This window comes from Pseudomonas sp. NKUCC02_KPG (genome assembly GCF_019345465.1).
In the GTDB taxonomy this organism is placed as follows: domain Bacteria; phylum Pseudomonadota; class Gammaproteobacteria; order Pseudomonadales; family Pseudomonadaceae; genus Aquipseudomonas.
In genome coordinates, this window is record NZ_JAHKRC010000013.1 from 114,064 (window position 1) to 170,624 (window position 56,561).

At 58.2% G+C, this 56,561-nt stretch carries 55 protein-coding genes, 1 other RNA gene and 1 pseudogene (2 of these 57 only partly in view); 23 read left to right on the top strand and 34 right to left on the bottom strand.

Annotation, left to right across the window (positions count from 1 at the left end; translation table 11 throughout):
- The 4 genes from KO536_RS17910 to KO536_RS17925 all read right to left on the bottom strand — a co-directional run.
- Positions 1-583, bottom strand: partial view of a 2-octaprenyl-3-methyl-6-methoxy-1,4-benzoquinol hydroxylase gene (locus KO536_RS17910; RefSeq protein ID WP_219262604.1) — the 5' portion only. The gene continues 635 nt to the left of window position 1, outside the view; the window shows 583 of its 1,218 coding nt (coding positions 1-583); it begins with the start codon at positions 581-583; its stop codon lies off the left edge, out of view.
- A gap of 85 nt (positions 584-668) precedes the next feature.
- A complete protein-coding gene (gene ubiH / locus KO536_RS17915) occupies positions 669-1,856 on the bottom strand; it encodes a 2-octaprenyl-6-methoxyphenyl hydroxylase (RefSeq protein WP_219262579.1) in 1,188 nt (395 codons plus the stop codon).
- Positions 1,853-3,175, bottom strand: a complete 1,323-nt coding sequence (gene pepP, locus KO536_RS17920) for a Xaa-Pro aminopeptidase (protein ID WP_133079072.1) — start codon at positions 3,173-3,175, stop codon at positions 1,853-1,855. Before pepP ends, ubiH begins: the two co-directional genes overlap by 4 nt.
- A gap of 29 nt (positions 3,176-3,204) precedes the next feature.
- Positions 3,205-3,762 carry a YecA family protein gene (locus KO536_RS17925; RefSeq protein WP_133079073.1) on the bottom strand — a complete coding sequence of 186 codons (558 nt, stop codon included), beginning with the start codon at positions 3,760-3,762 and terminating at the stop codon, positions 3,205-3,207.
- A 122-nt stretch (positions 3,763-3,884) separates the two neighbouring features.
- On the opposite strand from KO536_RS17925, the gene KO536_RS17930 reads away from it, so the two are divergent.
- The 4 genes from KO536_RS17930 to KO536_RS17945 all read left to right on the top strand — a co-directional run bounded on the left by KO536_RS17930 (position 3,885) and on the right by KO536_RS17945 (position 5,309).
- Entirely contained in the window at positions 3,885-4,094 is a 210-nt protein-coding gene (locus KO536_RS17930; protein ID WP_019824490.1) for a TIGR02449 family protein, read from the top strand.
- Entirely contained in the window at positions 4,091-4,408 is a 318-nt protein-coding gene (locus tag KO536_RS17935) for a cell division protein ZapA (protein WP_019824488.1), read from the top strand. The genes KO536_RS17930 and KO536_RS17935 overlap by 4 nt, the downstream gene beginning before the upstream one ends.
- A 31-nt stretch (positions 4,409-4,439) precedes the next feature.
- A non-coding RNA gene (gene ssrS / locus KO536_RS17940) (6S RNA) lies at positions 4,440-4,617 on the top strand.
- A gap of 86 nt (positions 4,618-4,703) precedes the next feature.
- Positions 4,704-5,309: a 5-formyltetrahydrofolate cyclo-ligase gene (locus tag KO536_RS17945; RefSeq protein WP_133079075.1), complete on the top strand. Its 606-nt coding sequence runs from the start codon at positions 4,704-4,706 to the stop codon at positions 5,307-5,309.
- Positions 5,310-5,351: 42 nt separating this feature from the next.
- Here the strand turns inward: KO536_RS17945 and KO536_RS17950 are convergent, their stop codons facing one another.
- Positions 5,352-5,501, bottom strand: a complete 150-nt coding sequence (locus KO536_RS17950) for a hypothetical protein (protein ID WP_019824485.1) — start codon at positions 5,499-5,501, stop codon at positions 5,352-5,354.
- Positions 5,502-5,695: 194 nt separating this feature from the next.
- Here KO536_RS17950 and KO536_RS17955 point away from each other — a divergent pair, with 194 nt between their 5' ends.
- The 4 genes from KO536_RS17955 to KO536_RS17970 all read left to right on the top strand — a co-directional run bounded on the left by KO536_RS17955 (position 5,696) and on the right by KO536_RS17970 (position 11,111).
- Entirely contained in the window at positions 5,696-6,145 is a 450-nt protein-coding gene (locus KO536_RS17955) for an EVE domain-containing protein (protein ID WP_219262580.1), read from the top strand.
- A 144-nt stretch (positions 6,146-6,289) separates the two neighbouring features.
- Complete coding sequence (locus KO536_RS17960) at positions 6,290-7,255, top strand: HlyD family secretion protein (RefSeq protein ID WP_133079077.1); 966 nt, start codon at positions 6,290-6,292, stop codon at positions 7,253-7,255.
- Positions 7,252-9,993 carry a ribosome-associated ATPase/putative transporter RbbA gene (gene rbbA, locus KO536_RS17965; protein ID WP_219262581.1) on the top strand — a complete coding sequence of 914 codons (2,742 nt, stop codon included), beginning with the start codon at positions 7,252-7,254 and terminating at the stop codon, positions 9,991-9,993. Before KO536_RS17960 ends, rbbA begins: the two co-directional genes overlap by 4 nt.
- Positions 9,993-11,111, top strand: a complete 1,119-nt coding sequence (locus KO536_RS17970; protein WP_133079079.1) for an ABC transporter permease — start codon at positions 9,993-9,995, stop codon at positions 11,109-11,111. The genes rbbA and KO536_RS17970 overlap by 1 nt, the downstream gene beginning before the upstream one ends.
- Positions 11,112-11,129: 18 nt before the next feature.
- Here the strand turns inward: KO536_RS17970 and KO536_RS17975 are convergent, their stop codons facing one another.
- Entirely contained in the window at positions 11,130-11,534 is a 405-nt protein-coding gene (locus tag KO536_RS17975; RefSeq protein ID WP_133079080.1) for a flagellar basal body-associated protein FliL, read from the bottom strand.
- A gap of 263 nt (positions 11,535-11,797) precedes the next feature.
- Here KO536_RS17975 and glpT point away from each other — a divergent pair, with 263 nt between their 5' ends.
- Positions 11,798-13,153, top strand: coding sequence for a glycerol-3-phosphate transporter (gene glpT, locus KO536_RS17980; protein WP_133079082.1), 1,356 nt, complete (start codon positions 11,798-11,800; stop codon positions 13,151-13,153).
- Here the strand turns inward: glpT and KO536_RS17985 are convergent.
- Entirely contained in the window at positions 13,150-13,809 is a 660-nt protein-coding gene (locus tag KO536_RS17985; protein ID WP_257622990.1) for a gamma-glutamylcyclotransferase, read from the bottom strand. The genes glpT and KO536_RS17985 overlap by 4 nt on opposite strands.
- A 202-nt stretch (positions 13,810-14,011) precedes the next feature.
- Between KO536_RS17985 and KO536_RS17990 the strand changes: the two genes are divergently transcribed.
- Positions 14,012-14,491 (top strand): sn-glycerol-3-phosphate transporter, encoded by a 480-nt coding sequence (locus tag KO536_RS17990; protein ID WP_219262582.1) that lies wholly within the window; start codon positions 14,012-14,014, stop codon positions 14,489-14,491.
- 113 nt (positions 14,492-14,604) lie between these two features.
- Here the strand turns inward: KO536_RS17990 and KO536_RS17995 are convergent, their stop codons facing one another.
- The 5 genes from KO536_RS17995 to KO536_RS18015 form a co-directional block, all read right to left on the bottom strand.
- Positions 14,605-15,573, bottom strand: coding sequence for a CDP-6-deoxy-delta-3,4-glucoseen reductase (locus KO536_RS17995; protein ID WP_133079083.1), 969 nt, complete (start codon positions 15,571-15,573; stop codon positions 14,605-14,607).
- The gene (gene ubiD / locus KO536_RS18000) at positions 15,573-17,039 is read right to left on the bottom strand and encodes a 4-hydroxy-3-polyprenylbenzoate decarboxylase (RefSeq protein ID WP_133079084.1); all 1,467 of its coding nucleotides are present in this window, start codon (positions 17,037-17,039) and stop codon (positions 15,573-15,575) included. Before ubiD ends, KO536_RS17995 begins: the two co-directional genes overlap by 1 nt.
- Before the next feature lie 142 nt (positions 17,040-17,181).
- Positions 17,182-18,441 (bottom strand): transcription termination factor Rho, encoded by a 1,260-nt coding sequence (gene rho / locus KO536_RS18005; protein ID WP_003438291.1) that lies wholly within the window; start codon positions 18,439-18,441, stop codon positions 17,182-17,184.
- A 233-nt stretch (positions 18,442-18,674) separates the two neighbouring features.
- Positions 18,675-19,004, bottom strand: coding sequence for a thioredoxin TrxA (trxA, locus tag KO536_RS18010; protein ID WP_016783018.1), 330 nt, complete (start codon positions 19,002-19,004; stop codon positions 18,675-18,677).
- Between the two features lie 120 nt (positions 19,005-19,124).
- Positions 19,125-19,832 (bottom strand): FadR/GntR family transcriptional regulator, encoded by a 708-nt coding sequence (locus KO536_RS18015; RefSeq protein ID WP_219262583.1) that lies wholly within the window; start codon positions 19,830-19,832, stop codon positions 19,125-19,127.
- 256 nt (positions 19,833-20,088) lie between these two features.
- Between KO536_RS18015 and KO536_RS18020 the strand changes: the two genes are divergently transcribed.
- The 5 genes from KO536_RS18020 to ppx all read left to right on the top strand — a co-directional run bounded on the left by KO536_RS18020 (position 20,089) and on the right by ppx (position 24,702).
- A complete protein-coding gene (locus KO536_RS18020) occupies positions 20,089-20,874 on the top strand; it encodes a transporter substrate-binding domain-containing protein (RefSeq protein ID WP_219262584.1) in 786 nt (261 codons plus the stop codon).
- Positions 20,875-20,895: 21 nt separating this feature from the next.
- Complete coding sequence (locus KO536_RS18025; RefSeq protein ID WP_133079087.1) at positions 20,896-21,561, top strand: amino acid ABC transporter permease; 666 nt, start codon at positions 20,896-20,898, stop codon at positions 21,559-21,561.
- Positions 21,558-22,208 (top strand): amino acid ABC transporter permease, encoded by a 651-nt coding sequence (locus KO536_RS18030; RefSeq protein ID WP_219262605.1) that lies wholly within the window; start codon positions 21,558-21,560, stop codon positions 22,206-22,208. Before KO536_RS18025 ends, KO536_RS18030 begins: the two co-directional genes overlap by 4 nt.
- Positions 22,195-22,932 (top strand): amino acid ABC transporter ATP-binding protein, encoded by a 738-nt coding sequence (locus KO536_RS18035; protein WP_219262585.1) that lies wholly within the window; start codon positions 22,195-22,197, stop codon positions 22,930-22,932. The genes KO536_RS18030 and KO536_RS18035 overlap by 14 nt, the downstream gene beginning before the upstream one ends.
- A gap of 267 nt (positions 22,933-23,199) precedes the next feature.
- The gene (ppx, locus tag KO536_RS18040; RefSeq protein ID WP_133079090.1) at positions 23,200-24,702 is read left to right on the top strand and encodes an exopolyphosphatase; all 1,503 of its coding nucleotides are present in this window, start codon (positions 23,200-23,202) and stop codon (positions 24,700-24,702) included.
- 61 nt (positions 24,703-24,763) lie between these two features.
- Here ppx and ppk1 read toward each other — a convergent pair whose 3' ends face one another.
- Positions 24,764-27,001 carry a polyphosphate kinase 1 gene (gene ppk1 / locus KO536_RS18045; RefSeq protein WP_133079091.1) on the bottom strand — a complete coding sequence of 746 codons (2,238 nt, stop codon included), beginning with the start codon at positions 26,999-27,001 and terminating at the stop codon, positions 24,764-24,766.
- Positions 27,002-27,447: 446 nt separating this feature from the next.
- Between ppk1 and KO536_RS18050 the strand changes: the two genes are divergently transcribed.
- Positions 27,448-28,068, top strand: coding sequence for a DedA family protein (locus KO536_RS18050; protein WP_133079092.1), 621 nt, complete (start codon positions 27,448-27,450; stop codon positions 28,066-28,068).
- Here KO536_RS18050 and KO536_RS18055 read toward each other — a convergent pair.
- Positions 28,046-29,284, bottom strand: coding sequence for a sterol desaturase family protein (locus tag KO536_RS18055; RefSeq protein WP_133079093.1), 1,239 nt, complete (start codon positions 29,282-29,284; stop codon positions 28,046-28,048). The genes KO536_RS18050 and KO536_RS18055 overlap by 23 nt on opposite strands.
- A 108-nt stretch (positions 29,285-29,392) precedes the next feature.
- Here KO536_RS18055 and elbB point away from each other — a divergent pair, with 108 nt between their 5' ends.
- Positions 29,393-30,058: an isoprenoid biosynthesis glyoxalase ElbB gene (elbB, locus tag KO536_RS18060; protein WP_133079094.1), complete on the top strand. Its 666-nt coding sequence runs from the start codon at positions 29,393-29,395 to the stop codon at positions 30,056-30,058.
- Here the strand turns inward: elbB and KO536_RS18065 are convergent, their stop codons facing one another.
- Positions 30,059-30,511, bottom strand: a complete 453-nt coding sequence (locus KO536_RS18065; RefSeq protein WP_019824452.1) for a YaiI/YqxD family protein — start codon at positions 30,509-30,511, stop codon at positions 30,059-30,061.
- A gap of 65 nt (positions 30,512-30,576) precedes the next feature.
- Positions 30,577-31,716 carry a hypothetical protein gene (locus tag KO536_RS18070; protein ID WP_219262586.1) on the bottom strand — a complete coding sequence of 380 codons (1,140 nt, stop codon included), beginning with the start codon at positions 31,714-31,716 and terminating at the stop codon, positions 30,577-30,579.
- 494 nt (positions 31,717-32,210) lie between these two features.
- Here KO536_RS18070 and KO536_RS18075 point away from each other — a divergent pair, with 494 nt between their 5' ends.
- The gene (locus KO536_RS18075; RefSeq protein ID WP_307876327.1) at positions 32,211-33,128 is read left to right on the top strand and encodes a hypothetical protein; all 918 of its coding nucleotides are present in this window, start codon (positions 32,211-32,213) and stop codon (positions 33,126-33,128) included.
- A 97-nt stretch (positions 33,129-33,225) separates the two neighbouring features.
- Here KO536_RS18075 and KO536_RS18080 read toward each other — a convergent pair whose 3' ends face one another.
- The 4 genes from KO536_RS18080 to KO536_RS18095 form a co-directional block, all read right to left on the bottom strand.
- A complete protein-coding gene (locus KO536_RS18080) occupies positions 33,226-35,124 on the bottom strand; it encodes a cytochrome c/FTR1 family iron permease (RefSeq protein WP_219262588.1) in 1,899 nt (632 codons plus the stop codon).
- Between the two features lie 66 nt (positions 35,125-35,190).
- Complete coding sequence (locus KO536_RS18085) at positions 35,191-35,823, bottom strand: LysE family transporter (protein WP_133079284.1); 633 nt, start codon at positions 35,821-35,823, stop codon at positions 35,191-35,193.
- Positions 35,824-35,928: 105 nt separating this feature from the next.
- Positions 35,929-36,486 carry a mechanosensitive ion channel family protein gene (locus KO536_RS18090; RefSeq protein WP_133079285.1) on the bottom strand — a complete coding sequence of 186 codons (558 nt, stop codon included), beginning with the start codon at positions 36,484-36,486 and terminating at the stop codon, positions 35,929-35,931.
- Positions 36,486-38,396 (bottom strand): ATP-binding cassette domain-containing protein, encoded by a 1,911-nt coding sequence (locus tag KO536_RS18095; RefSeq protein ID WP_133079286.1) that lies wholly within the window; start codon positions 38,394-38,396, stop codon positions 36,486-36,488. The genes KO536_RS18090 and KO536_RS18095 overlap by 1 nt, the downstream gene beginning before the upstream one ends.
- A 50-nt stretch (positions 38,397-38,446) precedes the next feature.
- Here KO536_RS18095 and KO536_RS18100 point away from each other — a divergent pair, with 50 nt between their 5' ends.
- Positions 38,447-38,911, top strand: coding sequence for a TIGR02444 family protein (locus KO536_RS18100; RefSeq protein WP_219262589.1), 465 nt, complete (start codon positions 38,447-38,449; stop codon positions 38,909-38,911).
- On the opposite strand, the gene KO536_RS18105 is transcribed toward KO536_RS18100, so the two are convergent.
- Positions 38,908-39,837 carry an AlgP family protein gene (locus KO536_RS18105; protein WP_219262590.1) on the bottom strand — a complete coding sequence of 310 codons (930 nt, stop codon included), beginning with the start codon at positions 39,835-39,837 and terminating at the stop codon, positions 38,908-38,910. The two genes, KO536_RS18100 and KO536_RS18105, sit on opposite strands and share 4 nt — an antisense overlap.
- 247 nt (positions 39,838-40,084) lie before the next feature.
- On the opposite strand from KO536_RS18105, the gene KO536_RS18110 reads away from it, so the two are divergent.
- Positions 40,085-40,750, top strand: coding sequence for an FKBP-type peptidyl-prolyl cis-trans isomerase (locus tag KO536_RS18110; RefSeq protein WP_219262591.1), 666 nt, complete (start codon positions 40,085-40,087; stop codon positions 40,748-40,750).
- A 59-nt stretch (positions 40,751-40,809) separates the two neighbouring features.
- Here KO536_RS18110 and rsd read toward each other — a convergent pair whose 3' ends face one another.
- The 8 genes and pseudogenes from rsd to KO536_RS18150 all read right to left on the bottom strand — a co-directional run.
- A complete protein-coding gene (gene rsd / locus KO536_RS18115) occupies positions 40,810-41,280 on the bottom strand; it encodes a sigma D regulator (protein ID WP_133079290.1) in 471 nt (156 codons plus the stop codon).
- 191 nt (positions 41,281-41,471) lie between these two features.
- The gene (locus tag KO536_RS18120) at positions 41,472-41,999 is read right to left on the bottom strand and encodes a disulfide bond formation protein B (protein ID WP_219262592.1); all 528 of its coding nucleotides are present in this window, start codon (positions 41,997-41,999) and stop codon (positions 41,472-41,474) included.
- 219 nt (positions 42,000-42,218) lie between these two features.
- The gene (locus tag KO536_RS18125; protein WP_219262593.1) at positions 42,219-43,460 is read right to left on the bottom strand and encodes a heme biosynthesis protein HemY; all 1,242 of its coding nucleotides are present in this window, start codon (positions 43,458-43,460) and stop codon (positions 42,219-42,221) included.
- Positions 43,457-44,584 (bottom strand): uroporphyrinogen-III C-methyltransferase, encoded by a 1,128-nt coding sequence (locus tag KO536_RS18130; protein ID WP_133079293.1) that lies wholly within the window; start codon positions 44,582-44,584, stop codon positions 43,457-43,459. Before KO536_RS18130 ends, KO536_RS18125 begins: the two co-directional genes overlap by 4 nt.
- Positions 44,585-44,600: 16 nt before the next feature.
- Positions 44,601-45,368 (bottom strand): uroporphyrinogen-III synthase, encoded by a 768-nt coding sequence (locus KO536_RS18135; protein WP_219262594.1) that lies wholly within the window; start codon positions 45,366-45,368, stop codon positions 44,601-44,603.
- Positions 45,365-46,306, bottom strand: a complete 942-nt coding sequence (gene hemC / locus KO536_RS18140) for a hydroxymethylbilane synthase (RefSeq protein WP_133079295.1) — start codon at positions 46,304-46,306, stop codon at positions 45,365-45,367. The genes KO536_RS18135 and hemC overlap by 4 nt, the downstream gene beginning before the upstream one ends.
- A 127-nt stretch (positions 46,307-46,433) precedes the next feature.
- Entirely contained in the window at positions 46,434-47,180 is a 747-nt protein-coding gene (locus KO536_RS18145) for a LytTR family DNA-binding domain-containing protein (protein ID WP_133079296.1), read from the bottom strand.
- Positions 47,177-47,308, bottom strand: a pseudogene (locus KO536_RS18150) (sensor histidine kinase); the annotation flags it as partial. The pseudogene KO536_RS18150 and the gene KO536_RS18145, both read right to left, overlap by 4 nt.
- Positions 47,309-47,566: 258 nt before the next feature.
- Here KO536_RS18150 and argH point away from each other — a divergent pair.
- On the top strand, positions 47,567-48,961 hold the full coding sequence (gene argH, locus KO536_RS18155) for an argininosuccinate lyase (protein ID WP_133079297.1): 1,395 nt from the start codon (positions 47,567-47,569) through the stop codon (positions 48,959-48,961).
- A 67-nt stretch (positions 48,962-49,028) separates the two neighbouring features.
- Here the strand turns inward: argH and KO536_RS18160 are convergent, their stop codons facing one another.
- The gene (locus KO536_RS18160) at positions 49,029-49,688 is read right to left on the bottom strand and encodes a glutathione S-transferase family protein (RefSeq protein ID WP_133079298.1); all 660 of its coding nucleotides are present in this window, start codon (positions 49,686-49,688) and stop codon (positions 49,029-49,031) included.
- 124 nt (positions 49,689-49,812) lie between these two features.
- On the opposite strand from KO536_RS18160, the gene KO536_RS18165 reads away from it, so the two are divergent.
- On the top strand, positions 49,813-50,097 hold the full coding sequence (locus KO536_RS18165) for a hypothetical protein (RefSeq protein WP_019824424.1): 285 nt from the start codon (positions 49,813-49,815) through the stop codon (positions 50,095-50,097).
- Between the two features lie 8 nt (positions 50,098-50,105).
- Here the strand turns inward: KO536_RS18165 and dibA are convergent, their stop codons facing one another.
- Positions 50,106-52,028, bottom strand: coding sequence for a phosphodiesterase DibA (gene dibA / locus KO536_RS18170; protein WP_219262595.1), 1,923 nt, complete (start codon positions 52,026-52,028; stop codon positions 50,106-50,108).
- Between the two features lie 149 nt (positions 52,029-52,177).
- On the opposite strand from dibA, the gene desA reads away from it, so the two are divergent.
- Positions 52,178-53,362 (top strand): delta-9 fatty acid desaturase DesA, encoded by a 1,185-nt coding sequence (gene desA, locus KO536_RS18175; protein ID WP_219262606.1) that lies wholly within the window; start codon positions 52,178-52,180, stop codon positions 53,360-53,362.
- Between the two features lie 53 nt (positions 53,363-53,415).
- Here desA and KO536_RS18180 read toward each other — a convergent pair whose 3' ends face one another.
- The 3 genes from KO536_RS18180 to gabD all read right to left on the bottom strand — a co-directional run.
- Positions 53,416-54,630: an HDOD domain-containing protein gene (locus KO536_RS18180; RefSeq protein ID WP_219262596.1), complete on the bottom strand. Its 1,215-nt coding sequence runs from the start codon at positions 54,628-54,630 to the stop codon at positions 53,416-53,418.
- A 144-nt stretch (positions 54,631-54,774) separates the two neighbouring features.
- Positions 54,775-56,058, bottom strand: a complete 1,284-nt coding sequence (gene gabT / locus KO536_RS18185; protein WP_133079302.1) for a 4-aminobutyrate--2-oxoglutarate transaminase — start codon at positions 56,056-56,058, stop codon at positions 54,775-54,777.
- A gap of 175 nt (positions 56,059-56,233) precedes the next feature.
- Positions 56,234-56,561, bottom strand: the 3' portion of a protein-coding gene (gabD, locus tag KO536_RS18190; protein WP_133079303.1) for an NADP-dependent succinate-semialdehyde dehydrogenase. It continues 1,115 nt past the right edge of the window; only the last 328 of its 1,443 coding nucleotides appear in the window; the start codon falls outside the window, past its right edge; the stop codon is at positions 56,234-56,236.

The following is a 56,561-nucleotide window of genomic DNA, read 5'->3' on the forward strand; positions in this document are numbered from 1 at the left end:
AGCAACGCACGCTGGTGACGATGGCATGATGCTGATAATTCCACTCGCGGGTCTCACAGCCGGTCAGGCGGCGTACAGCCGAGTTGGCGCCATCAGCGGCAATCACCAACGGCGCACGCAAGGTACGGCCATCGGCCAGGGTCAGCAGCCAGTCGTCGCCAGAGCGGCGCATCTGTTCCAGGCGCGCATTGGCCAGCATTTCGATGCTGGAGTCCTGCAAGCACTCAAGCAGCGCATCCTGCACCACACGGTTTTCAACGATATGACCCAGCACGTCGGCATGAACGCTGGTCGCCGAGAAGTGGATCTGCCCCGTGCCGCTGCCATCCCATACCTGCATGTGGGCATACGGGCTGACGCGACGCCGGGTGATGCCCTCCCACGCGCCCAGGCGCTGCAAAATGCGCTGGCTGGCAGCCGACAGGGCACTGACCCGCGGCTCGAACGGAGCCTGGGCGGCAAAGGGTTTGACACTCAGCGGGCTGCCATCGAGCAGCAGGATTTTCAGCCCGCTGTCTTTGAGCGCCAGCGCCAGTGCGCTTCCGACCATTCCGGCCCCGACAATCAGCAGATCTGCACGCATTTCCATGCTTTAAGCCTGTCTCGCTAGCGGCGTACGCCGCACCTGAAAAAATGGATCGACATGGGGCGTGCTCGCCCCGCCGACATCAACTGTCTGCGCGGGTGCCCAGGCCCATCGCTTGACGGGCGAACCAGCGTTTTGCCGGCGGCACCAGATCAAGGCCGAGCAGGCCAAGGTTGCGACCAAACGAAACCAGGGGCTGCTCACTGCCAAACACCCGCGTCACCTTGTCCGAAAAACCGATGGTCAATTGCTGGTCGAGTTTTTGAGCCTGTTGATAACTCAGCAGCGTAGCGAAATCACCGGGCTTTTTATCACTGCCCAGCAAGGCATCGGCCAGGGCCTGGGCATCACGCAGGGACAAGTTGAAACCCTGGCCGGCTATCGGATGCAGGCTGTGGGCCGCATTGCCCAATACCGCCAAATGCGGACGTACCTGCTCTTGCGCTTCAATCAGTGTCAGCGGGTACAGATGTCGGGCGCCCACCTGTTTGAGCGTCCCCAGACGATAACCAAAAACCCCCTGCAACTCGCTGAGAAAACTGCGCTCATCCAGTGCAGCCAGACGCTGAGCGTCCATCCCCAAACGAGTCCAGACCAGCGCACAACGGTTGTCAGGCAACGGCAGCAAGGCCATTGGCCCTTCGTCGGTGAAACGCTCGAACGCCATCCCGCCGTGGGGCTGGCTCGGGGTGATATTGGCGATCAGGGCACTTTGGTTATAAGGCTGTTGGCGCACATGGATGCCCAACTGCTCACGCAAGCCCGAACGCCCGCCATCGGCCAGGACTGCGAGATCGCAATACAGGGTGGTCTCGTCGTTGAGGGTCAGGCGATAGCCGTCTTCCAGCGGTTGCATGTGGATAACTTCAGCCGGGCAACGCCAGCTGATCACATCCGGATCCAGACTTTTCCACAGGCACTGGCCCAGCCAGGCGTTCTCGACCACATAACCCAGCGCCGGAACCCCTTCTTCGCTGGCCGACAACCGTGCCGTAGAGAAACGCCCCCGATCGGACACGTGAATGTCCTTGATCGGTTCGCCACGCTCGGCAATCGACTGCCACAGGCCCAGACGCTCATAGATGATTCGAGCGCCATAGCTGAGCGCCGAAGAGCGGGCGTCATAGCTGGGCTGATAGGTGTTGCCGGGGGCAAACGGCTCGATCAAAACGATCTTCCAGCCCCGTGCCTTGGCACCGGCCTGCAAGGCCAGCGCCAGGCTCGCGCCCACCAGGCCGCCGCCAATGATGGCCAGATTCACGCGACTCATGCCGCACCCGCCATGAGCGCTTCGATAGCGGCGACGGTTTTTGGCACATCGCCGGTCAGGATTTCACAGCCATGCCTGGTGACCACTACGTCGTCCTCGATCCGCACGCCAATGCCACGCCATTTTTTCGCGACATTGAGGTTGTTAGGGCTGATGTAAATGCCAGGTTCCACAGTCAGGGTCATGCCGACTTCCAGCACGCGCCACTCACCGCCCACCTTGTATTCCCCCACGTCGTGCACATCGAGCCCCAGCCAGTGGCCAGCGCGGTGCATGTAAAACGGTTTGTAGGCTTCACTGGCGATCAGTGCCTGCACGTCGCCCTGCAACAGGCCCAGCTCCACCAGTCCGGCGGTAATGACCTGGACGGTTGCTTCGTGGGCCTGATTCCAGTGTTTGTCGGGGGCAATCTGGGTAAATGCCGCTTCTTGTGCTGCCAGTACCAGCTCATAGATCGCTTTTTGTTCCGGTGAAAAACGGCCATTCACCGGGAACGTACGGCTGATATCGCTGGCGTAGCAGTCAATTTCGCAGCCAGCATCAATCAACACCAGGTCGCCGCTTTTAAGCAGTGCGTCATTCTCCTGGTAATGCAGGATGCAGCTGTTATCACCCGAGGCGACGATCGAACCATAGGCTGGCATTTTGGCCCCGCTTTTACGGAATTCGTAATCCAGTTCGGCCTCAAGGCTGTACTCATGCAAACCGGCGCGGCTGGCCTGCATGGCCCGCACATGGGCGCGAGCCGAAATCTGCGCCGCGTGGCGCATGACCTTGAGTTCTGCTGCCGATTTATACAGGCGCATGTCATGCAGCAGATGATCCAGAGCAACAAATTCGTTGGGCGGCTGGGCACCGAGGTTCGCCTTGGAGCGAATCCCGTTGATCCACTCCATCAGGTTGCGGTCGAATTCGGGATTACCGCCCATCGCCGAGTAGACCCGGTCGCGGCCTTCAATCAACCCCGGCAGGATGTCGTCGATATCGGTAATCGGGAACGCGTCGTCGGCACCGAAGTCGCGGATAGCGCCTTCTTGCCCGGCCCGCAAACCATCCCACAATTCACGCTCGGCATTGCGCTCGCGGCAAAACAGCACGTACTCGCCGTGTACCCGGCCCGGGATCAACACGATCACGGCCGCAGGCTCGGGAAAGCCGCTCAGGTACTGAAAGTTACTGTCTTGACGGTAAACATGTTCGACATCGCGATTGCGAATGGCCACCGCCGCAGCGGGCAGAATCGCAATACTGTTGGGCTCCATCTGCGTCATGAGTGCCTTGCGGCGACGTGCGTATTCCGTTTTCGGGATATGGATCATGGGCAGACGGGTTCCCTCTCGACGATCAATCAGTGCAGCGAAGGTTTGGCTGGCGCAGGTTCAGCGGTTTTTTTGGTTTCGGTGAACAGCAGCAGCGGTGCGACACGCAGGTACTCCATCACTTCCATGTAGTCGCTTTCGCCGTCTTCGGACTCTTCAAGTGCATCCTGCACCTGGGCGATGGCTGCCAGGTCGCGCAGTACTTCATTGGCTTCATCGCTCAACGAGTAGGCGCGGCGGGTCAGGCCGAAACCGGACAGGAAACCCTGGCACCACTGGCCCAAAGCTGCGGCGCGCTCAGGCAATGGCGCGTCATCGGTCGGCAGCAACAGCACAACGGTCATGTCATCGCTGGTCAGTTCACCCTTGACCATCTCTTGCAATCCGATCAAGGCATTGCGTACGTTGTCTTGCGGCTCGCCTGCCAACAGCTCGCTGGCTTCAACCAACCAGCCTTCGGCATCAAAACCGGCGCCCGCGCAGCTGCGGCCCAGCAAGTGGCCGTGCAGTTCAGCAGGCGAAACGGAGTGGCCGCTGGCAGTCAGCAGGGTTACAAAGGCTTGATACGGGGAATTCTGAATAGGCATGGTCAGCTAGGCGCCAAGCGGCGCTATGTCTAGAATGGAGGGCTTGTATCCTAGCATTGGCAGACGTGCCAGACCATCGAGGCGTCAGTCCCCATCCATCAGAAAACACACAGTAGGACACAATGGAAGACACCGACCTGCATGCACTGATGGCTAGACTCGAACTGCTGATTAGCCGAGTCGAGCAACTTAACCGCCAAAACGCACTCTTAATTGCTCAGGAAAAGACTTGGCGCGAGGAACGCGCGCACCTCATTGAAAAAAACGAAATCGCCCGACACAAGGTGGAATCGATGATTTCGCGCCTCAAAGCCCTGGAGCAAGACTCATGAGTTCAAGCAGTAGCGTCACCGTGCATATCCTCGATAAAGAATATTCGATCATGTGCCCCCAGGAAGAGCGGAGCAATCTGGTGAGCGCTGCCCGTTATCTGGATGGGAAAATGCGCGAAATCCGCAGCAGCGGCAAAGTCATCGGCGCCGACCGTATCGCCGTGATGGCTGCTCTGAATATCACCCACGATCTGCTGCACAAGCAGGAAGTCGCCGAAGTTCAAACCAGCAGCTCCACCCGTGAGCAAGTGCGCGACTTGCTGGAGCGTGTTGATCTGGTGCTGGCCACTGATCCGAACGAACGTCAAAGCTGATTCAAAACGTTACTTTGGGGTATACTCGCGCCACTCCCTGGAGTATTCGCCAGTTAGCGATGTCCCTGAGCCGATTCGCACTACCCTGGAGCTTGCACGTTGGGCCGGTGTGCATGTCCGCTAGACGGAAAGCCTTAAGGTCTACTGCAACTTCCACCTTGAACTTTCGGGTTCAAGGGCCAAGCCGACAGCGGTACGTCGGGGAGCCTGATTTCCTAGCGCAATGTCAGCCACCTGCTGGCATTGGCTTCCACGAGCCACCCTGTGGTGAACTCGTCCTTGAACAGCACGCCAAATGAACGAACCTGCGACGCCTACCCGCCCGCAACTTCGCCGAATGCTGCGCAAAGCCCGCCGCGACCTGTCGCCCTGCGCGCAACGCCAGGCCGCCCGCGGCCTGTACCGGCAACTGTCACAACACCCGCTGTTTCGCCGCGCCAAACACATTTCCCTTTATCTGCCCACCGACGGTGAAATTGATCCGCGCCTGCTGCTGCGCGAAGCCCAGCGCCGGGGCAAGATCACCTACCTGCCGGTCCTCAGCGCCTGGCCAAGAACCAAGATGGTCTTCCAGCGGGTTGCTCCTGGCGAGAAGCTGATCCCCAACCGTTTTCGGATTCTCGAACCGCGAATCAACCGTGCACGCCAACGCAAGGTCTGGGCTCTGGACCTGGTGCTGCTGCCATTGGTGGGATTTGATGCAACGGGGGGGCGACTGGGCATGGGCGGCGGCTTTTATGACCGCAGCCTGGCATATCAGGCTAGACGCCAAAGCTGGCGCAAGCCGACGCTATTGGGGCTGGCCCACGAGTGTCAGAAAGTCGAATCTCTGGCCCAGGCCAGTTGGGATGTCCCTTTGCAGGGCACCGTCTCGGACAGTCATTGGTACGTCGCCCACTGACAACCAGGGCATCACCGTTCAAGTGATGCCTTCGATCAGGTTTTAGCGTTTGAAGGGTTGTACTTGCTGTTGTGTCAGCTCAATCGGCTCGTCAATCGAGTTTGACCAGAGACTTTGCGCATAGCCCGTTGTAACCACACCCAAACCGAACAAAATAACCAGCATCCACAGTAAATCCGGTTTGCGTTTCATCGATTGCCCTCCTTCAGGCAAATCAACACGATGACAGCAACGGTTTTTGTTATAGGCCGTGCAGCAGCGTCAAGCTTCAAAGCCGGGCATTCTGCGGCAACACGAACACACACGCAAACTCTGGCGTCAACCGACTGTCGGTTTATCAAAATGTTGCCAGACAAAATAACCACAGCATGTTTCTGGAGTAGAAAATGGCCTATTGGTTGATGAAATCCGAGCCTGACGAGTTCTCGATCAAAGACTTGCACACGCTCGGTGAAGCGCGCTGGGATGGCGTGCGCAACTATCAGGCGCGCAACTTTATGCGAGCCATGGCAGTTGGCGATCTGTTCTTCTTTTATCACTCCAGCTGCCCCGAGCCGGGTATTGCCGGGATTGGTCGCATTGTCGAAGCAGCCTACCCCGACCCGACCGCCCTCGACCCTGAAAGCCATTACTTCGATCCCAAGGCCAGCGCCGAAAAAAATCCGTGGAGCGCCCTGCAGGTAGCCCACGAGCAGACCTTCCCCAAAGTGATCAAGCTCGATTACCTCAGACAACAAACGGCCCTGGCCGAAATGCCGCTGGTACAAAAAGGCAGCCGCCTTTCAGTGATGCCCGTTACGGATGATCAATGGGCTGCGGTGATGGGGTTGTTGTAAACACCCGCTCCCACCACTCGCCACGCCTCGTGGCAAGCAACATCCTGTATTCCCGTCTACGCTCTGGTCTTCCTTTGACTGACATCAAGTCGTAATCGCCTTGAAAACGTCAAACTAGAGCGCTCTGTGACACAGGATGTCGGCATGTCTAGCAATTCTCGAATTTCCCATTATTTCGTCATCCCCTTGGCTGTCCTGCTGATCGCAGCAGGCGGGTTCGGGTATTGGAAATCCCGGCTCGACAGCCTTCCTGAAGGCATCAGCATGGCCAACGGTCGACTCGAAGCCACAGAAGTACAGATTGCAGCCAAAACCCCGGGACGCCTGGCCGAAGTGCTGGTCGATGAAGGTGATCGCGTGACTCAGGGCCAACTGCTGGCCCGCATGGATACCCGCACCCTGGAAGCGACCCGCGCGCAAGCCGAAGCCGAAGTGCTGCGCGCCCGCCAAACCCTGGCCGCCAACGAAGCCAATGTGCAATTGCGCCAAAGCGAAAAGCGGCTGGCCAGCCAGGAACTCGCGCGCTTTCGCCAACTGTCCCAACGCGGTTTTGCCAGCGGCCAGCAACTCGACCAGCAACAGGCACGGTTTGATACCAGCAACGCAGCCGTGGTGGCAGCACAGGCCCAGGTTGCAGCAGCCAAAGCCGCGATCGGCTCATCCGAAGCCCAAGTTGCGCAACTCACCAGCGAAATCGATGACAGCAGCCTGCGCGCTCCCATCAACGGCGTGATCCAGTTGCGCCTTGCCGAACCCGGCGAAGTGCTGGGCGCAGGCGGACGGGTATTTATGATGATCGACCCCAGCGACCAGTACATGAACCTGTACATGCCCGCTTCGGTGGTCGGCAAGCTGACCGTGGGTGCCGACGCCCGCATCGTGCTCGACGCCCTGCCCGACCAGGCGCTGCCGGCCAAAATTGCTTTTGTCGCGGCCAAATCGCAATTCACGCCCAAAGAGGTCGAAACCCGCGACGAGCGGCAAAAACTGGTGTTTCGCGTCAAGCTGCGCCTCACCGACCCAAGCGCCGTGCCCCAGGCCAAGCCGGGCATGCCGGGAGCAGGTTATGTACGAACCGCAGACGTCGCCTGGCCGGCTAATCTGCAATGAGCGACCTGGCGCTCAACGCCAGTGGCATCAGCCACTGGTATGGCAAACAACAGGCATTGTTCGACATCGCCTTCAGCCTGCCAAAAGGCACGCGCTGTGGTTTGATCGGCCCGGACGGTGCAGGTAAATCGAGCCTGCTGGGACTGATTGCCGGGGTCAAAAAACTTCAACAAGGCAACCTTGAAGTGCTCGGCGGCCCGATTGACGACCGCCGCCATCGCAACACCCTGTACCCACTGATCGCGTTTATGCCCCAAGGCCTGGGCGGCAACCTTTATCCCGAATTGTCGATCAGCGAAAACATCCGCTTTTTTGGCACCCTGTTCGGCCTCTCAAAAGAGGAGTGCGAACAGCGCATGGCCGAACTGCTCAAGGCCACCGACCTGGAGCGTTTTGCCGAACGTCCCGCGGGCAAGCTGTCGGGCGGGATGAAGCAAAAGCTCGGGCTGTGCTGCGCGCTGATCCACGAGCCGGACTTGCTGATCCTCGACGAGCCCACCACCGGGGTTGACCCGCTATCGCGTCGACGCTTCTGGGAACTGGTGGATGACGTACGCAGCCAGCGCCCTCAACTGACGCTTCTGGTGGCAACTGCCTACATGGAAGAGGCTGAGCAGTTTGAACACTGCCTGATGCTCGATCGCGGCAAATTGATTGCCGCCGGTTTAAGCCATGAGTTGGCGACCGTCACTGCTACCGGCAAGCTCGACGAAGCCTTCACCCATTACCAGGGTGACAGCGGGCACAATAATGAGCCTTTGGTGATCCCGCCTCGCACCAGCGACAACAGCGACAACAGCGATATCGCCATTGAGGCCCACGACCTGACCCTACGGTTCGGCGACTTTACGGCAGTGAACAACGTCAGCTTCGCCATTGGCCGAGGTGAAATCTTCGGCTTTTTAGGCTCCAACGGCTGCGGCAAAACCACCACCATGAAAGTCCTGACCGGACTGATGCCCGCCACCGAAGGCAGCGCCAAATTGCTTGGCAATCCGGTCAATGCCAAAGACCTGGCCACCCGCAAGCGTGTGGGCTTCATGTCGCAAAGCTTCTCGCTGTACGGTGAGTTGAGCGTGCGGCAAAACCTTGTGTTGCACGCGCAACTGTTCGACTTGCCCAAGGCCGAAAGCGAACCGCGTATCGAAGAGTTGATCGAGCGTTTCGACCTGGGCGATGTGGCCTCACAACAGTCCGGCGAATTGCCGCTGGGCCTTCGCCAGCGTTTGTCGCTGGCGGTTGCCGTGCTGCATCGCCCCGAAGTGCTGATCCTCGATGAGCCGACCTCGGGGGTCGACCCTGCCGCCCGCGATGACTTCTGGCGTTTACTGATCGAGCTGTCACGCGAGCAAGGGGTGACCATCTTTCTGTCCACCCACTTCATGAACGAAGCTCAACGCTGCGACCGCATATCGTTGATGCACGCGGGCAAAGTGCTGGCCTGCGACACGCCCGATGCGCTGCAACACCAGTTCAAGGGCGACACACTGGAAGCCGCGTTTGTCACCTGCCTGGAACAGGCACAAAACGATCAGGACGCTAGCCCTGCGCCTGAAGCTGAGCCTGTCGCCACGCCGGTGACCAATGCCCCGCCGCCGATCAGCAAAAAAGGCTTTAGCCTGACCCGGCTGATCGCTGTCGCCAGCCGCGAATCCAAGGAATTGCTGCGCGACAAAGTGCGCATGGCGTTCGCCTTGCTGGGCGCCGTGTTCATGATGGTGATATTTGGCTACGGCATTTCTCTGGACGTCGAGAACCTGGCCTTCGCCGTCTACGACCAGGATCAGAGCCCACAAAGCCGCGCCTACCTGGAAGCCTTCCGCAGTTCACGCTACTTCGAAGAGCATGCCCCGATCAGCAGCGCCGACGAGTTGCACAAACGGTTGCAACGCTCTGAAATCAAAATTGCCCTGGAGATCCCGCCAGGTTTTGGCCGCGACTTGTACGCCGGACGCCAGCCTACGGTCGCCGCCTGGCTGGACGGTGGCATGCCATTTCGGGCCGAAACCAGCCGCAATTATGTCGAAGCGGTACACACCGCCAACCTTGAGCAGCTCTCCACCCTCAGCAGTCAGGCGCAAAACAGACAGGCAGCGGCCAAACTCGAAACCCGCTTTCGCTACAACCAGGACGTCATCAGCGTGAACGCCATCGGCCCCGGCGTGATGGCGCTCATCCTCGCGTTTATCCCGGCCATGCTCACAGCGCTGGGCATCGTGCGCGAAAAGGAACTGGGGTCAATTACCAACTTCTACGCCACGCCCCTCACCCGCCTCGAATTCCTGCTGGGCAAGCAGGCGCCGTATCTGGCCGTAAGCCTGGTCAATCTGGCATTGCTGGTGGCGATGAACCGCTGGCTGTTCGGCGTTCCATTCAAGGGCAGCGGTGTCACGCTGGCGCTGGGCGGGCTGCTGTATGTGCTGGCAACCACCAGCATGGGCTTGCTGATTTCCGCCTTCACCCGCACCCAGATCGCGGCGATCCTGGGCACCATGATTATCACCAGCTTGCCGACCATTCAGTTCTCCGGGCTGATAGTGCCGCGCTCCTCGCTTGAGGGCTCGGCGGCACTGATGGGCATGCTGTTCCCGGCCGGGCACTTTCTCGACATTGCCGTAGGCACCTTTACCAAAGCCCTGGATTTGCGCCAGTTGTGGCCCCAGTGCCTGGCCTTGCTGGGGTTCTTTGTGGTCTTCACCGGGCTGAGCCTGATCATGCTCAAGAAGCAGGAGGTCTGATGCACAAGCTCTCGCACATCCTGCGCCTTGGCCTTAAAGAACTGACCAGCCTGCGCCACGACAGCGTGTTACTGCTGTTTTTGTTCTACGCCTTCACCGTGGCTATTTACATGCCCGCTGCCGGTTCGATTATCGGGGTGCACAACGCCAGCGTTGCCATCGTCGATGAAGACCACAGCGCCTTGTCCCGCAAACTCGCAGAATCGCTGCTCCCCCCAGAGTTCCAGGCCCCGCAAGCCCTGCCCTACGATCAACTGGACCAGTCGATGGACAGCGGCCAGTACACGTTTGTGATCAACGTGCCGGTCAATTTTCAGGCCGACTTGCTGGCCGGGCGTGAGCCGAGCGTGCAGGTCAACGTTGATGCCACGGCCATGAGCCAAGCCTTCATGGGTGCGGGTTACATCGGGCGGATCTTCCAGCGGGAGCTGCTCAATTACACGGGACAGGCCGACGCGGCAGCCAAAACCCCGGTGCTGATCAGTAACCGGGCACTGTTCAACCCGAACCTGGAAGGTGGATGGTTTCTGGCCGTCATCCAGATTGTGAATAACATCACCATTCTGGCCATTGTGCTGACGGGCACCGCCCTGCTGCGGGAGCGGGAACATGGCACCCTCGACCACTTGCTGGTGCTGCCGCTGACAGCTCTGGAAATCATGCTGGCGAAAATCTGGAGCAACATGCTGGTGGTGGTGCTGTGTACCTGGATATCACTGGAAGTGGTGGTGAAGTGGGCGCTGGGCGTGCCGCTGGCGGGATCGCTGACCCTGTTTTTACTGGTCACTGCGCTCTACCTGTTTGCCAGCACCGCGCTGGGAATCTTTCTGGCAACGCTGGCCCGCTCAACGCCGCAATTCGGTTTGCTGGCCATACCCGTGATCATCCCGATGCTCTTGCTTTCAGGTGGCAGCACGCCGCTGGACAGCATGCCCCAATGGCTGCAATGGGTGATGCAGTGCTCGCCGTCGACCCACTTTGTGAGCCTGAGCGCGGCGATACTGTTCCGCGATGCGGGGGTGAATGTGGTGTGGCCCGACTTGTTGGCACTGGCCGCCATCGGGCTGGTGTTCTTCGCCATCGCGCTGGCGCGTTTCCGCAAGAGCCTTGCCTCGTAGTGTCGGGCGTGTTGCGCCTTACTGAACGATCAAATTGTTGAACAGCAAATCGTCCACCATCGGTTTGCCGGTTTCATCGCTCATCACCTGCTGGATCTGCTTCAGGGCTTGCTGACGCAGCTTCTCCTTTGCCTCGACGCTGCCCAGGGTGTCGCTGGTCTGCTGGGTAAACAGCCCCACCAGTTGATTACGAATCAACGGGTCATTGGCTTTAACCGCCTTGGCAGCCTCGGGGCCCGTCACGCGCAAGGAAATATCGGCCTTGTACACCTTGAGTTTCGAACTGCCGTCCAGGCCGTAATTGCCTACAAACGGTGGGCTCAGGGTGATATAGCTAACCTTGTCGCCGCCTTCTTGCGCCTCTTCTCCAACTGCTGCCATCGGCAAGGACAGGGCCAGCATCAACATGATCCACGCTTTCACAATTCGCTCCTTAATACGGTTGGGGGCAAGCATACGGGGCTGCTTGCGGACCTATCTACCCTTATCGGCCAAGCCCTGAAAAGCCGTAGGCCAGCGCGATTCAGTTGTGTCCAGCCCTCCTCTACATAAACACGCGAGATGTTCACAAGCGAAAATCGTGCGTGGGATTATTCCTTAAGCTCCAGGGATAAGGCCTGTCATTTTCAGTAACGAAAATGTAACGTTCGGCACCGCTGATATAACAAGAAATTTGGAGCTCTTGAATGTTTGCTTTTTTCCGACCTGCCGCACACCAGGCTCCCCTGCCTGAAGAAAAAATAGACAGCACCTATCGACGACTGCGCTGGCAGATTTTCGCCGGTATCTTTTTTGGTTACGCCGGTTACTACCTGCTGCGTAAAAACTTCTCGCTGGCCATGCCTTACCTGATTGACGAGGGTTATACCCGGGGTCAACTGGGCGTGGCGATGTCGGCGATAGCCATTGCCTACGGCCTGTCCAAGTTCCTGATGGGACTGGTGTCCGACCGCTCTAATCCACGCTTCTTTTTGCCTTTTGGCTTGATGATTTCAGCTGGGGTCATGTTCATTTTCGGTTTCGCACCTTGGGCAACGTCCAGCGTGACCATGATGTTCATTTTGCTGTTTATCAACGGCTGGGCTCAGGGCATGGGCTGGCCGCCCAGTGGCCGGACCATGGTTCACTGGTGGTCGCAGAAAGAACGCGGCGGTGTGGTGTCTGTGTGGAACGTGGCCCACAACGTGGGCGGCGGCCTGATCGGCCCGCTGTTTTTGCTGGGCATGGCCTGGTTCAACGACTGGCACGCCGCTTTCTATGTACCCGCCACCGTTGCCCTGTTAGTGGCACTGTTTGCGTTTATTGCCATGCGCGATACGCCGCAGTCAGTCGGCTTGCCGCCGATTGAAGAGTACAAAAATGATTATCCGGCGGGTTACGACGCCAGCCACGAAGACGAGTTCAGTGCCAAAGAGATCTTCGTCAAATACGTGCTGCGCAACAAAATGCTCTGGTATATCGCCATGGCCAACGTGTTCGTTTACCTGCTGCGCTATGGCGTACTGGACTGGGCGCCAACCTATCTGAAGGAAGCCAAGCACTTCACGGTGGACACCACCTCGTGGGCGTACTTCTTCTACGAGTGGGCAGGGATTCCGGGCACGCTGCTGTGCGGCTGGATGTCGGACAAGATCTTTCGCGGCAATCGCGGCCTGACCGGCATCGTGTTCATGTCGCTGGTGACTGTTGCGACACTGGTTTACTGGCTCAACCCGCCGGGCAACCCGACCATCGACATGATCGCGCTGTTTTCTATCGGCTTCCTGATTTATGGGCCGGTGATGCTGATCGGCTTGCAGGCTCTGGAACTGGCACCCAAGAAAGCTGCAGGGACTGCCGCAGGCTTTACCGGGTTGTTCGGCTACCTGGGCGGTTCGGTCGCGGCCAGCGCGGCAATGGGCTACCTGGTTGACCACTTCGGTTGGGATGGCGGCTTTGTGCTGCTGATCAGCGCATGCCTGTTGGCCATCGCGTTCATGATCCCGACCCTGCGCCACAAAAATGTGGCCAGTGAAGAACGTGCGGTTACTGCTCCCGCCTAAGGCGTGATCGGCACACAGCGCTTGAGCCGCGCCTCCAGATTTCGATCTGGCATGGCGTGGCTGCGCAGGGCGCTTACGGTCTGCTCGACATAATCGCGAGTCGTACCGTAGCGTCCGCTGGCGTTGGCCAGTACCTGGCTCAACACGCCATCCGGCAAGTTGCCCGCATAGCTGGGTAGATGTCGCTCCAGCACAAACCCCAAAGCCTGCACCTGACTGCCGTCTTCGAGTCGGCACGTCAGCCAGTGCGGTCGATACGAGGGCACTGGCATTTCACGCAGCCACAGGGCGTAGAGCGAAGCGTCGAGGTTGTCTTCCGGCAAGCGATAAGCGAAGCCACTGCACGAACCACCACGGTCCAGGCCAAAGACCAGGCCCGGCCACTGAGGTGTGCCGCGATGCTCGTGAGACCACAAATACAGCCCGCGATGGTAGCCATGAACCCGGCCACGCACGCGTTCGACCGCCGTGCACTCTGGACGCCAGATCAGCGAACCATATGCAAATAGCCAGACCGGCCCGCCTTGATGACGCGCCATGGTGCTGTGCATGGAGTTGAGCAATTGTTCTGGCGTCAGCGGCGCACCGAGATCAAGTCGCGGCGGATAAGCCAGATTCAGGCAAGAAGATTCACTGATATTTATCGCTGGTGGCATTGGGTCCTACAGGCATTACATGCAGTAAACAAAATAACGACATTAATCTTATAGCACCAAATGCCATATGGCCTGCTCGGCAAGACGTATGACCGGGCGACTTCATGATTGCAACTACACTAGAATTCGTTTTGTTCAGGGGATGTTCAAGTCATCCCTTTATAGTTGCTGGCCGCAGGCGCACGCCCAATGAGGTAGGTAGATGAGAAAACTTGGGATTTGCTTCCTGGCGATACTGGCGTATGCCACTTCCGCACTGGCACAAGATGACGCACAGCAAAAAAAAGAGGGGTTTTGGTATCTGCAAACCAGTGTCTATACCCGGCACTTTTCGCCAGACCCTGAGCACAACAACAATCAGGATCTAATCGGTATTGAGCGCCATGACGCTTCAGGCTGGTTAGTTGGCGGGGCAACCTTTCGCAACTCATTTCGCCAGCGTTCGTATTACGCCTATGCGGGCAAGCGCTTTGATAGCGACACCTACCCTGTGTATTTGAAGCTCACAGGCGGCCTGCTGGAAGGCTATCACGGCGAATATCAGGACAAGATCCCGCTTAACCGCTTTGGCGTAGCGCCGGTGATCATTCCTTCGGTCGGCGCCTACTATGGCCCGGCAGCCGTCGAGCTGGTGCTGCTGGGCTTCAATGCCGCAATGATCACCACCGGTTTACGTTTTTGAGGCAAAACCTGTGGGAACGGCGGTGCGACGATTCAACCTGCCGCGATGCAGACGGCACGGTCTACCTGCATGACCGCCGTGATGCCATCGCGATCAAGCCCGCTCCCACACATTCAAGGCCGCGGGCAGTAGGCAAAGACGTCGGCGCGCATCTGGTGCGCGTCCATGCCGGCTGCCACCAGGGCGTCGAGGGTGCCGTAGATCATCGCCGGTGAACCGCTGGCATAGACATGCACACTGGCCAGATCGCTGATGTCTTCGCACACGGCTTCATGCAGCATGCCGCACCGACCTTCCCACCCGCACAGATCACTCACCACTTTGTGCAGGAACAGGTTGGGGATTTTCTCCCATTGCTCCCACTCTTCCAGGGTGTAGAAATCTTCAGGACGACGTACACCCCAGTACAAGTGCACCGGGTGCTTGAACCCTTTTGCGCGGCAATGCTCGATCAAACTGTGCATTTGCGCCATGCCGGTACCCGCAGCGATCAGCACCAGCGGGCCGTCCGGCAATTCGGACAAATGCGTGTCACCGAACGGCAGCTCGAGACGGACCATCTTGTTGCGCTGCAGTTGTTCGATCAGGCGCCGGGCGCTGTCCTCGCGAACCAGCACATGCAACTCAAGGTCGCGCCCCGAGTGCGGGGCGCTGGCCAGTGAAAATGCCGACTTGTCGCCATTTTCACGCTCCAGCATCACGTATTGCCCGGCGTGATAACGCGGCGGCTTGCCTGCAGGCGCACGCAAGCGCACCCGCCACACATCGCCACCCATATCGACACATTCGGTCAACTGACACGCCAGGCTACGCACCGGTAACTCTCCCAACGCAAGCACGCCATCCCACAACACCACACAGTCTTCAAGCGGGGCCGCCAGGCAGGTATAAAACTCGCCATGATCGCGCACGTCACCCGCTTGCTCCACCTGGCCCTCAACCAGCAAGGCCGCACACACGTGGCAATTACCATTGCGACAGCTCTGCGGGCATTCATAGCCCAGACGTTGCGCCGCATCCAGAATTCGCTCGCCAGGCAAGGTTTCCAGCACCGCACCTGAAGGCTGCAAGGTTACACGCATCAATCTATTCCTAATTGATTCCAGATGTCATCGATCCGGCGAGTGACCGCCTCATCCTTGACGATGACACGGCCCCATTCGCGGGTGGTTTCACCTGGCCATTTGTTGGTTGCATCCAGCCCCATCTTCGAACCCAGGCCGGAAACCGGCGAGGCAAAGTCGAGGTAATCGATGGGCGTGTTATCGATCATCACCGTATCGCGCTTGGGATCCATGCGCGTGGTGATGGCCCAGATCACGTCGTTCCAGTCGCGGGCATTGATGTCGTCGTCGGTGACGATAACGAATTTGGTGTACATGAACTGGCGCAAAAACGACCACACACCCAGCATTACGCGCTTGGCGTGCCCCGGATACTGCTTTTTGATGGTCACGATGGCCATGCGATACGAGCAGCCTTCGGGTGGCAGGTAGAAGTCGGTAATTTCCGGAAACTGCTTTTGCAAGATCGGCACAAACACTTCATTCAGCGCCACGCCCAAAATCGCCGGCTCATCCGGTGGTCGGCCGGTGTAGGTGCTGTGGTAGATCGGCTTGACCCGGTGGGTGATGCGCTCGACGGTAAATACCGGGAAGCTGTCGACTTCGTTGTAGTAACCGGTGTGGTCACCGTACGGGCCTTCGGGGGCCATCTCGCCAGGGTGGATCACGCCTTCAAGAATGATTTCAGCCGTGGCCGGCACTTGCAGGTCATTACCCCGACATTTCACCAGCTCGGTGCGATTGCCACGCAGCAAGCCCGCGAAGGCGTATTCGGAAAGGCTGTCCGGCACGGGGGTGACGGCGCCGAGAATGGTCGCAGGATCTGCACCCAGGGCCACGGAAACCGGGAATGGCTGGCCGGGGTGTTTTTCGCACCAGTCACGGTAGTCCAGCGCGCCGCCACGGTGGCTCAACCAGCGCATGATGACCTTGTTGCGACCAATCACTTGCTGGCGATAAATGCCCAGGTTCTGACGTTCCTTGTTCGGACCTTTGGTCACGGTCAGGCCCCAGGTAATCAGGGGCGCAACATCGCCCGGCCAGCAGTGCTGGACCGGCAACTGACCGAGGTCGACGTCATCACCTTCAACGACCACTTCCTGGCACACCGCGTCCTTGACGACTTTCGGGGCCATGGCAATGATCTTGCGGAAGATCGGCAATTTGGACCACGCGTCTTTCAGACCTTTAGGCGGCTCGGGTTCTTTAAGGAACGCCAGCAGCTTGCCGATTTCACGTAATTCACTGACCGCTTCGGCGCCCATGCCCAAGGCCACGCGCTCCGGCGTACCAAACAGGTTGCCGAGCACAGGGATGTCGTAACCCACCGGGTTTTCGAACAGCAAAGCCGGACCTTTGGCGCGCAAAGTGCGATCGCAAATTTCTGTCATTTCCAGCTTGGGAGACACTGGAACCTGGATGCGCTTGAGTTCGCCGCGCTTTTCCAGGCCGCTGATAAAGTCGCGTAAGTCGCGATACTGCATGCTTGAGCCTCGTAGTGGCCGTGGCGTTGGGAGACAGAGTGTAGCGCCCAAGCCGTCTGTTCAGAAGGGAGAGCTGCCCGGATCAAAAAAGCTCAGACAGCAAAAAGCCGGGTTTCCCCGGCTTTTGCTTGCCTGCGACGACTTACTTGCGCTTCATCGACAGGAAGAACTCATCGTTGGTCTTGGTCTGTTTCAGCTTGTCGATCAAGAACTCGATAGCTGCGACTTCGTCCATCGGGTGCAACAGCTTGCGCAAAATCCACATGCGTTGCAGCTCGTCGTCCGCGGTCAGCAACTCTTCGCGGCGAGTGCCGGAACGGTTGATGTTGATCGCAGGGAAGACGCGCTTTTCAGCGATCTTGCGGTCCAGAGGCAGCTCCATGTTGCCGGTGCCTTTGAACTCTTCGTAGATCACTTCATCCATCTTCGAGCCGGTTTCAACCAGCGCGGTAGCGATGATGGTCAGCGAGCCACCTTCTTCGATGTTTCGCGCAGCACCGAAGAAACGCTTTGGCTTCTCAAGGGCGTGAGCATCGACACCACCGGTCAATACCTTGCCGGAGCTCGGGATCACGGTGTTGTAGGCACGGGCCAGACGGGTGATGGAGTCGAGCAGGATCACCACGTCTTTCTTGTGTTCGACCAGGCGCTTGGCCTTCTCGATCACCATTTCAGCAACCTGCACGTGGCGGGTTGGTGGCTCGTCGAAGGTGGAGGCAACCACTTCGCCGCGCACGGTACGCTGCATTTCGGTTACTTCTTCCGGGCGCTCATCGATCAACAGAACGATCAAGTGCACTTCAGGGTTGTTACGCGAAATGTTCGACGCGATGTTCTGCAGCATGATGGTCTTGCCCGCTTTTGGCGGAGCAACGATCAGACCGCGCTGACCTTTACCGATCGGTGCACACAGGTCGATGACACGACCGGTCAGATCTTCGGTGGAACCGTTACCGATTTCCATCTTCATGCGTACGGTCGGGAACAGCGGGGTCAAGTTCTCGAAGAGAATCTTGTTTTTCGCGTTCTCTGGACGATCGTAGTTGATCGTGTCGACTTTCAGCAGTGCGAAGTACCGCTCGCCTTCTTTTGGCGGACGGATTTTACCGACGATGGTGTCGCCAGTGCGCAAGTTGAAGCGTCGAATCTGGCTTGGCGAGACGTAGATATCGTCTGGGCCGGCCAGGTAAGAGGCATCAGCGGAACGCAGGAAGCCGAAGCCGTCCTGGAGAATCTCCAGCACGCCATCACCGGAGATTTCCTCGCCGCTTTTCGCGTGCTTTTTGAGCAGGGAGAAAATCACGTCCTGCTTGCGCGAACGGGCCATATTTTCTATGCCCATCTGTTCGGCCAATTCGAGCAGTTCGGTAATCGGCTTTTGCTTGAGTTCAGTCAGGTTCATATAGGAATGACGTAATCATTTATGGAGGGGGAAATTAAGCTTTTGGCTTAATGAGGCCGCGCCGCAGAGAAGGCGACAGGATCGCGTACTAATTCGATAAGGAGTGCGTCGGCGACGGCTTGCAGGGGGCAGTGGAGAAACCAGTGCGGGGCCGAATGTACCACTTGAGTTTCATAGCGTCTAGTCCTTGAGCCATGAAAAAGCCCCGCATTTAGCGGGGCCTTTATCGACGCTTAGATGTTGGCGTCGAGGAATGCAGCCAACTGCGACTTCGACAGCGCACCGACCTTGGTGGCTTCGACGTTGCCGTTCTTGAACAGCATCAACGTAGGAATACCACGTACGCCGTGCTTGGCCGGGGTTTCCTGGTTTTCATCAATGTTCAGCTTGGCAACAGTCAGCTTGCCTTTGTAAGTCTCTGCGATCTCGTCCAGAACCGGCGCGATCATTTTGCAAGGGCCACACCATTCAGCCCAGTAGTCGACCAGTACAGCGCCTTCAGCCTTGAGAACATCGGCCTCAAAGCTAGCGTCGGTGACGTGTTTAATAAGATCGCTGCTCATGGAAGTCTCCGTGGTTGTAAGCAAAAACGTAGCACATCATAGCCGTCATCACCGCGTTCAGGAAGGTGAGGGATGATTGACTCTTACTATAGTGGTGCATGAGTGCGGATATCGCCCGCTTCACGAGCCGGCAGGGGTGACGAACACTATCCCGGTTCGTGACGCAGCCTGGCGAATGTGCTCGCCCATGGCTTTATGCGCGGGGCCACTGGCGTGGCGGGCCAGTGCCCGGAGTATTTTGCGATGTTCCTGCCAGGTTTCCATCGCCCGCTCACGGCGGATGAACGGCAACTTCTGGCTTTCGAGAAAAATATCGGCGCGGGTAATCAAAATATTGGCCATTGCCTGATTGCCACTGGCGCGCAGAATCAGTTGATGAAACTCGAAGTCCAGTTGCGCGGCCCGCTCAAAATCCTCGGCGCGCAATTCATGACGCATTGCCTCGACATTGTCTTGCAGCACGTCCAGTTCATCACGGGTCAACCGCACCGCCGCCAGCCCGGCGGCAAAGCCTTCCAGCGCGTAACGCAGCTGGAAAATATCCTGCGCGCAGGCCTGCGCCGCAAAGGGCCAGTCCGCCGCCGGCGTCACGACCGCGGGCTCATCTGCCGCCTGGACATACACACCTTTGCCCGGCTGCACGCTGATCACGCCCAGTGCGCTGAGTGAGGACAACGCCTCGCGCAACGATGCCCGGCTGACACCCAGTTGCACGGCCAGCTCGCGTTGAGACGGCAAGGCATCGCCCGGTACAAAACCGTTCTCGACGATCAATTTACGAATGGCCAGCAATGCCACTTCGGGTACGGCCCGTGCGCTTGAATTCATCACAAATCGGCTTGATCGGCTCAGGAAAGCCGTAGTTGTAAAGCTATTGCCAACGCTCGGCAAGTCACGCCCCAAGCCGGTTCAAGCCTTGGAACGAACGCTCGATCGAGGTGCAAAAAACCCGACCACTGTTCAGACCAGTCCGACCACCACAAGCCTTCTTTCATCAGCTTCGCAGGCCATAAATCCCCTGTTGGCATGGCCTGTGCTCTGTCCAAAACAGACACCACCGCCCGCCCGTTCCCGGAGAGTTGCCATGACCCAGCGCTACAGCGCCCTGATTTGCGCCTTGTTCGCCAGCCTGATGCTGAGCCAGGCCCCGGCTCACGCCAATGACCTTGAGGATGTAATTGCACGCGGCACGCTCAAGGTCGCAGTCCCTCAGGATTTTCCGCCCTTCGGCTCGGTGGGCCCTGACATGAAGCCTCGGGGGCTGGACATCGACACCGCCAAACTGCTGGCCGACCAGCTCAAGGTCAAGCTTGAGCTGCCCCCCGTCAACAGCACCAATCGCGTGCCTTACCTGACGACCGGCAAAGTCGACGTGGTGATTTCCAGCCTCGGTAAAAACCCGGATCGCGAAAAAGTCATCGACTTCTCAAACGCTTACGCGCCGTTCTACCTGGGCGTGTTTGGACCGCCAGACGTTCAAATCAAAACCCTGGACGACCTCAAGGGTAAAACCATCAGCGTCACCCGGGGTGCGATCGAAGACATCGAACTGACCAACGTGGCTCCTGCCGGCGTCACGATCAAGCGCTTCGAAGACAACAACTCAACCATCGCCGCTTACCTGGCGGGCCAGGTGGACTTGATCGCCAGTGGCAACGTGGTGATGGTCACCATCAGCGAGCGCAACCCCAAGCGTCTCCCGGCGATGAAGCTCAAACTCAAGGATTCGCCGGTCTACGTGGGCGTCAACAAGGGCCAGCCCGAGTTGCTGGACAAAGTGAACCAGATTCTCGCCACGGCCAAGGCTGACGGCAGCCTGGAGAAAAACGCGCTGCAATGGCTCAAAGAGCCGCTGCCCGCTGACCTCTGATAGCTTGCGACGAGGTCAATCATGGCTTATCAGTTCGACTTTTTACCGGTGCTGCAAAACAGCGACCTGTTAGTGCGTGGCGCCCTGTTCACGCTTGAGCTGACCGCTATCGGCACAGTGCTCGGGGTCAGCCTGGGGATTGTCGGCGCTGTGGTCCGGGCGTGGAATATTCGACCTTTCGCTGCGCTGTTCGGGCTGTATGTCGAGTTGATCCGCAACACGCCGTTTCTGGTGCAGCTGTTTTTTATCTTCTTTGGCCTGCCAGGCCTGGGTGTGCACATCAGCGAATGGCAGGCCGCGGTGCTGGCGATGGTGATCAACCTGGGCGCCTATTCCACGGAAATAATTCGTGCGGGCATTCAGGCCATCCCCAAAGGCCAGCTGGAAGCGGCATCGGCCCTGGCCATGAGCCGGTTCGAGACGTTTCGTTATGTGGTGCTGCAACCGGCGCTGGCCAAGGTTTGGCCCGCCTTGAGCAGCCAGATCATCATCGTGATGCTCGGGTCGGCGGTCTGCTCGCAAATCGCCACCGAAGAGCTGAGCTTTTTTGCCAATTTCATTCAGTCGCGCAACTTCCGGGCGTTTGAAACCTATGCCCTGACGACCCTGATCTACCTGTGCATGGCCTTGCTGATCCGCCAGTTGCTGAACGGGTTCGGCCGCCGTTACCTGAGCAGGAGCCGCTGATGGACTTCACCTTCTGGGACATCGTGCGTAATTTGCTGATGGGTTTGCAGTGGACAGCCGCCCTGTCACTTGTGGCGTTTATCGGCGGCGGCCTGATCGGTTTGCTGGTGCTGCTGATGCGCATCTCCAAAAGCCGCTTCGCCCGCACTCTGGCACGCTGCTATATAGAGCTGTTCCAAGGCACGCCCTTGCTGATGCAACTGTTCCTGATCTTCTTTGGCGTGGCCTTGCTGGGCATCGATATTTCGCCGTGGATGGCCGCCGCGCTGGCCCTGACGCTGTTCACCAGCGCCTACCTGGCCGAGATCTGGCGTGGCTGTGTCGAGTCGATTGCCCACGGCCAGTGGGAGGCCTCGGCAAGCCTGGCCATGAGCCCGCTTGAGCAGTTGCGCCATGTGATCCTGCCGCAAGCCTTGCGGGTTGCCATCGCGCCCACTGTGGGGTTTTCAGTGCAGGTCATCAAAGGCACTGCCGTGACCTCCATCATCGGTTTCACCGAACTGACCAAGACCGGCAGCATGCTGGCCAACGCGACCTTTGAGCCCTTTATGGTCTATGGCCTGGTGGCGCTCGGTTACTTCCTCCTGTGCTACCCCTTGTCGCTCAGTGCGCGCCATCTGGAAAGGAAACTGCATGCCTCTGCTTAGAGTTACCGCCCTGCATAAATATTACGGCGACCACCATGTGCTCAAAGGCATCGACCTGACCGTCGAGCAGGGCCAGGTTGTCGCGATCATCGGTCGCAGCGGCTCGGGCAAGAGCACCCTGCTCAGAACCCTGAACGGGCTGGAGTCCATTAACGACGGGGTCATTGAAGTCGATGACGAATACCTGGACGCCGCCCGCGCCGACTTGCGCAGCCTGCGCCAGAAGGTCGGCATGGTGTTTCAGCAGTTCAATCTGTTCCCGCACCTTAGCGTGGGCGAAAACGTCATGCTCGCCCCGCAAGTGGTGCAAAAAGTCCCCAAAGCCAAGGCCGCAGCCTTAGCGCGGGAAATGCTGGAGCGGGTGGGCCTGGGCGACAAGTTCGACGCGTTCCCCGAGCGTCTGTCGGGCGGGCAGCAGCAGCGTGTGGCGATTGCCCGGGCGCTGGCCATGTCACCCAAGGTGCTGCTGTGTGACGAAATCACCTCGGCCCTCGACCCGGAGCTGGTCAACGAGGTGCTCAGCGTGGTGCGCCAGCTGGCCCGCGAAGGCATGACGCTGATCATGGTCACCCACGAAATGCGTTTTGCCCGTGAGGTGGGCGACAAGCTGGTATTCATGCACCAGGGCAAGGTGCATGAAGTGGGCGATCCAAAAGAGCTGTTCGCCAATCCAAAAACCCCGGAACTGGCGAATTTTATCGGGACGGTGGAGGTGAACGGTTAACCCATCCCTCCGGTGGGAGCGGGCTTGCTCGCGATAAAGGCGACGCGGTGAGTCAGATACACCGTGTTGATAGCATCGCGAGCAAGCCCGCCCCCACAGAAAAACCGACCTGACACGGCACTTAAATCGCACACAAAAAAACGAATTATCCCGGAAGAGCTAACGTCATTGCTTTCGTGCTTCATATCAATGCATCTGACATCACGCGTTGGCGCGAGCCTTTGATCGTGGCACGATGTTCAGGTTATCGACCGAGACCCCTCAACCATGCCCCAATCCCAAGCCAAGAATCCGTCCCTGATCGCCGCCATCGATCTGGGTTCTAACAGCTTTCACATGGTGGTGGCCAAGGCCCAGAATGGCGAAATCCGCATTCTTGAACGTCTTGGTGAAAAGGTGCAGTTAGCTGCCGGCATCGACGAAGAACGCAAACTCACCGAAGAATCCATGCAACGCGGGCTCGATTGCCTCAAGCGTTTTGCCCAGCTGATCAACGGCATGCCGTTGGGCGCTGTGCGCATTGTGGGGACTAACGCATTGCGCGAGGCGCGTAACCGCAACGAATTTATCGTGCGCGCCGAAGAGATCCTGGGGCACACCGTCGAAGTTATTTCCGGTCGCGAAGAAGCGCGCCTTATCTATCTTGGCGTCTCCCACACCCTCGCCGACACGCCGGGCAAGCGCCTGGTGGCCGACATTGGCGGCGGCAGTACCGAATTCATTATTGGCCAGCGCTTTGAACCGCTGCTGCGCGAAAGCCTGCAGATGGGCTGCGTCAGCTTCACCCAGCGTTATTTCCGCGACGGCAAGATAACCCCGGCTCGCTATGCCCAGGCCTACACGGCTGCGCGTCTCGAAATCATGAGCATTGAGCACGCCCTGCACCGCTTGACCTGGGATGAAGCGATCGGCTCCTCAGGCACCATTCGGGCCATCGGCCTGGCCCTCAAGGCGGGCGGTCATGGCAATGGCGAGGTGAATGCCGAAGGCTTGTCCTGGCTCAAGCGCAAGCTGTTCAAGCTGGGTGAAGTGGACAAGATCGACTTTGAAGGCATCAAGCCCGACCGCCGAACCATTTTCCCTGCCGGGCTGGCGATTCTTGAAGCCGTGTTCGACGCTCTTGAACTGCAACGCATGGACCACTGTGACGGCGCACTGCGTGAAGGCGTGCTGTACGACCTGCTGGGCCGTCATCACCACGAAGACGTGCGTGAGCGTACCCTCAGCTCGCTGATGGACCGCTATCACGTCGACCGCGAGCAAGCCGCCAGGGTTGAACGCAAAGCCCTGCGCGCCTTTGATCAAGTCGCCAAGTCGTGGGACCTCAAAGACGGTGTCTGGCGTGAACTGCTGGGCTGGGCGGCAAAGGTGCATGAAGTCGGGCTGGACATTGCCCACTATCACTACCACAAGCACGGCGCCTATCTGATCGAACACTCCGACCTTGCCGGCTTCTCACGTGAAGACCAGCTAATGCTCGCGCTGCTGGTGCGCGGTCATCGTCGAAATATTCCAAAAGACAAGTTCGCCGAATTTGGCGAGGACGGCATCAAGCTGATTCGCCTGTGCGTGCTGCTGCGTTTTGCGATCCTGTTCTACCACATCCGTGGCAACCAGGAAGCTTCGCAGGTCAAGCTGCGCGCCGAGGGCGATCACCTTGAGGTGATCTTCCCCGAGGGCTGGCTTGAGCAAAACCCCCTGACCCAGGCCGACTTCGAACAAGAAGCTCAATGGCTGACCCGGGTCGGGATTGTGCTGACGGTGTCCTGACCCGACACCATTCAAACCAACTGTAGGAGCGGTCTTGCCCGCTCCTACAGGGATTACAGCGTTATACCGAAGGCCCGGTGCTCACCGTCAATACGGGCAGGCTCAAACGCTCCAGCAAGGTTGCCTGGGCGCTGCGCGGGTTCTGGTTACCGGTTGGCGTGTTACGGATGTAACGGCCGTCCGATTGCAGACTCCAGCTGTGGGTGTTGTCGGTCAGGTAGCACTCCAGCTCTTTCTTGACCCGCAAAATCAGCTTTTTACCCTCGACCGGGAAGCACGTCTCGACGCGTTTATCGAGGTTGCGCTCCATCCAGTCGGCACTGGACAGGAACATCTGCTCTTCGCCGCCGTTGAGGAAGTAGAACACACGCGTGTGCTCCAGGAAGCGGCCGATGATCGAGCGCACGTGGATGTTGTGCGAGACACCCGGAATGCCCGGACGCAGGCAGCACATCCCACGCACAATCAGATCGATTCGCACACCAGCCTGGCTGGCTTTGTACAGCGCCCGAATGATTTTCGGGTCGGTCAGCGAGTTGAACTTGGCGATGATATGCGCCGGTTTGCCTTCAACCGCGAACTGGGTCTCGCGGGCAATCATGTCGAGCATGCCCTTCTTCAACGTGAATGGCGCATGCAGCAGTTTTTTCATGCGCAACGTCTTGCCCATGCCGATCAGCTGGCTGAACAGCTTGCCTACGTCTTCACACAGCGCGTCGTCCGAGGTCAACAGGCTGTAATCGGTGTAGAGCTTGGCGTTGCCGGCGTGATAGTTGCCGGTACCCAAGTGCGCGTAACGCACGATCTCCCCTGCCTCACGGCGCAGAATCAGCATCATCTTGGCGTGGGTCTTGAAGCCGACCACACCGTAGATCACCACCGCACCGGCCGCTTGCAGACGGCTGGCCAGTTGCAGGTTGGACTCTTCGTCAAAACGCGCACGCAGCTCGATCACCGCGGTCACTTCTTTACCGTTACGCGCGGCATCGACCAGCGCATCCACGATTTCAGAGTTGGCACCGCTGCGGTACAGGGTTTGGCGCACGGCCAGTACATGGGGGTCTTTGGCCGCCTGGCGCAGCAAATCCACGACCGGGGTAAACGATTCAAACGGGTGCAGCAGCAAAATATCCTGCTTGCTGACCACGCTGAAAATATTCTCGCTGTTCTGCAGCAGCTTCGGGATGGCCGGGGTAAACGGCGTGTATTGCAGCTCAGGGTGGCTATCGAGCCCCGTGATACTGAACAGACGCGTGAGGTTCACCGGGCCATTGACCTGATACAACTCGGTTTCATGCAGGCTGAACTGCTTGAGCAGGTAGTCGGACAAATGCTTGGGGCAGGTGTCGGCGACTTCCAGGCGTACGGCATCGCCGTAACGACGAGAGAACAACTCGCCACGCAGGGCACGGGCCAGGTCTTCTACATCTTCGGTATCGACCGCCAGATCGGCGTTACGGGTCAGGCGGAACTGGTAGCAGCCTTTTACCTTCATGCCCTGAAACAGGTCATCGGCGTGGGCGTGGATCATCGACGACAGGAACACGTAGTTGTCCCCTGCGCCGCCTACCTCTTCAGGCAACCTGATCACACGAGGCAACAGGCGCGGTGCCGGGATAATCGCCAGGCCCGAATCACGACCGAAGGCATCGATGCCTTCAAGCTCGACGATAAAGTTCAGGCTCTTGTTCACCAGAAGCGGGAACGGGTGCGTTGGGTCCAGGCCAATCGGGGTGATGATCGGCGCGATTTCGTCGCGGAAGAACTTGCGTACCCACGCCTTGATCTTGGTGTTCCAGTGCCGGCGACGAATAAAGCGCACCTGATGCTTTTCAAGTTCGGGCAGCAGGATGTCGTTGAGGATCGCGTATTGGCGATCCACATGGCCATGCACCAGCTCACTGATGCGGGCCAGCGCCTGATGCGGCTGTAAACCATCAGCACCGGCCTGTTCACGGGCGAAGGTGATTTGCTTCTTCAGGCCCGCGACACGAATCTCAAAAAACTCATCCAGGTTGCTGGAGAAAATCAGCAGGAACTTCAACCGCTCAAGCAGCGGGTAGGACTCATCCAGCGCTTGTTCCAGCACGCGAATGTTGAACTGCAATTGCGACAGCTCACGATGGATATACAGGCTGCTGTCATCAAGGCCAGGAACGGCAATCGCCGGATGCACCGCCGCATGCGTCTCGGCCACGGCAGGCGCAGGGGCTTGAGGTTCAGGCGGGGTTTCAGAGACTGGCTCAGCAATCGGCTGAGCTTCAGTGGCAACGATTTCAGCAAGTCCTTCGGTATTCATTGAATGATCCTGTAAGAGCGGGTTTGACTCTCGTAACAGTTAAGCGACACCAGCAGTCAAGTTGTCAGAATGCCATCAACGCCAGCGGGTTTAAACCGCTCCAAGGCGCTTTATGCGGGCCTGAGCCTGGTTAGAGGGCGATTTATTGAAATTGTTTCCAGAGGCACCGGCATGCGGGAGCGGGCTTGCTCGCGATGGCATCACCCGTGCTTGCCTGCCAGGCCGCATAGCCCCCATCGCAGGCAAGCCAGTCCTCACAGGTTTGAGGCAATAATCACCTCGCGCATGGTTATAGCGCCTTGCCATGAACACTAGATGACAACGCTAATGATGTAGGTCAAATACACATGATTTGTAGGATTTGTTAACGCTAAGTCACATTTCGATACTTTCCCGAACGTCCCTTAAGGCGTAGGCTGCGCGTTCATTTCGCCAGCATCCAGACAATGCTCCAACAATTTCTTCAAGAATTCGGCTACTTCGCCCTGTTTCTAGGGACGTTCTTTGAAGGTGAGACCATTTTGGTTCTCGCAGGCTTCTTGGCGTTCCGCGGATACATGGACCTCAAACTGGTCATGATCGTGGCGTTCCTCGGCAGTTATGCCGGTGATCAGCTGTGGTACTTCCTGGGGCGCAAGCACGGCCGCAAACTGTTGGCGCGCAAACCGCGCTGGCAACTTATGGGCGACAAGGCTCTGGAGCACATTCGCAGGCACCCGGACATCTGGGTCTTGAGTTTTCGCTTCGTCTACGGCCTGCGCACCGTCATGCCTGTGGCAATTGGTCTGTCGGGATACCCTCCTGGCCGCTACCTGCTGCTCAACGGGATTGGCGCGGCCATCTGGGCCATCGCCCTGGCCACCGCCGCCTACCACTTTGGCGCCGTGCTCGAAGGCTTGCTGGGCAACGTCAAGAAGTATGAGCTGTGGGTGCTTGGTGCCCTGCTGCTGATCGGCCTGTGCCTGTGGGCCCGACGCCGCTTCAAGAATGCGCGCCTGGCCAAACAGACTGCACTTGAAGAAAAGAACAAGACCAGCGTTGAGGTCAGCAACCCGCCAGCTGAGTGATGCGGTTTCGGCACATGTACAGCCCCATCACGCTCAACACGGTGTAACTGAACAGGCCGACCCAGCCCAATGCGCTGGCCGGCCACAGCCCCGCCCAAGGGGCCAGCCAGACCAGCGGCACATTAAGCGCCAGGCGCAACCACTCAAGCTTCAGCGCCCAGGGCCGATTCTCCAGCCCGGCACCCAGCACGAACAATCCCAACGCCATAGCGCCCCATCCCAGCATCAATGCCGGGGTTGGCAATGTCTCGCCCACGTTCAGCAAGTAACTGCCCAGCGCCACATAAACCGCGAATTGCACCGCGATATACAGCTGCTGACGCAATGGTAACGCGATCTCGAACTTTTCGAACTGGCTTAAATCCGGTTTACCCATCGGGTATTTCATCGCCACATCCGCCGGGCGCCAGCCCGTGGGCATGAACCAGATTCGCAGCTTGTCCCGCCAGCGTTGGGTACGTCGTGCATCGGCCAGTAACTGGCCATAAAACTGCCAGTTTGCCCACAGTGGGTTCCAGCTTTTCAGCGGTGTAGTCACGCCATAAATAACCGGCTCTGCGTCGTCCTCTTCCTGGAAGGTGCCAAACAATCGGTCCCAGAGAATGAACACCCCCCCGTAATTACGATCCATGTAGAGAGCATTCTGCCCATGGTGAGCCCGATGATTGGAAGGCGTCACAAAGAACCACTCGAACCACCCCAGTTTGGGTACATGCCGGGTATGGACCCAGAATTGATAGAGCAGGTTAAGCGTCGCCACAGTGGCAAACACCAGCAGCGGCACGCCCAGCACTGCCATCGGCAGGTAAAAGACCCAGCCGAACACAAACCCGGTACTGGTTTGGCGCAGGGCGGTGGACAAGTTGTAGTCTTCACTCTGGTGGTGCACCGAGTGTGCGGCCCACAGCACATTGCGCTCATGCCCGAGACGATGGTGCCAGTAGTAACAAAAGTCGTAGAACACGAAAGCAAACAACCAGACCCACAGGCTGTCTTCCGGCAGTTGCAGCAGTGCCAGATACTTCAGCGCCAGCGCATAAGTGATCAGCCCTACGCCTTTGGTCAGCAAACCGGTGGTGGTCGACAGCACGCCGGCGCTCAGGCTGCTGATGGTGTCTGCCAGGCGATAAGTACGCATCCCGCGCCAGCGGTCGGCCAGCAGCTCGACAGCAATCAGCACAAAGAAAAACGGAACTGCATACAGAATCAGCTTCATGGCACACCCCGACCGACGATCCATCAAGCGTAGGCGGACTTAGTGCGAAACCCTATGGCATCAAGCGCCAAATCAGGCGACATTAACGCCATGAACAAGGAGACCGACATGACCACAAAAAAAGTTGCCGTCATTCTTTCGGGTTGCGGCGTCTATGACGGCGCCGAGATCCATGAAAGCGTGATCACCCTGCTGCGCCTCGACCAGCGCGGCGCCAAAGTGCAGTGCTTTGCACCCGACATTGCGCAACTGCACGTCATCAACCACCTGACCGGCGAACAAATGCCCGAGACGCGCAATGTGCTGGTGGAATCAGCACGCATTGCCCGAGGTGAGATCAAGGATGTTCGTGAAGCCAGGGTCGAAGATTTTGACGCCCTGATCGTACCGGGCGGGTTTGGCGCAGCCAAAAACCTGTCCAGCTTTGCCACTCAAGGCGCCGCGTGCACGGTCCAGGCTGACGTTCTGCGCGTGGCCGAGGCCTTTGCCGAAGCAGGCAAACCCATTGGCCTGATGTGTATTTCCCCCGCCATCGCCGCCAAGATTTATGGCCCTGGCGTGATCTGCACCATCGGTACGGACGCCGATACCGCTGCGGCAGTCACCAAGATGGGAGGCTCCCACGAAGAGTGCGAGGTATCGGAAATTGTCGAAGACAAGGCCCGCAAACTGGTGAGCACACCGGCCTACATGCTTGCCACATCCATCAGCGAAGCAGCGTCCGGCATCAACAAGATGGTTGATCGGGTGCTGGAACTCACTCAAAAGAACTGATCAGCCCCGCGCCAGCCGCGTCAGGATGCGGTCAAGAGCATTGGCGAACGCCTGTTTTTCGCGTTCGCCATAGGCGCCTTGCCCGCCACTGACCTGACCTTGCTCACGCAGATCGGTAAATAGATTGCGCACCGCCAACCGCTCCCCCATGTTCTGCGGATCAAACTCCTTGCCCCGCGGGTCCAGCGCCGCCACGCCCTTTTTCACCAGCCGGTCGGCCAGAGGCACATCACTGCAAATCACCAGCTCACCGGGCACCGCGTGCTCCACCAAGTAGTCATCCGCCGCATCCGGGCCGCTGGGCACCACAATCAGTTTGACCAGCGCGTAGGTCGGCTTGATCTGGCTCTGCCCCGCCACCAGCACCACCTCGAACTGACGCTTGAGGGCGAACTTGATGACCTGATCCTTCGCCGCCTTGGGGCAAGCGTCTGCGTCGATCCAGACACGCATGGGGGTAACTCCTGAAAAATGGGCCAAGGCTATCACCTGCAAGCCAATCAGAATGGAGTACTGGCTCAGCCCTTGATCCTGTAGCCTCCACCTTTAGCGCCTTCATGCAATGCAGACTGAATACGCTCATACAATGCATTGGCTTCTAACGTAGTAATGGAACGCGAACAGTCCCGCAATACCACCCGCAACAAAACGTTTTCTTGCCCGGGTAAGAGCCCAAGCCGTTCAATCGCCTGCACAGGCAATTCATCCATGGCCCAGCGCCCTTTGACTTGCATTTCTTCAACCCAGGCCGAGCGATCACCTGTAGCAAGCAACATCTTTTCGGTCAGCACCTCTTCACTCAAGCCCGGCGCCACTGCAAGGGAGATATCACGCGTGATGCAAGGCAACCGCGAAACGGCCTGCCAGGGTTGCAAATCATGCATCTGGGCCTGAACGCGCTCATCAGGATCCCGTAACAAGCGAATATCGGGTATGCCCTTGCGTAACATGGTCAGGCGATCCAAGCCCATGCCCAATGCCAGACCACCATGCCTGGCAGGATCAATACCCAGTCTTTGCAAAAGCGAGGGTGCAATACACCCACACTCAAGCACTTCGACCGGTTGCTCCTGCGAGATCAGGTTTACCTCGATTCCGCCTTCGGTGTAGTGGTGCGGACTGTCACTGTATACCCACGCCATGTTGGGTACCGCGCACTCAAGGATGTCACCCACCAGTCTCAGCAAATGCGTACGGGTTGAGAGTGCTGGATCGCCGAGCAGCCAGATATCCATCTGATGTGGCTCAGCACAGTGCCATCTGTCGCGGCTATCGCGCCTGAATGTAATACCGGGAGCCGCCAACAGGATGATTTCCCCTGCTTTGCGGTCCTGCGCGACACGTTGCAAAGCCCGTGGGATTTGACTGGTTGTCTGAGTACGCAACAGCGAATGCTCATCCACCCAGCGCGTATGCTCACTGCCTAACGTGACCTCTGCAGGGTCATAGCCAAGCAAACCATAGTTCTCTTGCGCCGAAACAATTCGCGGGCCTCTCAGGATCTGGCCAGCAGGCCAACCACGGCTCACCAGGCCCTCAAGTACCTCACTTAACAAAAGCCCGATGGCATGCGCTGGATTGTCCACTTCTGTGAGATCGCTAAGATCAAGAGCATTGCTGACCGAAAGTGCACCAATATACTTTTTTGACGAAAGCATAACGACTCCTCGCCTGGATCACGGCAAATACCAATAAGTATTAAACAGAGTGCAAAATCTAGATCAGAAACGCTTTAACTCACAACAGAGAAACAATAAAACCCTGAAAACAAGCCAAATATCAGACAATGCCTACATAAAATTCCTACACTAATATCCGAACTTGCTAAATGAGATTAATACAATAGAGAAACAATATAAAAACACATGAAACGTCACTTCAACCTGCCAATCATTAGCCCTAACATAGCAACCTCCTGACACGCTCAGGCATCCAACATACATTTCTTATACTGCACAGCGAGGATAAATAATGACTAACTCAACGCTACCAAAACCAAAATTAAACCGAACCACATCCGACCCGGACAACTTCGGATGGGCTCCACTTGCCTGGGCTTTCCAACCAGATTGAGTGGGTAATATAGACATGTGAGCGCCAAAACAAAGCAGACATATAAATTGGCGCCCACTTCCCATTAGAGGGTATGCCTGTGCCTGCCAATCACTTCCCTTTCAACTTAAAAGACGTGTGCATCGTCTCCGACAATAATGATTTTCTCCAAAGGTGTATTGCTCAAGGCTTTAATGCACAATCACTCAATAACATAGCGTTTCTTCCAGCACAAAGTATCGTCTTTGCCTTTTGCAATGAAGCCGCCAGGCACACATTCAAAATTGCTAAGCAGACCCCTGCCAGAAAAAGTATTTTTTGTGCGGTCCACGTTTTTGAGTCGTCCGTCAGAAGTGCACTCTATGGGCTGGATCTTATCCTGAAGAGTGACTTTGACGATGCACTCCAAAAACAGCGGCTTGTCTTGACGCAGCTTGATACCTACAGGGAGTTCAGTTTGGACGGGAGCAATTCCAAGGCTCGCGTCACTATTTCAGAGCAGGCCATCCCATACGCCATGATCGAAGAAGACATAAACAATGACTTTGTACACTCAATAGCTGAATTTTTTGAAGTGCACTATGCCCACATGAATTCACATGCACCTTGCCCCTTCCAGTTTAACGGGCACCTGACAATCTCCGGCATTCTCACCGTGCTTAGAAAGTCTTCCACATCAACGGACATCGCATTAAAGATAGCCCTTGAACATCTCACCCGTGATGTTGCACACCACACTGCACTCTTGACGGTGGAAAACAACATCCTCACTTCATTCCGGGTCAACGATACAGAACACAAAGAATTACTAAACTGTGCGGCAGGCGCGCGAGGGTTAAAGCTCACAGAGTTTGCAGTAGGGGTGAATAATGCTATCGCACCGTTTATTGATTATCGTATCAACTCTCAAATGAACGAAGGCATTAGCGGAGTGCATGTTGCATTAGGTGATGGCTCGTCGGGGTATCACATCGATTTTCTAAGCCCTGGTGTGGTGTTCACTCCCACACCAGGGTAATCAAGCACAATAGCGCAACAACTATGTCACGCCGAATGGCTTTAGCCGCTGGCAAGCCACACTGTAAGTATGTGGCTTACCGCAAATGCCTGGATGCTTACGAAGCCTGCACCCGGCGCTTTTCCGCCATTTTACTGCGGCTGTACAACACGATAATCGCCACAATGGCGACCGCCTGCGCAGCCAGCGAGTAGGCATCCGCGTGAATGCCCAACCAGTCGAAGTCAAAAAACGCGACAGGCCGCGTGCCGAAGATGCCCGCCTCTTGCAGTGCTTTCACGCCATGCCCGGCGAATACGACCGACAGGGCGCAAAGAAGGGCCGCGTTGATGCTGAAGAACAGCGCCAATGGCAATTTGGCCGAACCGCGCAGGATGATCCACGCCAACCCCATCAGTAACACCAGCGCCGTGGCGCCGCCCGCCAATACGGCGTTATGACCCGCAGGCCCGGCTTGCAGCCACAGGGTCTCGTAGAACAGGATCACTTCGAACAGTTCGCGGTACACCGAGAAAAACGCCAGGATCGCAAAACCAAAACGCCCGCCACCACTGACCAGACTGCTTTTGATGTAGTCCTGCCACGCAGCCGCATGGCGGCGGTCGTGCATCCATACGCCCAGCCACAGCACCATGACGCTGGCGAACAAGGCCGTGCACCCTTCAAGCAGTTCGCGCTGGGCGCCGCTGACATCGATGACATAGGCGGCCAGCGCCCACGTAGCGAGACCTGCAACCAGGGCCAATCCCCAGCCAATGTTGACGCTGCGCACCGCAGACTGCTGGCCGGTATTGCGCAGGAAAGCCAGGATCGCGGCCAGTACCAGAATCGCTTCCAGACCTTCGCGCAGCAAAATCAACAGGCCCGAGATGTAGCTCAAGGTCCAGCTCAAGCCATCGCTGCCCAGCAGCCCGGCTGACTCTTTAAGCAAGGCCTTTGCGGCATCCAGACGCTGCTCGACTTGCTCGATCGGTAAGCCGTCCTGCAATGACTGCCGATACGCCATCAGGGCTTTCTCGGTGTTTTTACGCACGTTGGCGTCGACGTTATCCAGCGAGCTTTCAACCAGTTCAAAGCCTTCCAGATAAGCCGCTACCGACAGGTCGTAGGCTTGTTCACGGTCGCCAGCGCGGTAAGCCGCGAGGCTTTTGTCCAGGGTAGCGCTGGTGTAGTCAAGCAACTGCGCCGGACCGCGTTTGACTTGCGGCGGCTGCGCCCGTTGGGCACGGAAGGTCGCCGTCGCCTCGGGGCCTTCAGCCGCCAGCACTTCATTCGGAGTTTGACGGGCAAGATCCGCCAGATTGTAGGTTTTATCGGCCTTTTCCGCAGCCGGGTCAGCACTCAAGCCTGCGATGTAAGTGGCCAGGTCCCAGCGCTGACGCTCGTCCAGCTGATCGGCAAACGAAGGCATGTCAGTGCCTTCGACACCCAGGCCCAACGTGTTGTAGATCGCGTAGAGGCTCAACCGGTCAAGGCGCTGTACGTCGCGCAGGTTGGCCGGAGGCGGCGTCATCCCAAGGCTGGCGGGACCATCTCCGGCGCCGGTTTCACCGTGGCACACCGAGCAATGCTGGGCATATAACGGCGCGCCACGGGTTGGGTCCGGGGTGATGGCAGGTGCCTGGCTGACCTCGTAGGCCACAGCCAGTCTGGCACCCAGTTGCCGCGCCTCACGGGCAACGGCAGTGCCGTCCTCACGCTGTTCGATGGCGGCTTGCAAGACGTTCACACCCCGAGCCAGCTCGGCTCGCTCAGGGCGCTCTGGCAGGCCCTCAATCAAGCCCTTGAGTACGGTCAGGAACTCCAGCTGCTCGCGGTACTCGGTTTCATCGATGACCTTCCCGTTCTCAACGGTAGGCGGATAGTCCGCACCGATGTAGTCGATCAGGTGCAGCGCTTGTGAGGCGCCTTCCGGGGAGTTGGCAGACACCGTAAGGCTGCACAACGCGAGCACTGGCAACATCAACCAGGCAAAAAAACGCGAGCGGGCGGTCATTGATAAATCCGGATGGAAATGAGAAGTAACACATTGTTCACTTCCAATGACCGCGACTCAAGATGTTTAGGTCGTAGCGCGATGCAACGTCGCAAGAAAACCTGCTGCGCCCACAAACAGGCCTGCAAAGGTGCGGTTCATGCGGCGCTGTTGCTTTGGGGTGCGCAGCAAACGCAGGACCTTGGACGCCAGCCCGGTGTACCCGGCCATCACGATCAGGTCGACGCAGATCATGGTTGCGCCCAGCGTCACGTATTGAGACACCAGAGGCGCAGTAGGGTTTACGAACTGCGGCAGGACCGCGAGCATGAAAACAAGCGCCTTGGGGTTGCTGACATTGACCAGAAAGCCGCGAAATATCAGTGCCAGTGGTTTACCGATGGGGCGTACAGCCGCGTCATCGCTAAGGTCTGCCGGGAGGGCACGCCACTGTTTGACGGCCAGGTAGACGAGATAGGCCACGCCAAACCATTTGATCGCGTAGAAGGCAGTGGATGAGGCGGCCAGCACTGCACCCACCCCGGCGGCGACAATCGCAATCTGCAGCGCCAGCCCCAGTTGCAGGCCCAAAGCGTTCCAATAGCCACGCCAGAAACCGTATTGAAGGCCGCACGACATCGAGGCAATCGCCCCTGCACCGGGCGACAGACTGATGACCCAACAGGCAGCAAAAAAGGCCAACCACGTTTCCAACGACATCGCACACCTCGGACAAGATCTGTAACAAGTCCTTTAAGCTAATGCGTTGGTTGAAAATTGACCACTACTTTTTATAGCCGCTGCCACAGGTGGATAGCGGTGCCTTTAAAGGTCGCTTTCACGCCAGCGACGGACCGAACGCTGAAAGAACAGGCTGTTGGGGACTTGCACCATGCTGCTGCCACTACCGGCTTCGGCGGGCTCGATCAGGGTGGTGTAGAGCAGGTTGATGGCCACGACCCGACCTTTGACGCCGGGCTTGTCGAGGGTGTCGAGGAGTTCCACGATGTCGCCAATGCGAAACGGGCCCACCGTGAAGATCAGCACCGCGCACAGCAGGTTGGAGAGCACGCTCCACATGGCGAAGAAGGCAATCGCTGCCACGGCCACAAAACCCGAGAGCGCAGTCCACAACACGGTGGCCGATACACCCAGGCGCTCCAGGACGACAATCACCGCACTGCCCATGATGAACCAGCGCAAACCGCCCCGCAGCGGCATCATGAGCTGCGGCGGAAACGGGTAACGCTCGCCCAGCCGAGTCAGGAAACGAGCCACTACGCGCTGAGAGAAATAACCGGCCAGCAGAATCAGCAAAATCTGCAAGCCGATCCACAGCGGTGCAATGAATTCGGCTGGCAGAGGTAAGTGCAGGGCTTCCATCAGGACAGGGCTTCCAGTTCCGCTTGCATGGATTCAAGCAGCTCCAGAGCTTCCATCCAGCGCTCTTCCAACTGACCTTCGAGCACTTTGAGCTTGGCCTGTTCAGCCAGCAGATCTCGCAATTCGTCTTTGCGTGCTGCTTCGTAAACCGCGCTGTCACCCAGGCTGGCTTCGATCTTGGCCAGCTTCTCGTTGACCTTGCCCAGTTCGCTCTCAAGCTTGTCGGCTTCGCGCTTGTGCGGCGCCAGTTGCTGACGCAACGTTGCGGCAGCCTGACGCTGAGCCTTTTTATCGGTCTTGTCAGGGTTGACCGGCGTGTTGCTGGCCGGCGCGTTGCGCAAACGGTAGTCAGCCAGCCAGCGGGCATAGTCTTCGAGGTCACCGTCGAATTCTTGCACCTTGCCATCAGCCACCAGCAGGAATTCATCCGTGGTGCTTTTGAGCAAATGCCGGTCGTGAGACACCACCAGCACTGCACCGCTGAACTCTTGCAACGCCATGGTCAGCGCCAGACGCATTTCGAGATCGAGGTGGTTGGTCGGTTCGTCGAGCAGCAACAGGTTTGGCCGACCCCAGGCGATCAGCGCCAGCGCCAGACGGGCTTTTTCGCCACCCGAGAAGTTCAGCACCGGCTCGTCGATACGCGCCCCACGGAAGTCGAAACCACCGAGGAAGTCGCGCAGGGTTTGTTCACGCTCAGCCGGAGCCAGGCGCTGCATGTGCAACAACGGGCTGGCCTTGGAATCCAGCGAGTCGAGTTGATGCTGGGCAAAGTAGCCAACCACAAGGTTTTCGCCACGGGCCAGTCGGCCCGACAGCGGCTCCAGCTCGCCCGCAAGGTTTTTGATGAGGGTCGATTTACCCGCACCGTTTGGCCCGAGCAAGCCAATACGAGCGCCCGGAACCAGTTGCAACTTGACCTTTTCCAGGATGGTTTTATCGCCATAACCCAGACGTGCATCCGACAAGTCGAGCAGCGGGCTGGAGAGTTTGACCGCTTCACGGAACACGAAGTCGAACGGCGAATCCACATGGGCTGCGCTCAGCTCTTCCATGCGCTCCAGTGCCTTGATCCGGCTTTGCGCCTGACGGGCCTTGGTGGCCTGGGCCTTGAAGCGGGCGATGTAGCTTTCCATGTGCGCACGCTGCGCCTGCTGCTTCTCGTAGGCCTGTTGTTGCTGGGCCAGACGCTCGGCACGGGCACGCTCGAATGCGCTGTAACCACCGCGATAAAGGGTGATCTTGCGCTGGTCGACATGGGCGATGTTATCGACCACTGCGTCGAGAAAATCCCTGTCGTGAGAGATCAGCAGCAAGGTGCCGGGATAATTCTTGAGGAAGTCTTCGAGCCACAGAATGGCGTCGAGGTCCAAGTGGTTGGTCGGCTCATCGAGCAGCAATAGATCCGACGGACACATCAGTGCCTGCGCCAGATTCAGGCGCATCCGCCAGCCACCGGAGAAGTCGGCAACCGGGCGGTCCATTTGTTCGTTGGTAAAACCCAGCCCGGCGAGCATTTTGCGGGCACGGGCATCAGCGGTGTAGCCGTCGGCGCTGTCCAGCTCAGCGTGCAGACGTGCCTGTGCGGCGCCATCCTCGTCGGCTTCGGCCTTGGCCAGGTCGGCTTGGACTTGACGCAAGCGCAGGTCGCCATCGAGCACGTAGTCGATCGCGATGCGGTCGAGGGTGTCGATTTCTTGCCGCATGTGGGCAATCCGCCAGTCGGCCGGGAGCAGACAATCCCCGGAATCAGGCGTCAACTCACCCAGCAGCAAGGCGAACAAAGTGGATTTACCGGCGCCATTGGCGCCGACCAGACCGGCTTTGTGGCCGGCGTGCAGGGTCAGCTCGGCGTCTTCTAGCAGACGTTGCGGACCACGCTGTAAAGTCAGGTTCTGAAGTCGGATCATAATGGCGGCGGAGTCTACCAGCTTCCCTCTCAACTGGCGCGAATTGCACTATGCAGACTGACCTGTGGAATTACTGTTTGAACCTTTACGCCCGCCCCGGTGCAGAACCGGCGTGCCTGCACTTGCAGAGCCAGGGCCTGGATGTGTGCCTTGTGCTGTGTGCGGCCTGGCTTGAGGAGCGTGGCGTGGCCTGCGATGAGGCGCGCCTGGGGCAATTGAAAGCCTGCGCCGGGCCTTGGCAGCGTGAGGTGGTGCAGCCCTTGCGATTATTGCGAACACACTGGCGTGAACCGGCGACACGCGACGATGCGCTGGCGGCGCTGCGCGTGCAGATCAAGTCACTGGAACTGGAAGCTGAGCGGACATTATTGCAGCGCCTGGAGTCGGTGACTCAGGGCTGGTCACTCGCGCAATCGCAAGAGACTTGCGGTTGGCTGCAGAGGATGACCAGCGATGCTGGCCACCTTGATTGCGACGCGCTGCACACGCTGCGCGCCGCAATCAACAACGCTTAAGAAGCGCTGGAGGGGGTGGTAGCCGAGTTTGCTGCGGATGCCGGGGTTGGCGTTGCAGCAACAGCCGTCGTAGCGGCAACGGGCGCTACAGCAGGCTTGGCGGGGGTAGCAGCAGGCTTGGCTGCCGGCTTGGCCGCTACGGGCTTTTTAACAGCCGGTTTTGCAGCGGCTTTTACTGCAGGCTTGGCAGCGGCAGGCTTGGCGGCAGCGGCAGGTTTGGCAGCCGCTGTTTTAGCCACGGGCTTGGCAGCCACTTTCACAGGCGCTTTAACTGCAGCCTTGGCTGGCGCTTTGGAGGCAACCGGTTTAGCCGCTGCGGGCTTGGCTGCCGGTTTGGCGGCAGCTGTTTTAGCGGCTACGGGTTTAGCTGCTGGCTTGGCGGCTGCAGTTTTTGGCGCAGGTTTGGCCGTGCGAGCGGCAACCGGTTTGGCCGCAGGCTTGGCGGCCACTTTGGCAGCAGCCTTGACCGGGGCTTTAGCGACTGCCTTGGCAGCAGGTTTTTTCGCAGCTGACGCGGGCTTGGCATCACGCGTAGACAACGCTTTGCCTACCGCCTCTTTGACCCGGCCAATGCCTTGGGCCAACTTCAGGCTTTCTTGAGCATCGCGTTTGAGTTGCAGGATATAGGTGCGCGTTTCGGTTTGACGATCCTTGAGCGAATCGAGCAGTTGCTCAAGCTCTTTGACGCCCGACTTGGCTTTGGCTTGAGCCTTGGATTTGCCAGCATTGGCGGCATCCTGCAGTTTGGCGCGGGACTTGTGCAGTTTTTCCTGCGCTTTGCCGCGCTGCTTTTCAAGCTTGGCGAGCAATTTCTCAGCATCAGCCAACGCTTGGGAACAAGCGTTTTCCAAATGCTCAAGCAGACTGCCTGAGAGCTGTTGGAGCAAGTGCAACGGCGTATTAACGGGCTTCTTATTGGCCGACATGGTTTACCTCCTGGCTGAAGTGAGTGCGGCTCATACTAGACCTCTGTAACTACCGCCGCTAGGGCATGTTGACACTAAGGATAGCTGTGCGTTGCACGACGTCGAAAAACTTGTGCTGGATCAATCTTTAACCATCACAACGGCTAATTTTTGTGGGTGGTTCAACGTTATCCAAACCCCCGAATAAATCATCGCCGCACGCTTTAGCGCTGGCATAATCCCTCGCATATCACGCCGGAGAACCACCATGCCGCGTTACTTCTTAATGACGTTGTTGTGCCTTGCGCCTTTGGCTCATGCAGCCCCGGCTCCATCCCCCGATGCCGCGCACGACCTGGCCTACAGCCTGGGCGCCAGCCTGGGGGAACGCCTGCGCCAGGAAGTCCCGGATCTGCAGATAAAGGCATTGGTCGAGGCCCTGCGCACTGCCTATCAAGGCAAGCCTCTGGCGCTAAGTGATGAGCGTATCGAACAGATATTGACGCAGCATCAGGCCCAAACCGACAACACGCAAATTCCGCCTGAAAGCGAGACTGCAGCCGAGCCTGAACGTGATTTTTTGCTGAAAGAAAAACAGCAGCCTCAAGCTCGCGAGCTGGCTGACGGCATCATCCTGACCGAGCTCAAACCCGGCAAGGGGGCAAAACCTGACGCACAGGATTCCGTCTACGTGAGTTATGTCGGCCGTCTGCCCGATGGCACAGTGTTCGACCACAGCACCCAGCCCCAATGGTTTCGCCTGGACAGCGTAATCGCTGGCTGGCGCAGCGCACTGGTGCAGATGCCCGTCGGTGCGAAATGGCGATTGGTGATCCCCTCCAGCCAGGCTTACGGGGCTGAGGGTGCAGGGGATTTGATCGAACCCGATACGCCGCTGGTGTTTGAAATAGAGCTGTTTTCTATCCGCAAGTGAATGCTCGAAAACGAAAAACGGTGCGCCATTGCGCACCGTTTTTTTGACTTGCCCACGGCTTAAGCCTGAGCAGCTTCTTTCTGTTTGTGCGCGTTGTGCAGCACTTCGATCAGGCAATCTTCAAGCTCGAAACGCTCATCCAGCAAAGCGCCCAGAACTTTGATTTCTTCTGCCAGCTTTTCGCAGTCAGGACGATGGGCCTTGCCGTCGCAATGATCGTTGAAAGCCAGGGCCGCTTCGGTAATCACGTTGATCCGCGGGTAGATGGTCTCGGCCAGGGCAAGACCACGCTCATCATTGAAGGCCTGCGCCTCCTGATTCAGCTGCTCGTAAATTTCGAAATGGCCTGCGGAAACATAGTCGACCAGGATCTGGCAAAACTCTTTTTGAGGCCCACGCTTGGGGTTGTTTTGCTGATCGATCAGAGCAGCATAAGCACTCACAAGTTTACGGCGCTCATGCAACCAGCGATCAACCAGTTGGTGGACGCCGTTGAATCGTTCCTGAGCACTCTCACATCTTTCGAGCATGATGATCTCTCTTCCCTTGTGGGCCCATGCCACCCGACGTCAGCCGGGCCTGTGTGAACCAAAACCTGCGCGATTGCACCGGCATTGGGCGGCATAACTCCAGTAATACGTGCGGGCCAGATTATGCCCGCACGGCAACTGCTTCAAGGTACGTATGAGAGAAAATTCATACAAGCGTTTAATCCTGACTGCTACGTTACGTCGCAGCCACGGCGTAATTTGCCCGCGTGCATTGAGCGCGTTATCTGGAAAATACTCACCACGAGCAGACCGATAAAGGCCAGCAGGCTTAACTCGGGAACGCTCAAATCAAATATGGTCCAGTGAATATGAGTGCAGTCATCGCTGCCCCGATAGATCATCGAAAAAAATTCGCCGGGCGACATGCTGTGCCAGGCACAGGTCAGATCCGGCTGACAGAACATCAACTGTTCAGGCGCCAACACTTGCAGCCTGACCTGCCTCAAGGCACTCGCAGCGCCTCCAAGCGCCAGCAATGTGGAGGCAATGGAATAACACCACAGACCCAAACGCCGTGGGCCATGCACAAAAGCCAGCAGGTTGACGAGACAGAATCCCAGCAGGAAAAATCGTTGAACCTGACATAACGAACAGGGCTTTAGCCCGGGGCCATACTCCAGATACAGAGTTGCACCCATCACCAAGGCGCCGATGAGAAAGGCCAAAAAGAAAATTAAACGTGAGCCTGCCAAAAACATGGCTTTTCCGTAACAAATGAGACAGTTGGTTACGGTAGATGAAAGCCATTAGCCCTTTCAAGATGGGCCTGAGCGGATACTTCTTGAAGAAAGTTGGGAATTACCAACAAGAGCTGAAGGCTTAGAGTGCAAGCCACGTAGGAAATACCGACTCGTACCGCACCCACATTCTACTTCGGCCAGTCTGGCGTGCGCCGAAACGCAGCCAGACTGCCTTTTTCAGAGAGTCGTGGCCGTCGCAGGCAAAGGAGAGGCCAGCAAGCGTTCATCCAGCAGATTCAACCCTTCCTGAAAGAGTTGATTGCTGCGCGTTGTATCCCCTAACTGAGCCAGCAGTCGGGCCAGCTCTGCACAGGTTTCAGGGTTGCGCTCAACCTTCAGACTGCTTTCGAGATAGTCGCGGGCCTTGCCCCACAAGCTGTTTTGCAGACACAAGCGACCCAGGGTCAAGAGCAGGCTGGCGTCCCCCGGGTGGGTTTTCAACCATCCTTCGGCGACCTGCAACTGCTTGACCGGGTCGCTGCCGCGCAGCAGGCCATAGAGGCGCACCAGATGGCTGTCATAGTTGCGTTTGAGCGCCCCGCGCAACACTTCCTCAGCTTCGGCTTGCGCGCCCAACTGGCGCAACTGCTCGGCGTAGGCCAGAACCAGCGCAGGCTCCTGGCGTTGAGCCGAAGTGAGTTGTTGCCAGGAGCGCTGCAGCGATTGCAGCCCTGCCTCGCCTTCAGTTTCGCGCTGGGCCGCCAGGCTAAGATTTTGTCCCCAGGCCCGACGCTCAAGCTCGGCAAGCTCCTTGACTGGCAAAACCTTGTCCTTGCGCAACTCTGGCAGCAAGCGAATCAACGCCGCCCAGTCTCCACGCTGCTGGTGCAGACGCTGCAACTGGCGTAGCACCTGGACGTTATGCGGATGACGCTCGTGCATGGCTTGCAAGGTCACCAGCGCACCATCCGTATCGGCGCGGTCCACCTGCAGCTGGGCATGGCTCAAGGCAATGGCCAGCTCGGCTTGGGGCTGACGCTCCAGTGCGCGCTCAAGCAGGTTGTCGCTTTCCTCGTAATGCCCCTGCTCGTTGGCTGCGCGTGCGGCACCCAGGTAGTAGAGCAACGGTTGCGGTTCGGCTTCAGCGGCTCGCGCCAGATGCTTTTGCGCACTGGCCCAGCGACCTTCGGCAAGGTCCATCTGGCCTTGCTCGATGGCGATCTGAACCCGACGGCTGCGATTGCGCCGCGACCACGGGTTCACCAACCCGGTAGAAGCCGTAACCAGCTCCACCAGCAGCTTGACCCCCCAGACCAGTAACCACAGGACTGCCAACAGAGCGAGCGTTGCCCATAAGCTGGATTCGTAGCGGAAATTTTTGTAGGCGATCAGCACATAGCCCGCGTCCTCAGCGATTGCCAGGCCGATGCAGGCCGCAGCTGCAATCAACAAAAACACAATCACGTAGAAACGCTTCATGGAAGTGTCTCCTGTGCCGGGCTGGCAGCCGCTTTACCCGGCTCGTCGGCACGGACATGCCGGCGCTCCAGATAAGCCTGCACAGCACTCAGGGTGGCCGCGAGGTCCGGGGTTTTGACCGTGACCGGCTGCTTGCCGAGCTCGACCACCTGCTCAAGAATTTTTTTACTCTGCGGGTTATCCGGGTTGAAGTTGCCCTTGAGGACTTCTTGTGCCTGCGCCAAGGCCTGGGTATACACCGACTCCTGACCATTGAGGGCCGCCCACTGGGCTTGCTCCAGCGCAAGGCTCAAGGCCAGGCGAACTTGCGTCAGGCTTTGACCTGCCAACAGCGGGCGCACGTTTTTGTCGGCATTGAAGTCGATACGAATGTAATGCGAGATCTCATCCCACCACTGCGCCCAACGGCTCGCGCCATCGCCATCTGCCGTCAGGCTCGCCAGCGAATCACCTTGATTCTGATAGGCAGGGGCCAGTGCGCTGAGCTGCGCGACCTGGTCACGCAAGGCCGCCAGCTGCAAAAACAGGCCAGTGCGATCCGGCTGTTCAATGCTGCGCAGTGCCGCCAGGCTTTTTGCAAGTTGCTCGCGGGCAGCGAAAGAGCCCGGATCATTTTGCTCGCGTAAAATGGCGTCCGCCCCTTGCACCAGCGCCTGGGCGCTGGTGATGTCCTGCAGTGCCGACAAGCGCAAGGTGGCCAGCCGCAACAAGTGCTCGGCCTCGGCCAGACGCCAGTCCTTGCGGCTTTCACCCAAAACGGTTTCGAGGCGCTGGTTCAGGCGCTGCTGATCGCCTTGCAGCTGCACGACCAATTGACGCTGATTATCCAGCTCACCCGCGGAGGGTAATTGGTTGACGCGCGTCAGCAGTTGCTGCTCGCCCTGCTTGATCGACAGCGTTTGCGCGGCCAAGGCTGGCACGTCGCTCAGTTGCTGTTCGGTGGTGGCTTGCAGCTGTCGTACCTGCCACACCCCCCAGCCGCCGACGGCAATGCCGGCTGCGCCCAGCAACAGGGCGAAAACGGCCAGACCATTGCCTCGTCCCTGCGGCGCAGGGTCAGCATTTTTAGCCGGCGCGTCTGGCGCGGACTGTACGTGTTCTTTGGACAAGACTGTTTCGCTCACGAATCCATCCTTTGCATTAAAAAGCAGGTGCGGGATGTTCCCGCAGCGCCGCCAGCAAAGCCGTGGCACTCGCGCCACGACAATCCACAACGTTTTGCGCCCCGGCGCTGCGTGCCATCTCAGCAACCCGAGGGCTTGGAACAAACAATGGCAGACATCCAAGCTGCGGCCAGGTGTCGCCTGCCAATTGGCGTAAATGTTCAAAACCCTGCCCACTGCTGACCACCAGCGCGTTCAGGCGTTCCACTTTAACTCGCTGATACAGGGTCGCAGGCGGGTACGACGGCAGTTCGCGACGATAGAGTTCAAGATAGTCGACCTGCACTCCAAGGCTACGCATGTGGTCCGCCAACATCTCGCGACCGCCCTCCCCGCGCAGGATCAAAACCCTGGGCTGATCACAGCCAACTGCAGCTTCGAACTCAGGCATCGCCAGCAGAGCTTCGCTGTCATCCCCGCATTGAGGGTAGCTAACATCAAGGCCGTAGTCGGCGAGAATCTGCGCGGTGGCGGCGCCAACACTGAACCACTTCTGCCGGGGCGCTTGCGGCCAGTATTGATTGACCAGCTCAAGCCCCAGACGCGCCGCAGGCTTACTGACCACAATCACCGCGCAATAACGGTCAAGACTCGCAATCAGCGCTCGCTGCACATCAGTCAGGGCCAATGGCCTGATCGCCAGAAGTGGCAGGCTGGTGCTGAAAATCCCGGCAGCCGCCAGCTCATGGGCCAGGGCTGCCGACTCCTCGGCAGGCCGGGTCAGCAACAAGCGCCAGCCTGTCACTCGTGACCTGCCTCACCATAGACGGCTTTGAGGATATCCCCGGCGCCCTGGGCCAGCAGCGCCTCGGCCACCTGCACGCCCAGCTCGGTAGCCGCCTCACGCGGTGCCCGGGCATCAGCGCTCAGCAGCACGCCGCCGCTGGGTTCACCGACCAGTCCGCGCAGCCAGATTTGCTCGCCTTCGAGCACCGCATAGCATGCGATCGGGACCTGGCAGCCACCATTGAGGTGTTTGTTCAGAGCACGTTCTGCAGTAACGCGCACGGCGGTATCGGCATGGTGCAAAGGCGACAGCAAGGCATGGATTTGAGTATCTGCGCTGCGGCACTCGATGCCCACTGCGCCTTGGCCGCCCGCTGGCAGGCTGTCATCGATGCTGATGGCCGAGGTGATGCGGTCTTCAAAGCCGAGGCGGATCAGGCCGGCAGCCGCCAGGATGATCGCGTCGTACTCGCCCGCATCGAGTTTGGCCAGGCGGGTGTTGACGTTACCCCGCAGAAAGCGGATCTCAAGATCCGGACGGCGAGTCAGCAACTGGGCCTGACGACGCAGGCTGGACGTGCCGACAACGCTGCCATGCGGCAAGTCATCAAGGCTGGCGAAGGTGTTGGAGACGAAGGCATCACGCGGGTCTTCACGCTCGCAAATGCAAAACAGGCCCAGACCTTCCGGGAAGTCCATCGGCACGTCTTTCATGGAATGCACGGCGATGTCGGCTTCGTTCTCGAGCAGAGCCGTTTCGAGTTCCTTGACGAAAAGCCCCTTGCCGCCGATTTTCGACAGCGGCGAGTCCAGCAGCTTGTCACCACGGCTGACCATGGGCACCAGCGTCACCAAAATACCGGGGTGAGCCTGCTCTAAACGGGCTTTAACGTATTCGGCCTGCCACAGAGCCAGGGCGCTTTTACGGGTAGCGATGCGGATTTCGCGAGAGGACATGGATCAATCCGTACTGAAAAGATACGGCTGATAATAACAGCTCAGCCAAAACAGCTTTGACTTGTATCAGAAAGTCCTCGGCCTCCCTGGCCCAAAAACGGCGCACCAGCGCCTTTTTCAGCGCGAACTACAGCTGCTGCATCATTTTGCGAACACCCGCCACATGCCTTCGGCTCACGATCAGTGCATCGCCGTTGAGCCCTCTAAGGAACAGCTGGAAGTGCCCCAGCGGCGTGCGCTGCAAACGTTCGATCCGATCCCGCGCCACCAATGCATTACGGTGAATTCGCACAAAGCGTTCACCAAACTCGTCTTCGAGCGCCTTGAGTGGCTCATCGAGCAGCACTTCACCACCAGCGTGACGCAAGGTCACGTACTTATGGTCGGCTATAAAATAGATCACTTGGTCGATGGGGATCAGTTCAATGCCTTTTCGGGTTCTGGCACTGATATGACTGCGCGGACCACTGCCGGTTTGCGCGGCAGGCCGGGTGAGCGCGGCCAGCTGGATGCGATTGGGCCGGTGAGCCTCTTTCAAGGCGGCGCTCAAGTCCTGCGCAGTGACCGGCTTGATTACATAGCTGACGCCGCTGTCCTGCAGGGCCTGCACGGAGAATTCGTCCGGCGCCACGCAAAACACCACCGAAGGCGGTAGCTCGCGTTCGCATAATTTGGCTGCAACCTGCAGCCCGTCCAGGCCCGGCAAGCGGATATCCAGTAAAACGACATCCGGCTTCAGGTTTTCGATCAGGGTAAGTGCCTCTTCGCCATTTGTGGCGCCAGGCTCCAGCAACGTGTAACCCCCAAGCGTGCTGAGCAAGTGGCTCAAATGCTCGCGGGCCAGGGTTTCGTCATCAACGATCAGGACATTCATATAGCGCTGTATTCCTGCGTGAGTCTCGCACAAGGATAGCGTAGACAGGTGAAGTGACGACTGTCACGGCGATCCACGCTAAGACTAGCGCGAAGGCCAAAAAGTGCCGCAAACCTCGCAGCAAAATTCACCTGTCTCGGTTGCTCGATTTAATACCGGATACGTCTGGCAATCTACAAAGACCTGCAATGACTGATCCATACGACCAACTGTAGACGGTTGCCAAGACGAAAGTATTCAAACGATACATTTCGTTTCGGATTTTTGTTTATACCGCACTTCACACAAAAACCTGCCGACCTGCGTCAACGCCTTGATTGGCAACCCTGTTATGATCCGCAGTAACTTTTTGTGTAACTCCCCCTCAGCCGATTACGAGCGAATCCATGAGCACCGACAAGACCAATCAGTCCTGGGGCGGCCGCTTCAGTGAACCCGTCGACGCCTTCGTTGCGCGTTTCACCGCCTCCGTCACTTTCGACCAGCGCCTTTATCGCCACGACATCATGGGCTCCGTGGCTCACGCCACCATGCTGGCCAAGGTCGGCGTGCTGACCGATGCCGAGCGCGACAGCATTATCGATGGCCTCAAGTCCATCCAGAGCGAAATCGAAGCCGGCACGTTTGACTGGCGCATCGATCTGGAAGATGTGCACATGAACATCGAGGCGCGCCTGACCGATCGCATCGGCGTAACCGGCAAAAAGCTGCACACCGGTCGCAGCCGTAACGACCAGGTAGCTACCGATATTCGCCTGTGGTTGCGTGATGAAATCGACGTGATCCTGGCTGAAATTACTCGCCTGCAAAAAGGCCTGCTGGAGCAGGCAGAGCGCGAAGCCGAAACCATCATGCCCGGCTTTACGCACCTGCAAACCGCACAGCCCGTGACATTCGGTCACCACATGCTGGCGTGGTTCGAGATGCTCAGCCGCGACTACGAGCGTCTTGTCGACTGCCGCAAACGCACCAACCGCATGCCTCTGGGCAGCGCCGCACTGGCGGGCACCACCTACCCGATCGACCGCGAATTCACGGCTCAATTGCTGAGCTTTGACGCTGTTGGCGGCAACTCGCTGGACAACGTGTCCGATCGCGACTTCGCCATCGAATTCTGCGCCGCGGCCAGTATTGCGATGATGCACCTGTCGCGCTTCTCCGAAGAGCTGGTGCTCTGGACCAGCGCACAGTTCCAGTTCATCGATCTGCCGGACCGCTTCTGCACCGGCAGTTCGATCATGCCGCAAAAGAAAAACCCCGACGTGCCAGAACTGGTACGTGGCAAAAGTGGCCGTGTATTCGGTGCACTGATGGGCCTGTTGACCCTGATGAAGGGCCAGCCGCTGGCCTACAACAAGGACAACCAGGAAGACAAGGAGCCGCTGTTCGACGCAGCCGACACCTTGCGCGACTCGTTGCGCGCCTTTGCCGACATGATCCCGGCGATCAAGCCCAAGCACGCAATCATGCGTGAAGCGGCATTGCGCGGGTTCTCGACCGCTACCGACCTGGCCGACTACCTGGTTCGCCGTGGCCTGCCGTTCCGTGACTGCCACGAAATCGTCGGCCATGCCGTTAAATACGGTGTCGAGACGGGCAAGGATCTGGCAGAAATGAGCCTCGAAGAACTGCGCCAGTTCAGCGATCAGATCGAAGACGACGTGTTTGCCGTGCTGACGCTGGAAGGTTCGGTCAATGCCCGCGATCACATCGGCGGCACCGCGCCGGCGCAAGTGAAAGCAGCTGTTGTTCGTGGCAAGGCGTTGTTGGCTACCCGCTAACTTCTGAGCAATACAAAAAAACGGGCACCTTCGGGTGCCCGTTTTTTATTCAGCGCCAGTACCCGCGTTATTTCTTGCTACTGATCCAGGCCAGAAACTGCGGCATGGCGGCTTCTTTGTCAGCGCCAATTTTTTGCACGTGCGGGTTTTGCTCCAGCCGCTCCAGCAACGCTTTGGCGCCCGGCATGTCAGCCAACAGGTCCAGGCCAAACACCTTGTGCCCAACGGCGCAGGCCAGATTGACGCTGCAAGCGAAGTAAATATCCGCAACACTCAGGGTGTCGCCCGCCACATAGGGGGCGAACTTGCCGTGACGCCTCAATGAAGCCATCCCTTCCAAGAGCTCGATGCGCGCTTTTTCCTTGATCGCTTCCGGCACTTTCATGCCAAAGAATGCTTCGGGGTAACACGCACGTGCAGGCAGCTCGATGTACAGCTCGATTTCCTTCGCCAGCGCCAGCACTTGAGCGCGCTCAAACGGATCAACCGGCAACAGTTTAGGGCCTGGCTGGGTCTGTTCGATGTACTCGAGGATCACGCTGGTTTCATTGACGTAACCTTGCTCAACCCCCAGCACCGGGACTTTGCCACGGGGGCTGATAGCCAGTGCCTCAGGGGTTTGACCCGCGAAAAACGGCACTTCCTCAAACGGTACGCCCTTCTCCAGCAGCGCCAGTTTGACCATGTTGTAGTAGTTGCTGACTGCAAATCCATAAAGCTTGAGCATCACAAAGCCTCCAGGCCGTGTAGGGGTTGGCTGAAGCTGTTATAGAGCTTCGTTACTGGACTGGCTAGCAGCATCACCCGGCTGAATACCGTTAGACTGGCCATCTTTACTTAAGGAGCCTGCCATGAGCGAGCCAGTTGATATCGATAACGAAGAAGAAGAGTTCGCCGAGTCCACGCTGATTCAGGCCATTGAAAACCAGATTGAAAGCGACAACCCGCCTGCCGCTAAAGCCACGTTCAACAAGCTGACGCTGGTCGGCTACGAGCGTGAAGACATCCTGCAGATGATGGCCCACGTGCTGGCCGTGGAGATTGACGCGATCCTCGAAGAAGACCGCGCCTTCAACACCGAGTGGTACGAAACAGCCCTGCGGGCACTGCCGACGTTGCCGCCAGAAAAAAACTGAACCCCGGCTCAGCCGCGAATGGCGGGGGCTCGCTGCCAGTCCAGTTCCGTGGCCGGCATCGGGCGCCCGAACCAGTAGCCCTGACCCAGGTTGCAGTTGAGGTCGAGCAGGAACCGCGCCTGCTCGACCTGCTCGATCCCCTCGGCGTGCACCTGCAAGCCCATGCTTTGTCCCAGCGCAATGACGGCACGCACGATCGCCACATCGTCATTGTCCCCGGGCAACCCGGCGACAAATCCCTGATCAATTTTCAGTTTCTGTACAGGCAATCGCTTGAGTCGCAGCAACGATGAAAAACCGGTGCCAAAATCATCGATGGCCAGGCGCAAACCCAGCGCTCGCAGACGATGCATCTGTTCCAGTGCGACTTGAGAGTTATCCATCACCGCACTTTCGGTCACTTCCAGCTCCAGCAATGCAGGGTCCAGCCCCGTGTCTGCCAGCACCGTTGAAACCAGCGTGTACAGCTCGGGTCGCGCAAATAACCGGCTGGAAATGTTCACCGCCACAAATGACAATTTCAGGCCAGCCGCTTGCCACTGAACCATCTGCCAACAGGCCTGCTCCAACACCCAGGCGTCAATTTCTGCAATCAATCCGGTGCGCTCGGCGATCGGAATAAACTCTCCCGGCGACAACAGCCCCCGCAGTGGATGTTCCCAGCGCACCAGCGCCTCAACACCAATCAGGCGACTGGTTTGCAGATCGTGCACAGGCTGGTAATACACGCGCAGCTCATGCTGTTCCAGGGCACGGCGCAAATCCCCGGCCACCTCAATACGGTACTGCGCATGGGCTGTCAGCTCTTCGGTGTACAAGGCATAGCCTTCACGCCCTGTGCTTTTGGCCTTGAACAGGGCCGAGTCGGCATTGCGCAGCAATTGCTCGGCATTCAATGCGTCTTTGGGGAATACGCTGATACCGATACTGGCGCTGATAAACAGCTGGTGTTTATCGACATCGAAGGCGCCTTTCATGACCTCCAGCACCTGTTGCGCAGCATTGGCGGCATGGGCCACTTGCGGGCAATTATCGACCAGCACGGCAAACTCATCGCCACCCAGTCGAGCCACGGTGAAGCCTTTGCCAAATACCCTCTGCAAACGGTCCGCGACTGCCTTGAGCAAAAGATCACCGACGTTATGGCCCAGGCTGTCGTTGATGATCTTGAAGTGGTCGAGGTCGACCATCAGCAGCGCACAGCCCGTCTGATGGCGCTGCGCAGAAGCCAGAGCCTGCTCGGTACGGTCAGTAAACAACAGTCGATTGGGCAAGTCAGTCAGCGGATCGTGATGAACAAGTCGTGCCAGTTCGCTCTGGGAGTTCTTGATCGCGGAAATGTCTGAAAAAACCGCGACATAGTGAGTGACCTGACCCTTGTCATCGGTAATCGAGCGGACTGTCTGCCATTGCGGGTAAATCTCGCCACTTTTACGCCGGTTCCAGATCTCTCCGTGCCAGTCACCGCTTTCGTCTATCGACTTGAAGATCGCCTCATAGAACGCAGGACCATGGCGACCCGACTTGAACATGTTCGGTCGATGGCCCAGCACCTCTTCGGCCGAGTAACCGGTGATCTCAACCAACGCTCGGTTCACATGCACAATTACACCGCGACTATCGGTGACCAGCACCCCTTCGCGCGTGCAATCAAAGACCACGGCCGCCTGGCGCAAGCGTTCCTGATCCTGACGCTGACGCTTCAAGCCGGGGCTCATGCCCAAAAAACCGAACAGGCGAGCCCGGGCGAAGAAAATCAGTACGGCACTGAAAAAGGCAAAAACATAACCGTTTATCAGCTGCCAATGCGCCAGCTGCGCTGAATCATCGAAATAACTGTTCAATAAATGATCAGTTGTCAACAGCCAGAAAACCGATAGCAGCCCGTATAACAAGGCCGTACGCAAGGCATCTCGGGAGGAAACAGACATAAGAAAGTTAAAGCACCTACAAAAAAATGGGAATTATAGTGTAAGAAACATCCAGCCACTCTTATCTGAAAGGGCGACTGGTTTTATCTGGCTGCATGGTGATAATGCGTGTTGCAGTTTTTTTCATCTTCCCGAGGGCCAAACAGCCTATGTGGTACAACGGTTTTCTCGACTTGTCGGCCTGGCAACTGGTGGCAGTCACTCTGTTGATGACCCACGTGACCATTATCGGTGTCACGGTTTATCTACACCGCTACTCGGCCCATCGCTCGCTGGAGCTTAACGGTGGCCTGAAACACTTTTTCCGCTTCTGGCTGTGGCTGACCACGGCGCAGAACACCCGTGAGTGGACAGCCATCCACCGCAAACACCACGCCAAATGCGAAACCGTCGATGACCCGCACAGCCCGGTTATCAAAGGGTTATCGACCGTTTTGCGAAAAGGTGCAGAGCTGTATCGCGAAGAAGCTCAAAATCCTGAAACATTGCGTATTTACGGCAAAAACTGCCCTGAAGACTGGATTGAGCGAAATGTTTACTCGCGTTACAAAATGCTGGGCGTGGCAATCATGCTGGTCATCGACCTGCTGCTGTTCGGTGCCATCGGCCTGACCATCTGGGCCATTCAGATGATGTGGATTCCGGTATGGGCAGCAGGCGTGGTCAACGGCCTGGGCCATGCTGTGGGTTATCGCAACTTTGAATGCCGCGACGCTGCCACCAATCTGGTGCCGTGGGGCATCATCATTGGCGGCGAAGAGCTGCACAACAACCATCACACCTACCCCAATTCGGCCAAGCTGTCGGTCAAGAAGTGGGAGTTCGACCTGGGCTGGGCCTGGATAAAAGTCCTCAGCTTTTTGCGCCTGGCCAAAGTTCAGCGTGTAGCGCCAATTGCCCACCGGGTGGAAGGCAAAGGCAATCTGGACATGGACACCGCGATGGCGATCCTCAACAACCGTTTCCAGATCATGGCCCAGTACCGAAAGCTGGTCATTGCACCGCTGGTTCAGCAAGAGCTGGCCAAGGTCGATCACTCGGTGCGTCACCAGTTCCGTCGCGCCAAGCGCCTGCTTTCACGGGAGACCAGCCTGCTTGAAGAGCGTCATCACCAGCGTATCGAAACGATGCTGGAGCACAGCCACTCGCTCAAAGTGATTTACGAAAAGCGCCTGGCCCTGCAACAGATCTGGGTCAAGACCAGCACCAATGGTCACGACATGCTGGCAGCGATCAAGGAATGGGTACACGAAGCAGAAGCCAGCGGGATTCAGTCGCTGCGCGAATTTGCTCACCAGCTCAAGACCTACTCGCTGCGTCCTGCGACGGTTTAAAGACTGGCCCGCCTCCACCGATCAGGTGGGAGCGGGCTTGCTCGCTCCCACCACTACGGTTTATCGATCAGCTGTGAAAGCTGCGACATACCCACCCGCAACAAGCGAGCCGTCTTCCCGCCAGCCACCTGGGCAATCCCTTCTTCTGACTCCAGATTGGCCACTTGCGCCGCAAGATTCATCACCAGCGCTTCGCGCGAATACACCCCGCCACCCAAGTGATAAATCGCAGCTATCAACTCGCGCAACTCCAGCGGCAAGCGCCAGCGCGTGCGTAACGCCGAGCCGTAGGCGGCCCCGAATTCGCTCAGAGATGAGTCAATGGCCTGGGTGTCCAGCTCACCACCGGCCTGCTGCCACTCCTCAAGACTGCGCAACAAGGCCAGATCGCCCAATCGATGCAACAGCCCGGCACAATAGCAACGCTCCTGATCCAGATTGAGCATGCCCGCGAGCGTACGGCCGTAGTGCGCCGTACGCAGTGACACAGCCCACTGCTGTTCGGCGTAATCGGCCAGGCAAGGGTCCGTCAGTTGCGGGTTGCGCTTGAGGGTCAGCCCAAGGACCAGATTCATGCTTTGCGCAGCCCCCAGCGACTGCAACGCTTGTGCAAGGGTCTGGGCAGGGCTGGGGCGATGGTGTGCAGCGCTGTTGGCCGCCGCAATCATGACAGCGGTAATTTGCGGATCAGTGCCCACGCCCTGCTCAAGCCGTTCAAGGTCCAGTCCTTCTGGAACGTGACTGCTCTTGAGCGCCGACTGCGCATCAACCAGCAGCGGTGCACCATCAGAAGATGCACGGCGCTGCTCCAGAAACTTCCTGAGGGTCATGCCGGGGGCCAGCGGTGGTGCTTCGCACGAAATCTCTTGCCCTGCATTGAGCAGCAGCCCCTTGAGCCGCATGGTCAGGCCGGCAATGTCCAGCGGTGTCGTCAGGTAGGCTGTTGGCGCCAGCGGCAATGCTTCGCGCACACTAGCGCTGTCATTACGCGCACTCAGCAAAATAAAAGGCTGCGCTGGAACAGCCCGGCGCTGACGCACAGTGCGCAACAAATCCAGGCCGCTGACTCCGGGTAAATCACGATCAGCAATCACAAGTCCGTAGTGTTTTTTGCTCAACTGCGCGAGCGCTTGCTGACCATCCCCACATACATCCAGCTGGGCATCACAACGTACCGTCAGTACCACCTGCTTGAGCAAGTCCTGAGTCCAGGGGTCGGCCTCGGCAATCAATACAGTGGGCACCGCGCTTAAATCTACAACCGTCATCCAATTTTCTCTCCGCACAATGCCTGCACCTTAGTCAAAGGCCGCACGCGGTTACAGAAAAAATCACCCAAACAGATAGTTCAAACGCAAAAAAACCGCCGAAGCGGTTTTTTTGTGTCTCAGATCACACCCTCAAGGGTGGACTCAAGCCAGTTCAGCGAAGCACTCTTCGATGATGGCCAGGCCTTTGTCCAACTGCTCGTTTGGCGAAGTCAGTGGAACCAGCACACGCAGCACGTTGCCGTAAGTGCCGCACGACAGCAGGATCAAACCTTTGTCGCGAGCCTTGGCAACCACTTGCGCCACTGCAGCCGCGTTTGGCTTGTGGGAATCGCCGCCTTCGAACAGCTCGACCGCAATCATCGCACCCAGGGCACGCACGTCACCGATCACCGGGTACTTGGCCTGAATGGCCTTGAGTCCAGTGACCAGACGCTCGCCAACTTCTTTGCAGCGATCCAGCAGGTGTTCTTCTTCAAACACTTCAAGCACTGCCAGCGCAGCTGCGCAAGCAATCGGGCTACCGGCATAGGTGCCGCCCAGACCGCCTGGAGCGATAGCATCCATATATTCCGCCTTGCCACATACACCGGCCAACGGGAAGCCGCCAGCGATGGATTTGGCGAAGGTGGTCAGGTCGGCAGCAACGCCCATCTGTTCCATCGCGAAGAAGGTGCCAGTACGGCCAGCGCCGGTTTGCACTTCGTCAGCAATCAGCAGGATGCCGTGCTTGTCGCACAGCTCGCGCAGGCGGGCCATGAATGCCTTCGGCGCCACGTAGAAGCCACCTTCGCCCTGTACCGGCTCGATGATGATAGCGGCGATGTCTTTAGGCTCGGCATCGTTTTTGAAGATGCGCTCGATGCTGGCGATGGAATCGTCAACCGAGACGCCATGCATTTCGCACGGGAACAGTGCGCGGAAGATGCCGCCTGGCATCAGGCCCATGCCTGCCGAGTACGGTACGACTTTGCCGGTCAGGCCCAGGGTCATCATGGTGCGACCGTGGTACGCGCCGGTGAAAGCGATCACGCCAGCACGGCCTGTGGCAGCGCGGGCGATTTTCACGGCGTTTTCAACGGCTTCAGAGCCGGTGGTGACCAACAGGGTTTTCTTGTCGAAATTGCCCGGCACCTTGGCGTTGATCTTTTCGCACAGCTCAACGTACGGCTCGTAAGCCAGTACCTGGAAGCAGGTGTGGGTCAGCTTGGTCAGTTGCTCTTGCACGGCGGCAATGATTTTCGGGTGCAAGTGACCGGTGTTCAGAACAGCGATACCGCCTGCGAAGTCGATGAACTCGCGGCCTTCAACGTCGGTGACGGTAGCGTTTTTTGCCGATTCGGCGAAGATCGGGTGAATCTGGCCAACACCGCGCGGTACAGCGGCTTCACGGCGTTTCATCAGGGATGCGTTGGTCTTGTTGCTCATGGTGTCCTCATTCGCCGCTCTTCAAACGGCAGGGTTCAAGGCTGACGCGCCTGGGAGTCAACGATGCCAGTATTCGATGATCGACTGGCATGGCGCTCCCGGCCACAGGAACTAACAGTTTGAAACGCAGGGGAGGCATCGCTCTCGTGCCCCCGCTGCCGAACCACCTGCCGGGTTAGATGCCCAGGCAGAGATATTTGATTTCCAGGTAGTCTTCGATGCCGTACTTGGACCCTTCACGGCCCAGGCCCGAAGCCTTGATACCGCCGAATGGGGCGACTTCGTTGGAGATCAGGCCGGTGTTCACACCCACCATGCCGTACTCCAGGGCTTCCGCCACACGGAACACGCGGCTCAAGTCGCGGGCATAGAAGTACGATGCCAGACCGAACTCGGTGTCGTTGGCCATTGCGATCACTTCAGCTTCATCTTTGAAGCGGAACAGTGGCGCCAGCGGGCCGAAGGTTTCTTCTTTCGCTACGGCTGCGTTTTTCGGCACGTTG

Coding starts and splice junctions, on each gene's coding strand:
- rsd (WP_133079290.1), bottom strand. CDS start 41,280: ATGCTCGAAAGATGTGAGAGTGCTCAGGAACGATTCAACGGCGTCCAC.
- KO536_RS18015 (WP_219262583.1), bottom strand. CDS start 19,832: ATGAATTCAAGCGCACGGGCCGTACCCGAAGTGGCATTGCTGGCCATT.
- glpT (WP_133079082.1), top strand. CDS start 11,798: ATGTTTGCTTTTTTCCGACCTGCCGCACACCAGGCTCCCCTGCCTGAA.
- rho (WP_003438291.1), bottom strand. CDS start 18,441: ATGAACCTGACTGAACTCAAGCAAAAGCCGATTACCGAACTGCTCGAA.
- rbbA (WP_219262581.1), top strand. CDS start 7,252: ATGAGCGACCTGGCGCTCAACGCCAGTGGCATCAGCCACTGGTATGGC.
- KO536_RS18110 (WP_219262591.1), top strand. CDS start 40,085: ATGCCGCGTTACTTCTTAATGACGTTGTTGTGCCTTGCGCCTTTGGCT.
- KO536_RS17955 (WP_219262580.1), top strand. CDS start 5,696: ATGGCCTATTGGTTGATGAAATCCGAGCCTGACGAGTTCTCGATCAAA.
- ubiH (WP_219262579.1), bottom strand. CDS start 1,856: ATGAGTCGCGTGAATCTGGCCATCATTGGCGGCGGCCTGGTGGGCGCG.
- KO536_RS18100 (WP_219262589.1), top strand. CDS start 38,447: ATGCAGACTGACCTGTGGAATTACTGTTTGAACCTTTACGCCCGCCCC.
- KO536_RS17970 (WP_133079079.1), top strand. CDS start 9,993: ATGCACAAGCTCTCGCACATCCTGCGCCTTGGCCTTAAAGAACTGACC.
- KO536_RS18090 (WP_133079285.1), bottom strand. CDS start 36,486: ATGGAAGCCCTGCACTTACCTCTGCCAGCCGAATTCATTGCACCGCTG.
- ppk1 (WP_133079091.1), bottom strand. CDS start 27,001: ATGAATACCGAAGGACTTGCTGAAATCGTTGCCACTGAAGCTCAGCCG.
- KO536_RS18125 (WP_219262593.1), bottom strand. CDS start 43,460: ATGAAGCGTTTCTACGTGATTGTGTTTTTGTTGATTGCAGCTGCGGCC.
- KO536_RS18025 (WP_133079087.1), top strand. CDS start 20,896: ATGGCTTATCAGTTCGACTTTTTACCGGTGCTGCAAAACAGCGACCTG.
- KO536_RS18145 (WP_133079296.1), bottom strand. CDS start 47,180: ATGAATGTCCTGATCGTTGATGACGAAACCCTGGCCCGCGAGCATTTG.
- KO536_RS18105 (WP_219262590.1), bottom strand. CDS start 39,837: ATGTCGGCCAATAAGAAGCCCGTTAATACGCCGTTGCACTTGCTCCAA.
- KO536_RS17990 (WP_219262582.1), top strand. CDS start 14,012: ATGAGAAAACTTGGGATTTGCTTCCTGGCGATACTGGCGTATGCCACT.
- KO536_RS18065 (WP_019824452.1), bottom strand. CDS start 30,511: ATGCGTGTCTGGATCGACGCAGACGCTTGCCCCAAGGCGGCGAAGGAT.
- trxA (WP_016783018.1), bottom strand. CDS start 19,004: ATGAGCAGCGATCTTATTAAACACGTCACCGACGCTAGCTTTGAGGCC.
- KO536_RS17950 (WP_019824485.1), bottom strand. CDS start 5,501: ATGAAACGCAAACCGGATTTACTGTGGATGCTGGTTATTTTGTTCGGT.
- gabT (WP_133079302.1), bottom strand. CDS start 56,058: ATGAGCAACAAGACCAACGCATCCCTGATGAAACGCCGTGAAGCCGCT.
- KO536_RS18120 (WP_219262592.1), bottom strand. CDS start 41,999: ATGTTTTTGGCAGGCTCACGTTTAATTTTCTTTTTGGCCTTTCTCATC.
- elbB (WP_133079094.1), top strand. CDS start 29,393: ATGACCACAAAAAAAGTTGCCGTCATTCTTTCGGGTTGCGGCGTCTAT.
- pepP (WP_133079072.1), bottom strand. CDS start 3,175: ATGATCCATATCCCGAAAACGGAATACGCACGTCGCCGCAAGGCACTC.
- KO536_RS17925 (WP_133079073.1), bottom strand. CDS start 3,762: ATGCCTATTCAGAATTCCCCGTATCAAGCCTTTGTAACCCTGCTGACT.
- KO536_RS18050 (WP_133079092.1), top strand. CDS start 27,448: ATGCTCCAACAATTTCTTCAAGAATTCGGCTACTTCGCCCTGTTTCTA.
- hemC (WP_133079295.1), bottom strand. CDS start 46,306: ATGTCCTCTCGCGAAATCCGCATCGCTACCCGTAAAAGCGCCCTGGCT.
- KO536_RS18180 (WP_219262596.1), bottom strand. CDS start 54,630: ATGACGGTTGTAGATTTAAGCGCGGTGCCCACTGTATTGATTGCCGAG.
- argH (WP_133079297.1), top strand. CDS start 47,567: ATGAGCACCGACAAGACCAATCAGTCCTGGGGCGGCCGCTTCAGTGAA.
- KO536_RS17985 (WP_257622990.1), bottom strand. CDS start 13,809: ATGCCACCAGCGATAAATATCAGTGAATCTTCTTGCCTGAATCTGGCT.
- KO536_RS18080 (WP_219262588.1), bottom strand. CDS start 35,124: ATGACCGCCCGCTCGCGTTTTTTTGCCTGGTTGATGTTGCCAGTGCTC.
- KO536_RS18095 (WP_133079286.1), bottom strand. CDS start 38,396: ATGATCCGACTTCAGAACCTGACTTTACAGCGTGGTCCGCAACGTCTG.
- ppx (WP_133079090.1), top strand. CDS start 23,200: ATGCCCCAATCCCAAGCCAAGAATCCGTCCCTGATCGCCGCCATCGAT.
- KO536_RS17960 (WP_133079077.1), top strand. CDS start 6,290: ATGTCTAGCAATTCTCGAATTTCCCATTATTTCGTCATCCCCTTGGCT.
- KO536_RS18055 (WP_133079093.1), bottom strand. CDS start 29,284: ATGAAGCTGATTCTGTATGCAGTTCCGTTTTTCTTTGTGCTGATTGCT.
- KO536_RS18020 (WP_219262584.1), top strand. CDS start 20,089: ATGACCCAGCGCTACAGCGCCCTGATTTGCGCCTTGTTCGCCAGCCTG.
- KO536_RS18165 (WP_019824424.1), top strand. CDS start 49,813: ATGAGCGAGCCAGTTGATATCGATAACGAAGAAGAAGAGTTCGCCGAG.
- desA (WP_219262606.1), top strand. CDS start 52,178: ATGTGGTACAACGGTTTTCTCGACTTGTCGGCCTGGCAACTGGTGGCA.
- KO536_RS17945 (WP_133079075.1), top strand. CDS start 4,704: ATGAACGAACCTGCGACGCCTACCCGCCCGCAACTTCGCCGAATGCTG.
- KO536_RS18035 (WP_219262585.1), top strand. CDS start 22,195: ATGCCTCTGCTTAGAGTTACCGCCCTGCATAAATATTACGGCGACCAC.
- KO536_RS17930 (WP_019824490.1), top strand. CDS start 3,885: ATGGAAGACACCGACCTGCATGCACTGATGGCTAGACTCGAACTGCTG.
- KO536_RS17935 (WP_019824488.1), top strand. CDS start 4,091: ATGAGTTCAAGCAGTAGCGTCACCGTGCATATCCTCGATAAAGAATAT.
- dibA (WP_219262595.1), bottom strand. CDS start 52,028: ATGTCTGTTTCCTCCCGAGATGCCTTGCGTACGGCCTTGTTATACGGG.
- ubiD (WP_133079084.1), bottom strand. CDS start 17,039: ATGCAGTATCGCGACTTACGCGACTTTATCAGCGGCCTGGAAAAGCGC.
- KO536_RS18160 (WP_133079298.1), bottom strand. CDS start 49,688: ATGCTCAAGCTTTATGGATTTGCAGTCAGCAACTACTACAACATGGTC.
- KO536_RS18085 (WP_133079284.1), bottom strand. CDS start 35,823: ATGTCGTTGGAAACGTGGTTGGCCTTTTTTGCTGCCTGTTGGGTCATC.
- KO536_RS17995 (WP_133079083.1), bottom strand. CDS start 15,573: ATGCGTGTAACCTTGCAGCCTTCAGGTGCGGTGCTGGAAACCTTGCCT.
- KO536_RS18070 (WP_219262586.1), bottom strand. CDS start 31,716: ATGCTTTCGTCAAAAAAGTATATTGGTGCACTTTCGGTCAGCAATGCT.